Source organism: Yinghuangia aomiensis, from assembly GCF_039542225.1.
In the GTDB taxonomy this organism is placed as follows: Bacteria; Actinomycetota; Actinomycetes; order Streptomycetales; family Streptomycetaceae; genus Yinghuangia; species Yinghuangia aomiensis.
In genome coordinates, this window is sequence record NZ_BAABHS010000026.1 from 1 (window position 1) to 57074 (window position 57074).

Sequence of the window (57074 nt, forward strand, 5' to 3'; positions counted from 1 at the left end):
TAGTTGGGGCGAACCTCCGCGACCATGCGCACCGCACGCTCACGAAGCTCAGCAGGGTAGGGGGACGGACGCGCCATGACTCGATCCTCTCAGGGAATCGAGCCTCCATCAGACCCGGAGCGGTTCACCGTCGGGAGCCGGTCTCCGTCTGACAGGCACACCGCAAGCGGCCCCGTTTCCCTTCGTGTCGTGGGGAGCGGGGCTGCTTCGTGCGTTGCGAGAAAGGATGAGCGCGGTGAAGGACGTCGTCGGCGTGTACGAGGTGCGCTTCGGGTGGACGCCGTGGTTGGCGGTGTGCGCCGGGGTGCCTGCGGCGCTGATCGCAGGCGCCTTCTCCCCGACGGTGCCGCTGGGTTTGGCTGTCGGCGTGTGGGTGGTCTGCGGCGCCGTGCTCGCTGTCGTGGCTGTCGGGGCAGGCCGCCGCGCAGTCGCGTTTCGGGCGGACGCTGCCGGGGTGTTCCTCGGCACGGGGCCGTTCGCCCACCGCGGTTCGGGCACGCTGGTGCCGTGGTCCGACGTGGCGGGCCTGGTCCTGTGGGAGTGGGAGCACCGCGGCCGGCATCGGATGCTGGGCGTCGTGACTCCGCAGGGACCGCGGGACCTGCTCATGCATCGCTCTGCCCGGGTGCGTCAGATCAACCGGGACCTGGCAGGACCGTTGGCGAACGCGAGCATCGGCCTCACCGGCCTCCGCATCGACATGCACCGTTTGGCTGCCGCGCTCGCTCACGTTGCCCCGCACGCATCGCTGAACGACACCACCACGCAGCCTCCGACGGTCATCCGGCCCGGCGGCCCCGGCCTCGTGTAGGGCCTGCATCGGCGCTGTGTGTCGTGGGGGGTCGATGCTGCTTCGTCTGAGTGAGTCGTTCGTATGATCACGCCCGTGAAAACCGTGTCCTCGATCCTCGGTCGGTTCGATCTCGCCTACGACTGCGGGTCGTTCCCCGACCTGATGAATGGCTACTACTACCCCGTTGATGTCCGGATGCACCTGTTCGCCGACACGGATAGGTGGGCGTGGGTTGTCGAGCTGCTGGGATACAACCCGCGCGGCGGCAATCTGATCGACAAGGTGCACTTCTTCGGCAATTGCCTTACCCACGGTGACGACGGCTTGGACAATGACGACTCCTGGATCGTGTGGACAACATGGAAGAGGTTGAGGACGAAGGCGACGCGGAGCACTTCCAGGCTGGCGTACCGATCGTGGTCCGCGGCCGTGCGATCCATGTGAATGCGGCTCAAGGGGCGCCGTTGGAATCAGTGTTCCGCTCCCTGGTGCCAGAGCACCGCGCACTGCTTCTGGCCGACACCGACGAGGTCCGTGCCAGGATCCCCGCGGACATCCCGCTGATTCTCAGGCTTGAGGAGTGGCACCAGCCCCCGGACACTTGTGCCGTGAGCAAGCCCTTGCTGGAACGCGACAGCCTCCTCGAGGAGTTCCTTGCTCCGTTGATGGCCGCGGCCGTCTACGACCCGGACCCCAGTCTCTGCCGCTGGTTTGGCGAACCTGCGGTCTACGCGTCCGGGCGCCGCCGAGTCATGACCGCGCTGCTCCACTATCTGCGGACGGCACGGACGCGGAGCAAGCGGGCGCAAAGCGGGCCTGGTACCGCGGCCCGTGACCACCTCCGGTCCGGACGCGAACCGCCCGCAGGCCCGAGCCGGGTCCGCCGGCCACCCCCGCAGGCCGCTCCGCTACGCCGCCGCCGGTGCCCTGGTCCTGCTGCTCGGTGCGGTGGCGTTCGCGCAGCGGCGCAAGAAGCGGGGGTGAGCGCGGTCACGAATCATCGTGTGGCCGAGAAGTGCTGTCCAAGTGGCGCTTCTCCCTGATAACTTGCCCTGCCGCCGTGTGTGCAGGCGGTTTTCGGCCCCGCGGCGGGCGGCAGGGGGGGCATCGGCCGTGTCGAGACGGCCTGATGGGGTTCGGGTAGGACCGTTCTGCACATGTTCAAGCACGCCCGTTTCGGCTTGGGATCTCGCGCCGCACGCCTGAGGATACGTTTCGCTGCGGTGACGGTCCTGGCCACCGCTTTGATCGTTCCGGTCGAGGCGTCGGCCGCGGACCCGAGTGCCCCGACGACACCCACGGCTACTGTCTCCGCCGCGGACCCGAAGACCGCGCCGACCGGCACCGCATCGACCCCCACCGGCTCCCCGGCAACCCCGCCGCAAACGCCGGGCGTTCAAGCCGCCGCGGACGCCGCCGACTGCGCGGTCCTCCCGCTCGCCCCCTACGGCCCCGCCGGCGACGCCCACGCCACCGGCTCGCTGACCTACCGTCAGACCGCCTGCTACCGCGTCACCGCCCCGGCCGGCGTCCTCGTCGTCGCCAACGACGACACCGCCGTGCAGAAGACCGTGACCACGGCCGACGACCAGGTCGTCTGCGCCAAGTCCGCGTACGTCTCGTGCGCGCTCCCGGCCGCGGGCACCTACACGCTCGTCCTCGAAGGCAACGCGACCTACGCCGCCGCCTACGACATCGCGGCCCGGTCGTACGCGACCACTGACGGGTGCCTCCCCGCCGTCGCGACCGGGTTCGATCAGCCGCCGACCACAGGCCGGTTCGCCACCGAAGACCAGGTGGACTGCCGCCGCCTCGACGCTCCACCGGGCGCGCGGATCCTGGTGGACACGGCGGACAACGACACCACCACCGGCGGCTACCGGATCGTCGGCCCGACCGGCGCGGACGCATGTGCCTCCGACGGGTACCCGTACGGGTGCGTGCTGCAAGGCGCCGGCCCCTACCGGATGATCTCCTCCAGCACCTACCACTACGTCGGCCCGTACGCCCTCCGCATCCGCCGGCTCTCCGACCCCGTCGGCTGCCCGGAGATCGGCCCGCAGGCCTTCGGCACCGGCGCGTCGCAGAGCGCCGTGCCGTGTCGCGTGCTGCAGGTGCCCGCTCCCGGCCCGTACCGGGTCGGGGCACCGGTGCTGCGCGTGGACGGTTCGACACTGTGCCCTGCCGCGGGTATCTGCGTCTTCGACGCTGTGGGCCGCTACACGGCGTTCGTCGAAGGCCACCCGAAGTCGACCACGGTCGCGTTCGTGGACATGAAGTCCACCGCGGGCTGTGTCCCGGCGTCCGACCAGGGCGCCGTGGACCCGGTCAACCGGGGCAGCCTCGCGCCGGGCGCGCAGGCCTGTCTGCAACTGCCGTCGCCGACGGGCGCCACGCTGCTCGTGGCGAAGCCGGTGCTCAAGCTCGTCGACGCGGCACTTGCCGACTCGTTCGAGGTCCTGAACGCCGACGGGGCCGCCGCATGTGACGGCCCGTTGACCAACTGCCGCCTGACCGGGCCCGCGCCGTACCGTCTCCTGGTCTCGGGCACCGTCGCCCCCTACGCCGTGTCGGTGTTCCGGCTCGACCAGCCCGTCGGCTGCCCGGAATTGGGCCAGGACGGCTTCGGCACCGACATCGGGGCGAGCGCGCGGTTCGACGCGAGCCACCCCCTTCGCTGCTTCACCGTTCCGGCGAACGCCCATGCCGCGGAAGAGCTGTTCCAGTTCGCGGAGGTACAAGGCAGCACGCTCGACCGCGGCGTCCTTTCGGTCGTCGGCGGCTGCACGACGGGCGAGACCCGTTCCGGCGCCGTGTCCTGCAAACTGGCGGCCGGCACCGCGACGGTGATCGTGCGCGGCCCGGCTTCGGACGCGGAGTTCCACGTGGTGCGCCGCGACGTGACCGCTGCGGCCGCCGGGTGCGTGCCGACGGGGACCATGGTGGGCGGCAAACCGACCGCGCTGACGTTCGGTTCCGCAACCGCCGCGGCGTGCGTCCGGGTCACCGGCGCCTCGACCGACGAGTTCCGCGCCGCCGTTCCGTCCGGATCGGGAGTAACGGCCGCGGTGTTCGGGGCGCCGGGTGCCCCAGGCTCGATGACCGGTTCGGGCTGCGCCTTCCCGTGCGCCTTCGGCGGTGCTTCCGACTACCGCGTGGTCACCGTGCCGACGGTGGGCACCGCGCTGCCGGCCGGCCCGGTGCGCCTGAGCGTCTGGCGGACGGCGACCGCGGCAGGTCCGCCGCCCGAGTGCCAGAAGATCGTGTCGCAGCACGGGTTCACCCTGACCGGGACGGTCGGCCCCGACCACCCGGCCGACTGCGTCGTGGTGCCCGTCAAGGCGCAGGACTCCTTCGACCTGACGTCGGTCGACACCGGAACCGGGCAGTCGCGGCCATGGCCGACCCTCCTGCTCCGGGGCGACGCGAAGAACGCCTGCACGGGCTCCGGCGACCAGATCTTCCGCTGCCGCATCGACGGCACGCCCGCCCAGGGCTATGCACTGCTGATCGTGGAAGGCACGAACGATGCAGCGGTGCCGTACCGGGTCGAGGCCGTGTGCCGCGTCACCCAATGCGGCAGCGACGTCCTCAAACTGACCGCCGTGTCCCCCAACACCGCGCCCCGCAACTCCACCGCCACCCTCACCCTCACCGGAACGGTGCTCCAGCGCACCGACACCGTCCGCCTCACCCGCACGGGCCAGGCCGACCTTCCGGTCACCGTCACCGGGGCCGCCTTGGACGGGACTTCGTCGACCGGCACGGTGAACTTGACCGGGGCGGCGTTCGGTTCCTGGAACGTGGTGGTGAAGTCGGCCGACGGCACCGAGCGTGTGCTGGCCGATGCCTTCACCGTGGTGGCCACGTCCCACGACCGGCTGACGCCCCAGGACGGCTCCAAGTGGGATGGCACCAAGGGCCGTACGCCCATCAAGCCCGCCTGACGGACACGCACGCGGACACACACGCGGACACACCGTCCGCTCCATAGTCGGACCACGACGGCCGCCCGGGCCGACCGGGCGGCCGTCTGTGCTGTGCCCGCGGCCCGCGGCCCGCGGCCCGCGGCCCGCGGCCCGCCGCGCGCACGTGCGGCACCTCCCGGCAGCGCACGGCGTGTACCAGCGCCTCCGGGCCCGCGGGTGCCCCCGGCGATCTCGCTCGGGAATCGGCCCGTGCGGGCTTCGCGGACTGGCCGTTCCGTGACCTCCGGAGCCGCGTTCCCTACCGTGACCGAGCGGAATCGTTTCGTCGGACCGGTCGTGCGTTCGGCGTCCGCGACGCAGTCCGGCCGTTCCGGAGGGGCGGCCCTGGTGAAATGGAGCGCGTACGGCGTATGGAGATCCTGCAAGCCGGCGAAGAGCATCTGACGGACATCGCGGCGCTGGCGAAGTCGCGCAGCCTGGACGAGCTCGACGAGGCGGTCGCACGTCGCGAGGGCTTCCTGGTCTCCGCCTATGACGAAACGGTCTACCGTGCCCGGCTGTCCGCGCACGAGTACTTCCAGGTGGCGGTGGAAGACGGCAACGTCGTCGGTTTCGTCCTGGCATACGCCAACCGCCACTTCGGCGCGGACGAATGGCTCAACCGGCACGTCGCCGACGAACTCGGCGGCATCCTGGTCGTCAAGCAGGTGTGCGTGTCGCGCGAGGCCGCCGGCAACGGCGTCGGATCGCTGCTCTACCGCCATGTCCTCGACCGGTGGACGACGACTCCGGTGGTCGCCGCGGTGGTCGCCGAGCCGCGCAACGAGGCCTCCAACGCGTTCCACGGCAAGCACGGCTTCGGCGTCATGTTCACCCTCAGGCCGCCCGACGGGCGCCTCCGCAACGTGTGGGTCCGGCCCGGGCAGACCGGCCCCTGAGCCCCCGTCGGCCGACTCGGCGCACACCGGGACTTCGGCACAGACGAAGGCCACCGCCGGTATCCCCGGCGGCGGCCTTCGTTCGTCGACGGGCACTCGTCAACTGGTACTCGTCGGCTCGAATCCGTCCGCTCGTACTCGTCGGCCGAAGCGGTCAGGCAGTCCTCCGCCGCGTCCGCAGCACCGCGCCCGCGATGCCCGCGCCCGCCAGCGCGACGACCCCGCCGATCAGGACGATCCACGAGTAGCCGACCAGGGTTTCGGTGAACACGTCGTACACCGCCCCCGTCGCGTCGGTGCCCAGTTCCTTCGTGGCGGCCTCGTCGACCACCGGCGACCGCGCGAGGTTGGCCGCCACCAGCAGGACGCCGGACGCGACCACCACCCCCATCGCGGTGAGCGCCAGCGCCCGCAGCCGCCGCACGGCGACCAGGAGGCCCACCGCGCACAGCGCCGCGGCCAGGCCCGGGATCATCCAGCCCGCGTCGTCGATGCCCTTGAGGGTGTCCTGCGCCTGGCCCGAGTGCGGGATGTCGGCCAGCCGCACCGGGATGTCCGAGGGCAGCCGGCTCCGGTCGACGCGCACGCCCTGCCGGGTCAGCTCGGCGATGAGCGGCTCCAGCGGCGTCTCCACGTGCACCGTCAGCTCGGTGCCGTTCTTCCGGTCGGGGTCCGTCGTGGTGACGGCCGTGTCCTTGCCCAGCAGCGAGTCCACCACGATGCTGTGCGCCTGCCGGACGCCCTCGCGCCACACCCGGTGGAACTCGTCGGTGTCCATCACCTTGTCCACCGACGCCAGTACCTGGTTCTTGGCGGTCGGGATGCCGGCCCGGTCGACGATCTCGTTGGTGATCCTGGACGCTATTTCGTCGCGGATGGCCCGCTTCTCGATCAGCTGCGTCGCGTTGTCGGTGAACCCGTCGTCCGAGATGACGTCGTTCTTCAGCCACGCCGCGGTGATCGCCGGGATGGTCAGCAGCACCGTCAGCAGCAGGCACAGGAAGGCGACGACGCCGCGCACCACCGCGTACTGCGGCCGCCCGGTCGGAGGACGGCCGGGCGCGGCGGGCCCGGGCACCGCGCCGGGCAGCGTCGACCCCGGCGGCAGCGACCCGGGCGGGACCGAGCCCGGGGGCGGGGAACCCGGCGGCACGGACGCCGGCGGTACGGCCCCCGCGGGCGCGGCATGCGGCGTGGCGGGCCCGTTGCCCGGCCGTCCGACGTCGAAGGGACCCGGCGCCGGCTGGTAGGCGCCGGGCGCGGGCGGGTACGCGGCCGGAGGCGCCTGCGGCCCCGGCGGCGCCGGGGGATAGCCCCCCGGGTGCGGGTATCCGGGAGGGCCGGGGGGAATGCCGCCTTCGCCCTGCTGGTACCCGGGACCGGGATGCATGTTGGGGCCTCCGTAAATCAGGGGTCACACGGTCCGGGAAGCCACGCGTCCGCGCCCGGCACGCCGTCCGACCGGCCGGCCCGGCCTTCCGGCCGCGGGCACCCCGGCACCGAGAATGCCAGCTCGGCGGCCCTGTGTGGGACCGGCGCGGCGAGGTTGTGGCGAGTCGGTGACACTCGTGCGGGGGACCCGCCCCGCGCGACCGGCCCCGGGAGCCGGGCATAGTCTCAAGTGGTGGACACCAAGGACACGGCGCCCCGCGACCCGGACCGCGCCGACGAGCACGCCCCCGCCACCTCCGCCGACGGCGGCGCCGCCGCCCGCAACGGCAACGGATCGCAGCCGCGCCGACCGCGCGTCGGCCACATCCAGTTCCTCAACTGCCTTCCGCTCTACTGGGCGATGGCGCGCACCGGCGCCCTCCTCGACATGGAGCTGACGAAGGACACGCCCGACAACCTCAACGACGCGCTGGTCCGCGGCGACCTCGACGTCGGCCCGATCAGCCTCGTCGAGTTCCTGCGGCACGCCGACGACCTCGTGGTGCTGCCGGACATCGCGGTCGGCAGCGACGGCCCGGTCATGTCGGTGGTCATGGTCAGCCAGGTCCCCGCGGAGCAGCTCGACGGCGCGAAAGTGGCGCTCGGTTCGACGTCGCGGACGTCCGTCCGGCTCGCCCGGCTGCTCCTCGAAGAGCGCTTCGGCGTGCGGCCCGAGTTCTACACGTGCCCGCCGGATCTGGCGCTGATGATGCAGGAAGCCGACGCGGGCGTGCTGATCGGCGACGCCGCGCTGCGCGCCTCGCTGCACGACGCGCCGCGGCTCGGCCTGCACGTGATCGACCTGGGACAGGCTTGGAAGGAGTGGACCGGGCTGCCGTTCGTCTTCGCGGTGTGGGCGGCGCGGCGCGACTTCCTGGCGGCGCATCCGGAGCGGGTGCGCGAGGTGCACCGGGCGTTCCTGGAGTCGCGCGACCTGTCGATGGCCGAGGTGACGAAGGTCGCCGAGCAGGCGGCGCGCTGGGAGGCGTTCGACGCGTCCACGCTGGAGCGCTACTTCGCCGAGGCCCTGGACTTCTCGCTGGGCGAGCGGCAGCTGACCGGGATCGCCGAGTTCGCCCGGCGGACCGCGCACGACACCGGGTATGCCGCGGACGTGCGGGTCGAACTGCTGGCCTAGGCCGGCCTGGCCCGCACTGCCGTCCCGCATCGTGGAAACCACTTGTCCGCATGATGAACACCGGAGCAGAGTGGCATCCATGGGCAAAGTTCATGCAGACGGCATCACGGGACGACTGAAGACGTTCATCCTCGAGCAGCCCGTGTACTTCACGGCGACGGCGCCGCTGGACGCCGACGGCCACGTCAACGTGTCCCCCAAGGGACACGCCGGATCGTTCGCGGTCCTGGACGCGTGGACCGTCGCCTACCTGGACTGGACCGGCAGCGGCGCCGAAACGCACGCGCACCTGCGCGAGAACGGCCGCATCACCCTCATGTGGAGCGCCTTCAGCGGCCCGCCGAACATCGTCCGGCTGCACGGCCGCGGCGAGGTCGTCTACCCCGGCGACCCGCGGTGGGACGAGCTGGCCGCGCACTTCGGCGCGGACGCCGCCGCGCCCGGCGTCCGGGCGATCGTCCGCGTCGACGTGCACCGCGTGTCCGACACCTGCGGCTTCGCGGTGCCGTTCATGGACTACGTGGGAGAGCGCCCGCTGCTGCGCAGCTACTGGGACGGCAAGGACGCCGCCGACGTCGAGGCGTACCACGAGAAGAAGAACCGCACGAGCATCGACGGCCTCCCCGCGATCCCGCCCGGCTCGGCATCCGCGCCCGCCGCCGAGACGGCTGCCGAGACCGTTGGGCGGACTTCCGACGTGCCCGCGGCGAACCCGGAGCCCGCCGCAAGTTAGGCTCAGTCGTGGTTCCAAAGTCGCCGTGGAGGGTCCCGTGACCGCTGTCGCCGAGTCCGTACGCTCGTCCGAGCTGCAAGCACTCCTGGACCGGGCCGCCGCGGGCGGGCGCCTCAGCGCCGAAGAAGCCCTCGAACTGTACGTCCACGCGCCCCTGCACGCGCTCGGCGCGGCCGCCGACACGGTGCGCCGCCGCCGGTACGCGGGCACCGAGCACATCGCGACGTACATCATCGAGCGGAACATCAACTACACGAACGTGTGCGTCACCGCGTGCAAGTTCTGCGCCTTCTACGCGCCGCCGAAGAGCGAGAAGGGCTGGTCGCGCGAACTCGACGACATCCTGCGCCGGTGCGCGGAGACCGTCGAGCTGGGCGGCACGCAGATCATGTTCCAGGGCGGGCACCACCCGGACTACGGCGTCGAGTACTACGAGCGCGCGTTCTCCGCGATCAAGGCGGAGTTCCCGCAGCTGGTCATCCACTCGCTCGGCGCGTCCGAGGTCGAGCACATGTCCAAGGTGTCGGGCGTCACGATCGAAGAGGCGATCACCCGCATCAAGCAGGCCGGCCTCGACTCGTTCGCCGGCGCGGGCGCCGAACTCCTGCCGGCCCGCGCCCGGCAGGCGATCGCGCCGCTCAAGGAGTCCGGCGAGCGCTGGCTGGAGATCATGGAGACGGCGCACGGCCTCGGCCTGGAGTCGACCTCCACGATGCTCATGGGCACCGGCGAGACCAACGCCGAGCGCATCGAGCACCTGCGGATGATCCGCGACGTGCAGGACCGCACGGGCGGGTTCCGGGCGTTCATCCCGTACACCTACCAGCCGGAGAACAACCACCTGAAGGGGCGCACGCAGGCGACCATCCTGGAGTACCTGCGGATGATCGCCATCGGCCGGCTGTTCTTCGACAACGTCGCGCACCTGCAGGGCTCGTGGCTGACGGTCGGCAAGGAAGCCGGGCAGCTGTCGCTGCACTACGGCGCCGACGACCTCGGCTCGGTCATGCTGGAGGAGAACGTCGTCTCGTCGGCGGGCGCCAAGCACCGCTCCAACCGCATGGAGCTGATCCACCTGATCCGCGCCGCGGGGCGCGTGCCGGCGCAGCGCGACACCACGTACCACCACCTCGCGGTGCACGAGGACCCGGCGAACGACCCGGTCGACGACCGCGTCGTGTCGCACCTGTCGTCGACCGCGCTGGACGGCGGAACGGCCCACCCGGGGCTGAAGATCGTCGAGGCCCGCTGATCGTCCGTTAGGCCCTCGCGGGCCGACTCGTCCGACCCGCGACAATGGGCTCATGCCGCTCACTTTGCACACCGCCCCCGTCGTGCTCGCCATGACGGGGGCGGCGATGCGCGATGGCGCGGTGGCTGTCGACGGGGACCGGATCGCGGCGGTCGGCGAGTCGGCCGAGATCGCCGAGCGGTTTCCGGGCGCGCGGGTGCGGCGGTGGCGCGGGATCCTCACGCCGGGACTGGTCAACGCGCACGCGCGGCTGCAGTACACGGACTTCGGGAACCTGGCCGAATCCGGCCTGCCGCTCGCCGCGTGGTCGGCCGCGGTGGAACGCGAACGCGCCGGCTACACCGAGGCCCGCTGGCAGGAAAGCGCCCGGCGCGGCGTCCACCTGATGCTCAAGTCGGGCACGACGGCGGTCGCGGACGTGGTCACCGAACCGGCGGTCCTGGTGCCGGTGGCCCGGTCGGGAATCGGCGGGATCTCGTACGTCGAGCCGTCGGGCGAGGCGGACACGTGGCGAGGGCGGCTCACCGGCGTGCTGGACGCGGGCTCGGCGCGGGCGTCGGGCGTGGCGTCCGGAGGGCCGCTGCTGAGTGATTGCGCCGCAATCGCCCGCGACCGCGGCCTCCGCCTCCAGGCGCTCGCCCCCGAACACGCGGAGCTGGGATTGCTGGGGCCCGACACCCACGCCGTCTTCGCCACCCGACTCGATGCCGCCGCACGGGCGTTGCTACGCCACCGCACCGTCCCGGTGGCGCTGTGCGTACGCGCCGGCCGGATGCTCGACGCGGGCGACGCCCCCGTCGCCGCGCTCCTCACCGAACACTCCGCGCTCGCCCTCGGCACCGGCTCCCTGGCCGAAACCCCGTCCCTCGACCTGTGGGAAGAAGCCGCCGCAGCCCGCGCGTTGGCCCGTGCCCAGGGCTACAGCGCCCCCGACCTCGACCAACGCCTCGTCACCGCGGCCACGGTAGGCGGCGCCACCGCCCTGGGCCTCCCCGACGCGGGGACCCTCCGCCCCGACACCCGCGCCGACTTCGCCGTCTTCGACGTCCCGACCGACGGCGACCCCTACGCGGCGCTGATCACCCACGGCGCGGGGAGCTGTATCGGCACGGTGTTGGCGGGGCGCATGGTGCACCGCCGTTAGCGCTCCTTCGAACGAGTGATCCCATGCGATTCCGCCACGCGACGGGTGGATTCTCGCCAAGCTCGGGTCCGCCAACGTTCCCTGCCTACTCTGAAAGGAGTGACATGACCCTGGCATTGGAGAGGGCGGCCGCCGTGACCGACGAGCACCGCACCGACGACATGGAAGCGTTCTTCGACAGCTTCGACCCGCCGGAGGGATACCGGGCGGAGCTGATCGGAGGGGCGATCGTCATGTCACCGACGTCTGTCGGCTTGCACCATGTCCTGCTGCACCGGCTTACCAAGGAATTCCTGGAAGCACACCTTCCTCAAGGCGCCCTCTCCACCGCGTTCCCGCTGACCGTGTGGATTCCTGAAGGAGTCGACGGCGACGCCGAAGGCTATATCCCGGATCTGGTCGTGGCTGACGAGGGGGCGATGCTGGAGCCCGGTCGCTGGAAGTTCGATCCCGATGCGGTCCACTTGGCCGTCGAGGTCGTGTCGAAAGGCTCGCAGAGCCAGCGCGACGACCGGATCCACAAGCCGATCGGCTACGCCGCCGCAGGCGTGCCGCTGTACTTGCTGATCGACCCGCTCCGCCGTGAGGTCACGCTCTTCGCAAAACCGGAAGACAAGGCCTACCTGCGGAAGACGTCCGTCGCGTTCGGCGACAAAATCCCCTTCCCCGAACCCTTCGACGGCGTTCTCGACACCTCGATCTTCATCACCTGATCAATCCCCCAACGGCTCCGGCCACCGCACCCCCGTGGCCGCCTCCGAGGCGGTCCACAGGGTGCGGTTGGCCGATTCGTGCTTCACCCACGGGGCCCGCGGAGTCGCGGCCGGCGGTCCCCACATCGCGAAGCGCGGCCCGTAGAACGTGCCGTTGTCCACGCCCGGAGCCGTGGCCGCGTAGAGCTGCGGCACAGCGCCCGCCTCGGCCGAGGTGGCGATGAGGCGGTTGGCCGCGTCCATGATCCGTTCGCGGCGGGTGTCGCCGGTCATCTTGGCGCCGGCGGTCTGCAGGTTGGTGGCCGCGTAGCCGGGGTGGGCGGCGAGGCTCAGCAAGGCGACGCCGGCGGCGTCCGCCCGGCGGGCGAGTTCGGCGGTGAACATCAGGTTCGCGGACTTGGCCGCGCCATAGGCGCTCCACTTGCGGTACTTGCCGTGCTCGCCGCGCAGATCCGCCGGGTTCGGCCGGCCGACCGCGTGCATGCCGCTCGACACGGTGACCACCCGGGCACCCGGACGGGCGAGCAGCGCCGGGGCCAGCAGGGCCGAAAGAGCGAAATGCCCCAGGTGATTCGTGCCCATCTGCATTTCGAAGCCGTCCGCGGTCCGCCGCTCCGGCAGTGCCATCACGCCCGCGTTGTTGACGAGGATGTCGAGGCCGTCGTGCGCGTCCGAAAACGCCGTCGCGAAGGCCCGCACCGACGCCAGGTCCGCGAGGTCGAGTGGCAGTACCTCCAGCCGGTCCTTCGCCTCCGGCACCTCGGCCGCGATCGTCTCCACCGCCTCCGCGGCCCGGGACGCCGACCGGCACGCCAGGACGACGACCGCGCCCTTGCGGGCGAGTTCGCGGGCGGTGACGAACCCGAGGCCGCTGTTCGCCCCCGTCACGACGGCCGTCATACCGTCCAGCACCGGCATCTCCGCCGCGCTTCGCCAGGTCTTCCCCGTCTTCACCGCACGCCTCCTCGCGGCCTCCGCCCGACACGGCCGGGCCTGCCGACGACCCTACGCGCCTACCCCTACCCGTGAGTAGTGGACCCGTCACCACCCGGCACGCCGGACCCGGCTGTCGGGGGCCGCCCCCCGCACAGGCGAAGATGGTGTCGTGACGCGAGCCTCCCTGGACAAGCAGCCCCGCGACGTCGCCTCGATGTTCGACGGCGTGGCGGAGAAGTACGACGTGACCAACACCGTCCTCTCCCTCGGACAGGACCGGTTCTGGCGCAAAGCGGTCGCCCGGGCCGTCGACGCCCGCCCCGGCGAGCGGATCCTCGACCTGGCGGCCGGCACCGGCACCAGCTCGCTGCCGTTCCGCGACGCCGGCGCCACCGTCGTGCCGTGCGACTTCTCGCTCGGCATGCTCCGGGCCGGCAAGCGCCGCCACCCCGAGCTGCCGTTCACCGCGGGCGACGGCATGCGGCTGCCGTTCGCGGACGGCGTGTTCGACGCCGTCACCATCTCCTTCGGGCTGCGCAACATCAACGAGCCGAAGACCGGCCTCGCCGAACTCCTCCGGGTGACCCGCCCCGGCGGCCGGCTCGTGGTGTGCGAATTCAGCCACCCGACGTGGCGGCCGTTCCGCACGGTGTACGACGAGTACCTCATGCGCGCCCTGCCCCCGATCGCCACCCGGGTGAGCAGCAACCCCGACGCCTACGTCTACCTCGCCGAGAGCATCCGCGACTGGCCGGACCAGCCGGCCCTCGCCGCGCTGGTGCAGGACGCCGGCTGGGAGCGGGTCGCCTGGCGCGACCTCACCGGCGGCATCGTCGCCCTGCACCGCGGCTTCAAGCCGCTCGCCGGCTGATCCGACGCGGAGACCCGGCGATGCGGCAAGGAAGCCGTACCGAGCCCCACCTGACGGCGCGTGCCGCGGCGGTCCTCGCCGCGCTGCTGCTCGTCGCGTGCGCGGCCTGCTCGTCGGGCGGCGGCAGCGCGCCGAAGCCCGACGCGACGAAGTCCACCGGATCGAACCCGGCGTCCCCGCCCGCGGCCGGGTTCGACGTCGCGGCGGAGAACGCCAAACCGGGCACCGACGCCTGGAAGACCGGACTGAAGACCGGACCCGCCGGGGCGATGGACGCCTACGCCGACCAGGTCGCCGTGCGCCCCGGCGCGCCGTTCCGGCTGTTCGCCTCCACGACCGCACCAGGCTTCACGGTCACCGCGTACCGCATGGGCTGGTACGGCGGCGCCCGCGGACGCGAAGTCTGGAAGTCCGGCCGCGTCGCCGGCACCCGCCAAGCCGCCCCGAAGGTCGACCCCGGCGTCAACACCGTGCACGCCGACTGGCAGCCCTCGCTGACCGTCACCCCGACGGACTGGCCGGAGGGCACCTACCTGCTGCTGGTCACCTCCGACGCCGGGTTCGGCACCTACGTGCCGATCACCGTGCACAGCGCGCAGGCCAAGGGCCGCACCGTGCTCGTCAACGCCGTCGCCACCTGGCAGGCCTACAACCTGTGGGGCGGCTACAGCCTCTACAACGGCCCCAAGAACTACGGCGACCGCGCCCGCATCGTCAGCTTCGACCGCCCCTACGACGGCACCGGCGCGACGCTCTACCTCAACCAGGAACTCCCCGCCGTGTCCCTGGCCGAGAAGCTCGGCCTGCCGCTCTCCTACGCCACCGACCTCGACCTGGACGCCGACCCCAAGCTGTTCGACGGCGCCACCGCGGTCTTCACGCTCGGCCACGACGAGTACTGGTCGACGGCGATGCGCGACCACGCCACCGCCTTCCGCGACGCGGGCACCAACCTCGCGTTCCTCGGCGCCAACGCGGTCAACCGGCACATCCGCTTCGCAAGCTCCGCGCTCGGCGAGCGGCGCCTGGTGGTCTGCTACAAGTCGGCCGCGGAGGATCCGATGCGCGCCGACGACCCGTCCGAGACCACCCAGGACTGGCGGCTGCCGCCGATGTCGCGGCCGGAGAACCAGCTCACCGGCACCTACTACCAGTGCTTCCCCGGCAACGCGCCGTTCGTCGTGTGGGACGCGGACGCCTGGGTTTTCGCGGGCACCGGGGCGCGCCGCGGCAGCGCCTACAAGGGCCTGGTCGGGGTCGAGTACGACCGGGTCGTGCGCGATCCGGCGCCGCCCGCGCCGCTGCAGGTGCTCAGCCATTCGCCCGTCACCTGCGAAGGCAAGGCGGACTACGCCAACGCGTCGTACTACACCGTCCCGTCGGGGGCCGGGGTGTTCTCCACCGGCACGATGCGGTGGGTGTGCGCGCTCGGCTCCGGCTGCGGCACGTACCTCGACGACGCAGGCCGCCGGTTCGCCACCCAGGTCACCGAGAACGTCTTCCGCGCGTTCAGTGCCGGCCCGGCGGGCAAGGCGCATCCGGTGCGGGCGAACGCGGGCGAGATCCCGGCGGTGGCCTCGCGCTGAGGCGGCGCGCGGCCACGCGCGGAAACACCCGAGCCGTCGGCGTGGCCCGCTGGGTAGGTTGGCCCCATGTCTGTTCTCAAGTCGGTCAACGTCGGTAGGGCGACCCCCACCGAGCATTCCGATGTCCCGCGCACCGGTATCGACAAGCGCACCGTCGCCGGGCCGGTCCGCCTGGCCGAACCGGCCGAGGGCAGCGGCGTCGCGGGCGACGACGTCTGCGACCTGCGCCACCACGGCGGCCCCGACCAGGCGGTCTACGCGTTCGCGTGGGAGGACCTGGAGTCCTGGGACGACCGCATCGGGGCGGACATCCGGCCCGGCCTGTTCGGCGAGAACCTCACCACGGTCGGCGTCGACGTGACCGGTGCGGTGATCGGCGAGCGCTGGCGGGTCGGCACGGCGCTGCTCGAAGTCTCCGTCCCGCGCATCCCGTGCCGGACGTTCGCCGCCTTCCTCGACGAACGCGGCTGGATCAAGCGGTTCACCGAAGAGGCGCGGCCCGGCGCCTACCTGCGCGTCGTCGAGCCCGGCGAGGTCGCCGCGGGCGACACCGTCGAGATCGTGCACCGCCCGGCACACGGCGTCGACATCGGCACGGTGTTCCGCGCCCTCACCACCGCGCCCGAACTGCTGCCCAAGCTCGTCGACGTCGAGGAACTCCCGGACGATACACGGCAGAAGGCCCGCAAGCGCACCGGCGCCGGGAGCGCCGCGAACTGACCGCCGGGCCCCGCGGGCGGCGCACCGCCCCGGCCGCGCGTCGGAGACGGGCCCGGGGCCCGCCTAGACTTGCCCCAGCCGGATTCCAGGTCCGGCGCCTGCCCACCGGCGCACCTCAGGAGAGCCGAGTTGACCGAGACCGTGTCCACCGCGCGTGCCGGCGAGGGCCCCGCCGATTCCGCCCACGAAGCGGACGTCATCGTCGTGGGTGCCGGCCCGGCCGGGTCGACGACCGCGTACCACTTGGCCAAGGCCGGGCGCAGCGTGCTGCTGCTGGAGAAGACCGCGTTCCCGCGCGAGAAGGTGTGCGGCGACGGCCTGACGCCGCGCGCCGTCAAGCAGCTGGTGTCGATGGGCATCGACATCTCGCCGGAGGCGGGCTGGCTGCCGAACCGCGGCCTGCGGATCCTCGGCGGCGGCATGAAGCTGGAAATGGACTGGCCGGACCTGGCGTCGTTCCCCAACTACGGCCTGGTCCGCAAGCGCACCGACTTCGACGAGATCCTCGCCCGGCAGGCCGCGTCCGCGGGTGTGAAGGTGCACGAGCGCACCAACGTCGTCGGCCCGGTGCTGGACGACCGCACCGGCCGCGTCGTCGGCGTCCGCGCCAAGGTCGGCGCGGGCAAGGAGGAGAAGGTCTTCCGCGCCCCGGTCGTGGTCGCCGCGGACGGCAACTCGACGCGCCTGTCGCTGGCTATGGGGCTGCACCGGCGCGAGGACCGGCCGATGGGCGTGGCCGTGCGCACGTACTTCAAATCGCCCCGCCACGAGGACGATTACCTGGAGTCGTGGCTGGAGCTGTGGGACCGGCGGGACGGCAAGAACGCCCTGCTGCCGGGCTACGGCTGGATCTTCGGCATGGGCGACGGCACGTCGAACGTGGGCCTGGGCCTGCTGAACACGTCCGACTCGTTCAAGGACATCGACTACCGCGAGCTGCTCAAGGCGTGGGTCGCGGGCATGCCCGAAGAGTGGGGCTACACCGACGAGAACCAGGAAGGCCCGATCCGCGGCGCCGCGCTGCCGATGGGCTTCAACCGTCAGCCGCACTACACCAAGGGCCTGCTGCTGGTGGGCGACGCGGGCGGCATGGTCAACCCGTTCAACGGCGAAGGCATCGCCTACGCGATGGAGTCCGGCGAGATCGCCGCGCAGGTGATCGCGCAGGCGCTGGCCCGCAACACCCCCGCGGGGATGGAGCGCGCGCTGCACGACTACCCGCGCATCCTCAAGCAGACCTACGGCGGCTACTACACGCTCGGCCGGCTGTTCGTGAAGCTGATCGGCGAACCGAAGGTCATGGGCTTCGCGACCAAGCACGGGCTGCCGCACCCGCTGATGATGAAGTTCGTCCTCAAGATGCTCGCCAACCTGACCGACCCGCGCGGCGGCGACGCGATGGACCGGATCATCAACGGCATGGCGCGGATCGCCCCCGCCGCATAAGCAGCGCACCGATATCCGGCGAGCGGGCCCCGGCTTCGGCCGGGGTCCGCTCGCGTCGGTGCGGCACCCTGCCGACGGAGCGGTTCACCCATTCGATCCCCCGGGTGAACCTTCCCCGATCGCCCCGAAAAAAGGGTTGGCGCGCGCCATCGTGTGCGCATGAACGCGCATTCGCCCCAGGGGGATCTCCCGCCCGGCTACGACGAGTTGCTCGGCGACGTCATGGCCGACCTGCAAGAGGAGGACCGGCTGTCGCTGGTGCGTGCGGTGAACGCCGCACTGACCCGGTTCCTCGTCGAACGTCGCCGCGGCGCCATGCTCGCCTTGGACGCGGGAGAGCCCAGCCGGGAGTTGTTCCGCCACACCCGCCTCAGGCGCCACGTCGCCCTGCACGTGGTGACCGGACGGCGGCAAATGGAGGGCCACCGGCGCTGGTTCGAGGCCTCGCTCGGGTTGGCCGACGAGATGTTCCGGGAGACCGACGACGACGGCCGCACGATCGGCATCCTCGTCTGCCTCGACCCGGACGACGTCGTCGTGGACTACTCGGACGGCTTCATCGGCGACCACCTCGACGACCTGCCCGCTCCCTGGCAGCTCGCCGAGGCGACCCTGCGCGCCATCTCCGCCTGGGAAGCCGAGACAGGCTGCACGGTGCCTACAGTTCTCACATGACCGAGATCACCCTCGTCCAAGGCGACATCACCGACGAGCACGTCGACGCCGTCGTCAACGCGGCCAACTCCTCGCTGCTCGGCGGCGGGGGAGTGGACGGCGCCATCCACCGAAAGGGTGGGAAGGCGATCCTCGACGCGTGCCGCGATCTGCGGGCCGCCACGTACGGACGAGGGCTCCCGACCGGCCGGGCGGTGGCCACCACCGCGGGCAACCTGCCCGCGCGGTGGGTCATCCACACCGTCGGGCCGGTCTGGTCGAAGGACGAGGACCGGTCCGCGCTGTTGGCCTCGTGCTACCGCGAATCCCTGCGCGTAGCCGACGAGTTGGGGGCGCGCACGGTCGCTTTCCCGGCGGTGTCCGCGGGGATCTACGGCTGGCCGGTGGACGATGCCGCCCGCATCGCGCTCGGCACCGTCCGCGCCGCGGGCGCGGCCGTCGAGGAGGCCCGCTTCGTGCTGTTCGGCGGCGAGGCCTTCGCGGTGTTCGAAACGGTCCTCGCCGGGCTGCGGTAGCCCGCGCCGGACACGTCCCGAGCCCGGCCGCTTGCCTCGCCCCGATCGGGCGAGCAGAATCGTGGCACGGCTCTGCTTACTCGATTCAGCAGATGCGCCGGACCGCGCGGACCGCCTCGGCAGGGCACCGGCCGACAGATGAAGGAGAAGCCCATGAAGCTCCACGTCCACGAAGAGGGCACCGGCGACCGCACCGCGATCGTCATTCACGGCGGCATGTCCGACCACGGGACCTGGCACGCCGTCACCGCGCGCCTGGTCGCGCAGGGCTACCGGGTGGTCGCCCCGGACCTGCGCGGCCACGGCCGCAGCCCGCGCGGCACGTACACGCCGGAACTGCTGGCCGAGGACCTCGTCGAGAACCTCCCCGAAGGCGCCGACGTCGCGATCGGGCACTCGCTGGGCGGCCTCGCGCTGTCCCTGGCGGTCGAGCGGCTGCGGCCGGCCCGCGCGGTCTACTCCGACCCCGGATTCCTGCTCGGCAAGATGGAGTTCGCCACCAAGGACTTCATGGTGCGGATGGTTGCCGAGGCCACGCCGGAGAGCATCCGCGCGATGAACCCGCGGTGGTCGGACGAGGACATCGCGGCCGAGGAGGCGGGCTTCGGGCGGTTCGACATCACGTTCTTCGACGCCCTGCGGAACTTCCCGGCGGACTACCTGCCGGTGCCGCCGGTCCGCCCGGCGCTCGTGCAGATCGGCGACCCGAGCCTGACGATCACTCCTCAGGCGGCCGCCGAACTGGAGAAGCGCGGCTTCGACGTGCGCGTGGTCCCGAATGCCGGGCACTGCATCCACCGCGACGACATCGACGGCTTCATGCGGTCGCTGGACGGCTGGATCTGACGCGGAGCGATCGAAGCCCGAACCCGGCGGTTCTCCGCCACCGCACGCGAACGGCCCGTGGGGCAGCCCGAACAGGGGTGCCCCACGGGCCGTTCGGCGTTTCCGCGGGACTGCCCCGCCGCGGCGTTCCCGCAGGTGAGAGCACTCGGCGCGCCTATCATGCAGAAACGATCTTGATCAAATTTGATCGTCGGACTTCCCTGGTGATATGGCGTTTTCCGAATCCGGCATCCATCGGGTTGCCCTGCTGTCGCTCCGTGTCCAAATACGGACGCTGGGTCGAAATCGACGGTCGGGCAATCGTTTCTGATCGATCATCAGGTGGTGAAGATCACACCATGATCGAACTCTGCCCGTGTCGCAGATCACATCCGAAGAGGCGTAGGATCGGCGCCGTTCCGGGTGCTTGTGAACCTGGTCACATGCTCACAAGCGAGCGGATCCGACCAGGCCAAACGGACGGAGAACGGCCGATGGAAGGGAGCAGTGCGGCATGAACCTCTACGCGCCGATCCTCGTGCTCGGGGGCATCGCCGCCGCGTTCGGCGTGGTCTCCCTCGTCGCGGGAGCGCTGACCGGTCCCAAGCGCTACAACCGCGCGAAGCTCGAGGCCTACGAGTGCGGTATCGAGCCGACCCCGCAGCCGACGGGCGGCGGGCGCTTCCCGGTGAAGTACTACCTGACGGCGATGCTCTTCATCATCTTCGACATCGAGATCGTCTTCCTCTACCCGTGGGCCGTCTACTTCGACTCGCTCGGCATCTTCGGCCTGGTCGAGATGGCCCTGTTCGTCCTCACCGTGTTCGTCGCGTACGCCTACCTGTGGCGCCGCGGCGGCCTGGAGTGGGACTGACCCGCGTGCCGTACCCGAGGTCCGGCTTTCCGCATACCGCACAGACACCGAACTGACGCAGGTGATCCAGGTGATCCCAGTGATCCAGGAGAGGCCATCCGATGGGTATTGAGGAGAAGCTGCCCAGCGGCTTCCTGCTCAGCACGGTCGAGGATCTCGCCGGCTACTTCCGCAAGAGTTCGTTCTGGCCCGCCACCTTCGGGCTCGCATGCTGCGCGATCGAGATGATGGCCACCGGCGCCGGGCGCTACGACCTGGCCCGGTTCGGCATGGAGGTCTTCCGCGCCTCGCCGCGGCAGGCCGACCTGATGATCGTCGCGGGCCGCGTGAGCCAGAAGATGGCGCCCGTCCTCCGGCAGATCTACGACCAGATGGCGGCACCGAAGTGGGTGCTGTCGATGGGCGTTTGCGCTTCCTCCGGCGGCATGTTCAACAACTACGCGATCGTCCAGGGCGTCGACCACATCGTGCCCGTGGACATCTACCTCCCCGGCTGTCCGCCGCGTCCCGAGATGCTCATGGACGCCATCCTCAAGCTGCACGAGCAGGTCCAGCACATGCCCCTCGGCGTGAACCGCGTGCAGGCGGCCCGCGCCGCGGAGCAAGCCGCGCTGACCGCGGTGCCCACCATCGAGATGAAGGGGCTCCTGCGGTGACCACCGGCAACAACGGCACCACCGGGAACGACGCCCCGGGCGGCGGCGCGGTTCCCGTGCCGCGCGAAGACCGCCCGGAGATCCTCGACGTGCGCCACGGCATGTTCGGCGCCAAGGGGTCCGGCGACACGTCCGGCTACGGCAATCTCGTCCGCACCGTCGCCCTGCCCGGGGCGGCGACGCGGCCGTACGGCGGGCCGCACAGCACCGCGGACCAGCGGGACGAAGGCGAATTCGACGTCGTCGCGGACGAGTTGGCGGGCGCGCTGGAGGAAGCCGGGCTGGCCTTCGACGACCTGGTCGACCGCGTCGTCGTCGACCGCGGCGAACTCACCTTCCACGTCCGCCGCGACGGCCTCCGCCAGGTCGCGCAGACGCTCCGCGACGACGCCGCGCTGCGCTTCGAACTGTGCAGCGGCGTCAGCGGCGTGCACTACCCGACCGACGAAGGCCGCGAACTGCACGCGGTGTACCACCTGCGTTCGATCACCCACAACCGCCAGGTCCGCCTGGAGACGGCCGCCCCCGACGCGGACCCGCACATCCCGTCGCTGGTGAAGGTGTATCCGACGCTCGACTGGCACGAGCGCGAGACCTACGACTTCTTCGGGATCGTCTTCGACGGCCACCCGGCGCTCACCCGCATCCTCATGCCGGACGACTGGCCCGGCCACCCGCAGCGGAAGGACTACCCGCTCGGCGGCGTCCCCGTCGAGTACAAGGGCGCCCAGATCCCGCCGCCCGACCAGCGGAGGTCGTACAGCTGATGTCGCACACCGACGAGTTCACCGGCACCCAGGAAGCACCGCGGGCGCAGGCCGCGGACGACACGCAGCAAGCGCCGGCCCGCGACACCACCGAGGGCCGCGTCTACACGGTCACCGGCTCGGACTGGGACGAGGTCGTCCAGGCCGCCGCGGACGCCGACGAGCGCATCGTCGTCAACATGGGCCCGCAGCACCCGTCCACGCACGGCGTGCTCCGGCTCATCCTGGAGATCGACGGCGAGACGGTCACCGAAGCCCGCTGCGGCATCGGCTACCTGCACACCGGCATCGAGAAGAACCTCGAGTACCGCAGCTGGACCCAGGGCGTCACCTTCGTGACGCGCATGGACTACCTGACGCCGCTGTTCAACGAGGCCGCCTACTGCCTCGGCGTGGAGAAGCTGCTCGGCATCACCGACCAGATCCCCGACCGGGCGAACGTCATCCGCGTCATGCTCATGGAGCTGAACCGCATCTCCTCGCACATGGTCTGCCTGGCCACCGGCGGCATGGAGATCGGCGCGCTCACCGTCATGACGTTCGGGTTCCGCGACCGCGAACTCATCCTCGACGTCTTCGAGATGGTCACCGGCCTGCGCATGAACCACGCCTACGTGCGGCCCGGCGGCCTCGCGCAGGACCTGCCGCCCGGCGCGGTCGACAAGATCCGCGAACTGGTCGAGGTGCTGCCCGGCCGGATCCGCGAGTACGAAATGCTCCTCAACGACAACCACATCTTCAAAGGCCGCACCGAGGGCATCGGCTACCTCGACCTGAGCGGCTGCCTGGCGCTCGGCGTCACCGGCCCCTGCCTGCGCAGCACCGGCCTGCCGCACGACCTGCGCAAGACGCAGCCGTACTTCGGCTACCAGAACTACGAGTTCGACGTGGCCACCGCGGACACCTGCGACGCGTACGGGCGCTACCTCGTGCGCATCGAGGAGATGAAGCAGTCCCTGCGGATCGTCGAGCAGTGCCTGGACCGGCTCAAGCCGGGCCCGGTCATGGTCGAGGACAAGAAGGTCGCCTGGCCCGCGCAGCTCGCGCTCGGCCCGGACGGCCTCGGCAACTCGCTCGACCACATCCGCACCATCATGGGCACCTCGATGGAGTCCCTGATCCACCACTTCAAGCTGGTGACCGAGGGCTTCCGGGTCCCCGCCGGCCAGGTGTACGCCGCGATCGAGTCGCCCAAGGGCGAACTCGGCGTGCACATGGTCAGCGACGGCGGCACCCGGCCGTTCCGCGTCCACTACCGCGACCCGTCGTTCACGAACCTCCAGTCCATGGCAGCCATGTGCGAAGGCTCCCAGGTCGCGGACGTGATCGTGGCCGTCGCGAGCATCGACCCCGTCATGGGAGGTGTCGACCGATGACCGACCTGGGCATGCCCCGCCTGCCAGCGCCGGGATACCCCGCCGACGTCCGCGAGCGGCTCGAAGCCGACGCGCGGGAGATCATCGGCCGCTACCCGCAGTCGCGTTCGGCGCTCCTGCCGCTGCTGCACCTGGTGCAGGCGGAGGAAGGGTTCGTCAGCCCGTCCGGCATCGAGTTCTGCGCGGAGATGCTGGACCTGACCACCGCCGACGTCACCGGGGTCGCGACGTTCTACACGATGTACCGGCGCGAGAACGGCGGCGACTTCCACGTCGGCGTGTGCACCAACACGCTGTGCGCGGTCATGGGCGGCGACGAGATCTTCGCGACGCTCAAGGACCACCTCGGTGTCGGCAACAAGGGCACCACACCCGACGGAACGATCACTCTCGAGCACATCGAGTGCAACGCGGCGTGCGACTACGCGCCCGTGGTGATGGTCAACTGGGAGTTCTTCGACAACGTCACCCCGGCCTCCGCCAAGGACCTCGTCGACGAGATCCGGGCGGGCACCGCGGTGACGCCGTCGCGCGGCGCGAAGCTGTGCGGCTTCCGGGAGACCGCGCGGATCCTGGCCGGCTTCCCCGACCCGCGCCCCGGCGCGGTCGACGAAGGCGGCGCGGGCGGTGTGCCCAGCCTCGTGGGGCTGCGCATCGCGAAGGGCCACAACCCCGACGGCGACGCGAAGACGGGGGCGTGACGGCCATGACCGACGCTTCGAACTCCCCGAGTTCCTCGATCCTCACCCCGGTGCTGTCCGAGCCGTGGGACGACGACAAGCCCTGGCGGCTGGACACCTACCTCAAGCACGACGGCTACCAGGGCCTCAAGAAGGCACTGGCCAAGCACCCCGACGAGGTCATCCAGACCGTCAAGGACTCCGGCCTGCGCGGCCGCGGCGGCGCGGGCTTCCCGACCGGCATGAAGTGGGGCTTCATCCCGCAGGGCGACGGCAATCCGCACTACCTCGTGGTCAACGCCGACGAGTCCGAGCCGGGGACCTGCAAGGACATCCCGCTCATGTACGCCAACCCGCACGTCCTCATCGAAGGCGTGATCATCGCGGCGTACGCGATCCGCTCCAGCCACGCCTTCATCTACCTGCGCGGCGAAGTCGTCTCGGTGCTGCGCCGGCTGCAGGCCGCCGTGCAGGAAGCCAAGGACGCCGGCTACGTCGGCCAGGACGTCCTCGGGTCGGGCTTCGACCTGGAGATCACCGTGCACGCGGGCGCCGGGGCGTACATCTGCGGCGAGGAGACCGCGCTGCTCGACTCGCTGGAAGGGCGCCGGGGCCAGCCGCGGTTGCGGCCGCCGTTCCCCGCGGTGGCCGGCCTGTACGCGTCGCCGACGTGCGTCAACAACGTCGAGTCGATCGCGTCCGTGCCGTCGATTCTGAACCGCGGCGTCGAGTGGTTCCGCGGCATGGGCTCGGAGAAGTCGCCCGGGTTCACGCTGTACTCGCTGTCCGGGCACGTCAAGCGGCCCGGCCAGTACGAGGCGCCGCTCGGCGTCACGCTGCGCGAACTCCTCGACCTGGCGGGCGGCGTCCGGGAAGGGCACCGGATCAAGTTCTGGACGCCGGGCGGCTCGTCGACGCCGATGTTCACCGACGAGCACCTCGACGTCCCGCTCGACTACGAAGGCGTCGGCGCCGCCGGATCGATGCTCGGCACCAAAGCCCTGCAGATCTTCGACGAGACGGTGTGCGTCGTCCGCGCGGTCCTGCGGTGGACCGAGTTCTACGCGCACGAGTCGTGCGGCAAGTGCACGCCCTGCCGCGAAGGCACCTACTGGCTCGTGCAGATCCTCGAACGCCTGGAGAAGGGCGACGGCACCGAACAGGACCTGGAGACCCTGCTCGACGTCGCCGACAACATCAACGGCAAGTCGTTCTGCGCCCTCGGCGACGGCGCGGCCAGCCCGATCTTCTCCTCGCTCAAGTACTTCCGCGACGAATACGTGGCGCACCTGACGCACCGCAGCTGTCCCTTCGACCCCGCGGCCTCCACCGTGTGGGCCTCGAACCTGACGGGAGCGCAAGCCTGATGACCGTCACGACCAACTCTCCGGCGGGCGGTGCTCCCGCGCCGAAGCCGCAGGAGGACCTCGTCACCATCACGGTGGACGGGATCGAGGTCAGCGTCCCGAAGGGCACGCTGGTCATCCGCGCGGCCGAACTCCTCGGCATCCAGATCCCCCGGTTCTGCGACCACCCGCTGCTCGACCCGGTCGGCGCCTGCCGCCAGTGCCTGGTCGACGTGGAAGGCCAGCGCAAGCCGCTCGCGTCCTGCACCACCACCGTCACCGACGGCATGGTGGTGCGCACCCAGCTGTCCTCGCCGGTCGCCAAGAAGTCGCAGGACGGGGTGATGGAGCTGCTGCTCATCAACCACCCCCTCGACTGCCCGGTGTGCGACAAGGGCGGCGAGTGCCCGCTGCAGAACCAGGCGATGACGTCCGGCCGGACGACATCGCGGTTCGGCGAGGTCAAGCGCACCTACCCGAAGCCGCTGCCGATCTCGTCCGAGGTGCTGCTGGACCGCGAGCGGTGCGTGCTGTGCGCGCGCTGCACCCGCTTCTCCGACCAGATCGCGGGCGACCCGTTCATCGCGCTCATCGAACGCGGCGCGCTCCAGCAGGTCGGGATCTACGAGAAGCAGCCGTTCGAGTCCTACTTCTCCGGCAACACCATCCAGATCTGCCCGGTCGGCGCGCTCACCTCGGCGGCCTACCGGTTCCGCTCCCGCCCGTTCGACCTCGTGTCGTCGCCCACCGCGTGCGAGCACTGCGCCTCCGGGTGCTCGCTCCGCGCCGACCACCGGCGCGGCCGCGTGATGCGGCGCCTCGCGGGCGACGAGCCCGAGGTCAACGAAGAGTGGAACTGCGACAAGGGCCGCTTCGCCTTCCGGTACGCGACCCTCGGCGACCGCATCACCACCCCGCTGGTGCGCGACCCGGAGACCGGCGAACTGGAAGCCGCGTCGTGGCCGGAGGCCCTCGCCGCCGCCGCGGAAGGGCTGACCGCGGCCCGCGGGCGCGCGGGTGTGCTGGCCGGCGGCCGGGTCACCGTCGAAGACGCCTACGCATACGCGAAGTTCACCCGCGTCGCGCTCGGCACCAACGACATCGACTTCCGGGCCCGGGAGCACAGCACCGAGGAGGCCGACTTCCTGGCCGCGGCGGTCGCCGGCACCGGCATGGGCGTCACCTACGCGGACCTGGAGAAGGCCCCCGCGGTGCTGCTCGCCGGGTTCGAGCCCGAGGACGAGTCGCCGATCGTGTTCCTGCGGCTCCGCAAGGCGGCCCGCAAGCACGGCCTGAAGATCTTCTCGATCGCGCCGTTCGCGTCGTCCGGCCTCGTCCGCATGCAGGGCGCGCTCCTGCGTGCGGCCCCCGGCCTGGAACCCGCGTGGCTCGACGCTTTGGCGACCGGCAGCGGCCTGGACGACCTCGGCCGGTCGGCCGCGGAACTCCTCGCCGAGAACGGCGCGGTGATCCTGGTCGGCGAACGCCTGGCCGGCATCCCGGGCGCGCTGTCCTCGGCCCTCGCGCTGGCCGAAGCCACCGGCGCCCGCCTCGCGTGGGTGCCGCGCCGCGCCGGGGAACGCGGCGCACTCGAAGCCGGCGCGCTCTACAACCTCCTCCCCGGCGGCCGCCCGGTCAGCGACCCGGCGGCCCGCGCCGAGGTGGCCGCGGCCTGGTCGGTCGCCGAACTCCCCGGCGGCTACGGACTGGACACGGCGGCCATGCTGCGCGGCGTACGCGACGGCAAACTCGGCGCGCTGGTCGTCGGCGGCGTCGAACCGGGCGACCTGCCCGACCCGGCGGCGGCGCTGGCCGCGCTGGACGCCGCACCGTTCGTGGTCAGCCTGGAACTGCGGCACAGCGAGGTCACCGAACGCGCCGACGTGGTGTTCCCGGTGTCCGCGGCCGCCGAGAAGGCCGGCACGTTCGTCGACTGGGAAGGCCGCGAACGGCCGTTCGCCTCGGTCCTCAAGCAGGACCAGGTGCTCCAGGACACCGGCACGGTGATGCCCGACCTGCGGGTCCTCAACTCGATCGCCGACGAAATGGACGTCCACCTCGGACTCCCCGACGTCGCCGCGGCCCGCCGCGAACTGCGCCGCCTCGGCGGCTGGGCGGGCGAACGCTCCGCCGCCCCGGCCGCACCGCTCCGCCGCCCGGCCGCCGAGCCGGGCACCGACGAAGCGGTGCTCGCGTCCTGGCGGCTGCTGCTCGACGAAGGCCGCGCGCAGGACGGCGAGTCCGCGCTGGCGGGCACGCGCCGCCGCCCGGTCGTCCGGCTGAGCGCCGCGGCCGCGGCCCGGATCGGCGCGGCCGACGGCGGCGAAGTGACCGTCTCGACCGGCCGCGGCGGCGAGGTCACGCTGCCGCTCGCGGTCACCGAGATGGGCGACGACGTGGTGTGGATCCCGGCGAACTCGCCCGGATCGGCCCTGCACCGCGACCTCGGTGCGGTGCCCGGCGAGACCGTCCGGCTGCGCGCCGCGGTCCTGCCGCAGCAGCGGGCGTCGAACGGCACCGACGGTGCGGCCAACGGCACGGCGCTCGGCCCGCGCGGGCACGGCGCCGACGGGTCGCCGAACGGCACCGGCGTCAACGGCATCGGAGCCAACGGAGCCAACGGAGCCAACGGGACCGGCGGCAACGGCGCCGGGGCCGACGGCACGACCGGCGAGGAGGAGAGCTGATGCAACTCGCGGCTGATCCGGTCGGGTTCGCCTCCGATCCGTGGTGGCTGATCCTGTTCAAGGCGGTCCTGGTGTTCGCGTTCTGCGTCGTCATGACGCTGTTCGCGATCTGGTGGGAGCGCAAGGTCGTGGCGTGGATGCAGATGCGCATCGGCCCCAAGCACGTCGGGCCGCAGGGCCTGCTCCAGTCGCTCGCCGACGGCGTGAAGCTGGCGTTCAAGGAAGACATCATCGTCAAGGCCGCCGACAAGCCGGTCTACATCCTCGCGCCGGTCGTCGCGATGGTCCCCGCGTTCATGGCGTTCGCGGTGATCCCGATGGGCGGCGAGGTGTCGATGTTCGGACACCAGACGCACCTGCAGCTGACCGACCTGCCGGTGGGCGTGCTGTACATCCTGGCGACCGCGTCGGTGGGCATCTACGGCATCGTGCTGGCGGGCTGGTCGTCCGGATCGACGTACCCGCTGCTGGGCTCGCTGCGGTCGACGGCGCAGATGATCTCGTACGAGGTCGCGATGGGCCTGTCGTTCGCCGGCGTGTTCCTCTACTCCGGCTCGATGTCCACCTCGGAGATCGTCCAGTCGCAGCACCAGACCTGGTACGCGGTACTCCTGCCGGTGTCGTTCGTGATCTACGTGATCGCGATGATCGGCGAGACGAACCGCGCGCCGTTCGACCTCCCCGAGGCGGAAGGCGAACTCGTCGGCGGCTTCCACACCGAGTACTCGTCGCTGAAGTTCGCGCTGTTCTTCCTCGCCGAGTACGTCAACATGGTCGTCGTCTCGTCGCTGGCCACCACGCTGTTCCTCGGCGGGTACCATGCGCCGCCGCCGATCACCGCGGTGTGGGAAGGCGCCAACAGCGGCTGGTGGACGCTGCTCTGGTACTTCCTCAAAGTCCAGCTCTTCCTGTTCCTCTTCATCTGGCTGCGCGGCACGCTGCCCCGCCTGCGCTACGACCAGTTCATGCGCCTGGGGTGGAAGGTGCTCATCCCGACGTCGCTGGTGTGGCTCATGCTCGTGGCCACCGTGCGGGCGCTCAAGAACGAGGGCTACGACTACCGCAACATCGTGCTCGGGATCGCCGGCGCGATCATCGTCCTCCTCGTGCTGTCGGTCCTGTGGGACATGGTCCGCGGCGCCGACGACGACGAGGAGAAGCCCGAGCCGCTGCCCGGGACGCCCGGCGCCGCGGTGCCGTTCGACCCGATGGCCGGCGGATTCCCGGTGCCCCCGCTGCCCGGGCAGGAACTCCCGCCCGTACCGCGCCGCAACATCCGGCGCGCCACCGTCAGCGTCGGCGGCGGCTCGTCCGAGAGCCCGGACGACGGGCAATCCCCTGCCAGCGCACCGTCCCCCGCGAACCCGACGGACAAGGAGGTATGACCGTGGGCAACTTCCTGGGACCCGTCGCGGGCTTCGGCGTCACCTTCGCGACCATGTTCAAGAAGGCGAACACCGAGTTCTACCCCTTCGAGAAAAAGCCCACCGCCCCGCGGTTCCACGGCCGGCACCAGCTCAACCGGCACCCGGACGGGCTGGAGAAGTGCGTCGGCTGCGAACTGTGCGCGTGGGCCTGCCCGGCGGACGCGATCTACGTCGAAGGCGCGGACAACACCGAGGAAGAGCGGTTCTCCCCCGGTGAGCGCTACGGCCGCGTCTACCAGATCAACTACCTGCGCTGCATCTTCTGCGGCCTGTGCATCGAGGCGTGCCCGACCCGGGCGCTCACGATGACGAACCAGTACGAACTCGCGGACACGACCCGGGCGAGCCTGATCTTCACCAAGGAGCAGCTCCTCGCCCCGCTGCACGAAGGCATGGTCGCCCCGCCGCACGCCATGTACCCGGAGATGGAAGAACGGGACTACTACCTCGGCAAGGTCACCGAGGCGGCCCCGGGCACGGTCACCCAGGGGCAGGCGGGCGAGCCGGGCGAGGCCGCCGAGGACGCGTCCGCGGACGTCCACGACGACCACGAAGCGGGTGTCCGATGACCATGGCTGCGGACGGGCTGTCCGGAGGCGTCGTCCTCGCGGAACAGCTCACCAGAACGTCGACCGGCGAGGCGGTGCAGTTCTGGATCCTCGCCACCGTCGCGCTGCTCGGCGCGCTCGGCACGGTCGCCATGAAGAAAGCCGTGCACAGCGCGCTGTGCCTGGCCGCCACCATGCTGTGCCTGGCGGTCTTCTACATGGCGCAGGGCGCGGTCTTCCTCGGCGTCGTGCAGATCGTCGTCTACACCGGCGCGATCATGATGCTGTTCCTGTTCGTGCTCATGCTGGTCGGCGTCTCCTCGGCGGACTCGCTCAAGGAGACGCTGCGCGGCCAGCGCGTCGCGGCGATCCTCGCGGGCCTGGGCTTCGGCATCCTGCTGGTGGCGGGCATCGCCAACGCGTCGCTCGGCAACTTCGCCGGGTACGGCGGCGGGACGTCGCCGGCCGGTGCGCAGGAGACCGACCCGCAGGTGGTCGCCGCGATGCGCGAGGGCAGGAACGTGGAAGGCCTCGCGCACCTGATCTTCACCCGCTACGTGTGGGCGTTCGAGATCACCAGCGCCCTGCTGATCACCGCGGCGCTCGGCGCGATGGTGCTGGCGCACCGCGAGCGCCTCAAGCCGCGCAAGACGCAGCGGGAGCTGTCCGAAGCGCGCGTGCGGGAGAACATCAACCTCGCGCCGCTGCCCGCGCCGGGCGTCTACGCCCGGCACAACGCGGTCGACATCCCCGCGCTGCTGCCCGACGGCACGGTCTCCGAGCTGTCGGTCAACGCCACGCTGCGGGCCCGCGGCCAGGTGCGCGACGTCAGCCGCGAACCGGTGCACCGGGTCGCCGAGCTGGAGGAGAGCGCCGAGGTGTGGATGGAGCAGCGCGGCGACGTGCCCACGGCCCGCCACGAGGGCGAGGAAGGCCCGGACGGCGGCACCGAACCGCAGGAGCCCGAGGCCGGCGACGGTACCGGCTCCGGCTCGGCTCCGGCCGCCGGGGACCCTGACGCGGCCGGGACCGCCCACGGCGACTCGGTCGCGGCCGGCGCAGGATCGAAGGAGTCGCGCTCATGAACCCGGCCAACTACCTGTACTTGGCGGCGCTGCTGTTCACCGTCGGCGCGGCCGGGGTGCTGATGCGCCGGAACGCGATCGTCGTGTTCATGTGCATCGAGCTGATGCTCAACGCGACGAACCTGGCGTTCGTGACGTTCGCGCGGATGCACGGCAACTACGACGGCCAGGTCATCGCGTTCTTCACGATGGTCGTCGCGGCCGCCGAAGTCGTGGTCGGCCTGTCGATCATCATCGCCATCTTCCGCAGCCGCCGGTCGGCCTCGGTCGACGACGCCAACCTGATGAAGTGGTAGGGGACTGGTGACGCAAACCTTGGCAACCGGCGTGCTGCTCGCCACCTCGGGTGAGGGGGCGGAAGGCGGCGGTGGTGTGCACTCGGTCGCGGCGAGCGGCGTGTTCGACGCGACCTGGCTGGTGATCGCGCTGCCGCTGCTCGGCGCGGCGGTCCTGCTGCTCGGCGGCAGGCGTACCAACAAGTTCGGGCATTGGCTCGGAACGGCGCTCGCGCTCGGATCGTTCGCGGTCGGGCTCGTGCTGTTCGCGGGCATGCTCGACAAGAGCGGCGCCGACCGGTCGGTGAACCAGCACCTGTGGGACTGGATCCAGGTCGGCGGCTTCCAGGCGGAAGTCGGGCTGCACCTGGACCAGTTGTCGATGGTCTTCGTGCTGCTGATCACGGGTGTCGGGTCGCTGATCCACATCTACTCGATCGGCTACATGGCGGAAGACCCCAACCGGCGCCGGTTCTTCGCCTACCTGAACCTGTTCGTCGCCTCGATGCTGCTGCTGGTCCTGGCGAACAACTACCTGCTGCTGTACGTCGGCTGGGAAGGCGTCGGCCTGGCGTCCTACCTGCTGATCGGGTTCTGGCAGCACAAGCCGTCGGCGGCGACCGCGGCGAAGAAGGCGTTCATCATGAACCGCGTCGGCGACCTCGGTCTGGCCGTCGCGATCTTCTTGATGTTCACCACCTTCGGCACCTTCTCCTTCGACCAGGTGCTGAGCGGGAACGCGCAGGCGTCGGACGGCACGTTCACCGGCATCGGCCTGATGCTGCTGCTCGCGGCGTGCGGCAAGTCCGCGCAGTTCCCGCTGCAGGCCTGGCTCGGGGACGCGATGGAGGGCCCGACGCCGGTCTCCGCGCTGATCCACGCGGCGACGATGGTCACCGCGGGCGTGTACCTGATCACCCGGTCCGCCGAGATCTTCAACGCGTCGCCGGACGCGCAGCTCGCGGTCACCATCGTCGGTGCGATCACCGTGCTGTTCGGGGCGATCGTCGGCTGTGCGAAGGACGACATCAAGAAGGCGCTCGCCGCCTCGACGATGTCGCAGATCGGCTACATGATCCTGGCCGCCGGCCTCGGCCCGATCGGCTACGCGTTCGCGATCATGCACCTGGTCACGCACGGCTTCTTCAAGGCCGGGCTGTTCCTCGGCGCCGGATCGGTCATGCACGGCATGAACGACGAGGTCGACATGCGGAGGTACGGCGGCCTGCGCAAGTACATGCCGGTCACGTTCGTCACCTTCGGCCTCGGCTTCCTGGCGATCATCGGCTTCCCGCTGCTGTCCGGCTACTTCACCAAGGACAAGATCATCGAGGCGGCGTTCGCGAAGGGCGGCACGAGCGGGTACATCCTCGGCTCGGTCACCTTGGTCGCGGCGGCGCTGACCGCGTTCTACATGACGCGCGTGATGCTCATGACCTTCTTCGGCCGCGAGCGGTGGAAGGAAGCACCGGTCGGCGCGCCGAGCGACTGGCACGAGCCGCACCCGCACGAGTCGCCGGCGTCGATGACCGTGCCGATGATCGTCCTGGCGTTCGGATCGGTGTTCGCGGGCGGGCTGTTCGTGCTCAACGACTCGTTCGTGAAGTGGCTGACCCCGGTGACCGGGTTCAGCCACGGCGACCTGCCGTTCAGCGAATGGGCGGTCACCGGCATGGCGGTCGCGATGGTGGCGCTCGGCGTGCTGGTCGCCTACCTGCAGTTCGCGCGACGCGAGGTGCCGGCGGTCGCGCCGCACGGCTCGTTCGTCACGGTGGCGGCCCGCAAGGACCTGTACCAGGACCAGATCAACGAGGGCCTGGTCATGCGGCCCGGCCAGTACCTGACGCGCTGGCTGGTGTGGCTGGACCTGCGCGGCATCGACGGATTCGTGGGCGGGCTGGCCGCGTTCATCGGCGGCACGTCGGCACGGGTGCGGAAGGTGCAGACCGGGTTCGCCCGTTCGTACGCGCTGTCGATGTTCGGCGGCACGGCCATCGTGGTCGCGGCGACGCTGATGGCGAGGATGGCGTGATGGCCCGCCGGTACTCCGGGGCCGCGCGCTGCGCCAGGCCCCTTCGGCTCCCTGATACGGCACGGCACGCGGCGGAGGGATTGCGATGAACGGCCACTTCCCCTGGCTGACGGTGATGGCGGCGGTGCCCTTCGCGGGCGCCTTGGCCGTCGCCGTGCTCCCGGCCGCCAAGCGCACTCTCGCGAAGAACCTCGCACTGCTGGTCACGCTGGTCGAACTCGTGCTGGCGATCATCGTCACGGTGAAGTTCTCGCCGGACGGCGACCGCTTCCAGATGACCGAAAGCTATGCGTGGATCAAGTCGTTCGGCGTCCACTGGTCGCTGGGGGTGGACGGGATCGGCGTCGTGCTGATCCTGCTGACCGCGGTGCTCATGCCGATCCTGATCCTCGCGTCGTGGCACGACGCGGACGGGCCGCAGGTGCGGATGGACGGCACCGCGGGCGAGTCGGCGGCGCCGCGGTCGACGCACGCGTTCTTCGCGCTGATGCTGGCGGTCGAGGCGATGGTGGTGGTGTCGTTCGCGGCCACCGACGTCTTCGTCTTCTACATCTTCTTCGAAGCCATGCTGATCCCGATGTACTTCCTCATCGGCGGCTTCGGCGGGGCGCAGCGGTCGTACGCGGCGGTCAAGTTCCTGCTCTACAACCTGCTCGGCGGCCTGGTCATGCTGGCCGCCGTGGTCGGGCTGTACGTCACCACCGCCGACCACGACCTGGCCGGTCCCGGCCAGGGCACGTTCGACCTGGCGCGCATCGCGCAGGCGGTGTCGACCGGCGAACTCCACATCAGCCCGGGCGCCGAGAAGGCGATGTTCCTCGGGTTCATGTTCGCGTTCGCGATCAAGGCGCCGCTGTGGCCGTTCCACACCTGGCTGCCGGACACCATGACGGAGGCCACGCCGGGCGTCGCGGTGCTGGTGACCGCGATGGTGGACAAGGTCGGCACGTTCGCGATGCTGCGGTTCTGCCTGGAGCTGTTCCCGAACGCCTCGAAGACGTTCGCACCGCTGGTGATCACGCTGGCGGTGATCGGGATCATCTACGGGGCGCTGCTCGCGGTCGGGCAGACCGACATCAAGCGGCTCATCGCCTACACGTCGATCTCCCACTTCGGCTTCATCATCATGGGCATCTTCGCCCTGACCAGCCAGGGTCACTCGGGCGCCACGCTCTACATGGTCAACCACGGCTTCTCGACGGCGGCGCTGCTGCTGATCGCGGGCTTCATGATCACCCGGCGGGGCAGCAAGACGATCGCCGACTTCGGCGGCGTGCAGAAGGTCGCGCCGGTGCTCGCGGGCACGTTCCTGGTGGCCGGCCTGGCGACCCTGTCGCTTCCCGGGCTGGCGCCGTTCGTCAGCGAGTTCCTGGTGCTGGTCGGCACGTTCTCGCGCTACCAGGCGGCGGGCATCGTGGCGACGGTCGGCATCATCCTGGCCGCGCTGTACGTCCTGGTGCTCTACCAGCGCACCATGACCGGCCCGGTCAAGGCGGGCGTCGAGAAGATGCGCGACCTGAACGTGCGCGAGCTGGTCGTGGTCGCGCCGCTGCTCGCGCTGCTGCTGGTCCTCGGCGTCTACCCGAAGCCGATTCTGGACGTGGTCAACCCGGCGGTGGACGACACGCTGAGCCAGGTCGAGAAGACCGATCCGAAACCGGCGCACCCGATCCAGGCGCCCGTCGAGCAGGCAGCCGCCGTCACCCCCCTCGGAGGCAACAAGTGAGCGCGGTAGTGAGTGCGGTACCGCAACTCGCCGCGGCCGTGCAGGCGCCGCACATCGAGTACGGCGAACTCTCGCCGATGCTCATCGTGTTCGGCGCCGCGGTGGCCGGGGTGCTGGTCGAGGCGTTCGTGCCGCGCAAGGCGCGCTACGCGACGCAGCTGGTGGTCGCGCTCGGCGGCATGGCGGCGGCGTTCGCCGCCGTGCTGGCGCTGCACGGCAGCCGGGAGGTCGCCGCGGTGGGCGCGGTGGCCGTGGACGGGCCGGCGCTGTTCCTGCAGGGCACGCTGCTGCTGCTGGGCATCGTGTCGGTCTTGATGATCGCCGAACGGCGCCTGGAGCCCGGCGGGGACGCCTTCGCGGCGCAGGCCGCGGCCGCGCCCGGCAGCGCGCAGGAGCGCGAGGCGACGGCGGCGGGGCTGCACCAGACCGAGGTGTTCCCGCTGACGATGTTCGCGCTCGGCGGCATGTTGCTGTTCCCGGCCGCGAACGACCTGCTGACCATGTTCGTGGCGCTCGAGGTCCTGTCGCTGCCGCTGTACCTGCTGTGCGGGCTCGCCCGGCGCCGGCGGCTGCTGTCCCAGGAAGCCGCGCTGAAGTACTTCCTGCTCGGCGCGTTCTCCTCGGCGTTCTTCCTGTTCGGCGTGGCGCTGCTGTACGGCTACTCGGGCAGCGTCCGGCTGGACCGGATCGCGGTGGCGACCGGCGGGGCGATGGACAACGACGCGCTGCTGCTGATCGGTCTCGCGATGGTCGCGGTCGGCCTGCTGTTCAAGGTCGGCGCGGTGCCGTTCCACTCGTGGACGCCGGACGTGTACCAGGGCGCGCCGACGCCGATCACCGGTTTCATGGCGGCGGCCACCAAGGTGTCCGCGTTCGGTGCGCTGCTGCGGTTCTTCTACGTGGCGATGCCGGGCATGAAGTGGGACTGGCGGCCGGTGATGATGGGCGTCGCGATCGTCACGATGATCGCGGGCGCGGTCATCGCGATCACCCAGACGGACGTCAAGCGCATGCTGGCGTACTCGTCGATCGCGCACGCGGGCTTCATCCTGACCGGCATGGTCGCGGCCAGCGAGGCCGGCGCGTCGTCGACGCTGTTCTACCTGGTCGCCTACGGCTTCGTCACTCTGGGTGCCTTCGCGGTGGTCACGCTGGTGCGCGACGCGGGCGGCGAAGCGACCCACCTGTCCCGTTGGGCGGGCCTCGGAAGGCGCTCTCCGCTGGTCGCCGGGGTCTTCGCGATCTTCCTCCTGGCGTTCGCCGGAATCCCGCTGACCAGCGGTTTCTCCGGGAAGTTCGCGGTGTTCCAGGCGGCGGCGGACGGCGGTGCCGGACCGCTTGTGATCGTGGGTGTGCTGTGTTCTGCCATCGCCGCGTTCTTCTATGTCCGAGTCATCGTGCTCATGTTCTTTTCGGAGCCGAAAGCGGACGGTCCGACGGTGGTCGTGCCCAGCGTCATGACCACCGCTGCCATCGCCTTGGGGGTAGCGGTTACCGTGGTGCTTGGCATCCTGCCGCAGCCCGTTTTGGACCTTGCGGACAAGGCCGCCTTGTTCGTCCATTAGTCACCAGGCGCAGACACACTGCGCGACCATGAGGAGTGCACCGGCATGACGATCGTGGGGCCCTTCGGGCTGAGCGTCCATGACGGTGTATTGGACGCGGAGATCCGCGCCGGGATGGCGGCCGTGGAGCAGGAGCTGCTCGCCGCCACGAAGAGCGAGTTCCCGTACCTCACGCAGACCTCGCGGCATTTGGTGGAGGCGGGCGGAAAGCGTTTCCGCCCGCTCCTCACCCTCCTTGCCGCCCAGTTCGGCGACCCGCAGGCGCCCGGTGTGGTGCCGGCCGCGGTGGTGTGCGAGCTGACCCACCTGGCGACGCTCTACCACGACGACGTCATGGACGAGGCGGCGCTGCGGCGCGGCGCGCCGAGCGCGAACGCCCGCTGGGACAACTCGGTGGCGATCCTCACCGGCGACTTCCTGTTCGCCCGCGCGTCGGAGATCGTCGCCGACCTCGGCGACGAGGCGGTGCGGATCCAGGCCCGCGCGTTCGCCCGCCTGGTGACCGGCCAGATCCGCGAGACGGTCGGCCCCAACCCGGGCGACGACCCGGTCGAGCACTACCTGGCGGTCATCGCCGACAAGACCGGCTCGCTGATCGCCACCGCGGGCCAGTTCGGCGCCATGTTCGCGGGCGCCGACGACCACGTCGTGGACATCCTGGCCCGCTACGGCGAACGCATCGGCGTGGCCTTCCAGCTCGCCGACGACATCCTCGACATCGCCAGCGACTCCACCGAGTCCGGCAAGACCCCCGGCACCGACCTCCGCGAGGGCGTCCCGACGCTGCCGGTCCTCCACCTGCGCGCCACCGCCGGACCCGCCGACGTCCGCCTCGTGGAGCTGCTCTCCGGCCCCCTCACGGACGACGCCGACCACGCCGAGGCCCTGGCCCTCCTACGCGCCCACCCGGCCCTGGAGCGCGCCCGCCAGGACACCCGCCGCTACGCCGAGGAGGCGTGCGAGGTCCTGGCCCCGCTTCCGGAGGGCGCGGCGAAGACCGCGCTCACCTCGCTGTGCGAGCTGGTGGTCGAACGCAGCTGCTGAGCTGCTGCTCGGCTCCGCCCGCACGTGGCGTGCACCCGCCCGGCCGGCTCCGCGGGCGCCGCTCCTGCGTCCGTCTCCGCCCGCACCTGCGAAACGGTCCGTCGACCTGCGTGGTTCGCCGGCCTGTGCGACCAAGAGCCGTCCACCAGGGGGACAGGCGGCTGATCGGGGGGATCGTGAGTCGCGCGCAGATCGCGCACCCGAAGCTCCTGACCAGCCTGTGCATCGGGCTCGGGCTGTTGCTCGTGGTCGAGATGTTCGTCTGGCTGCTCTGCCTGATGGTGGCCTACAGCCCGGCGTACGGCGTTCCGTCGGAAGGCCAGGACATCTGGGGGCGGTTTGCCGCGCTGATGGGCGTGCTCGACTTCTGCGCGGTGTTCGGGCTGGTCGTCCGCTCGGTGGCCGTGCGCTCGCGCGCCTTCACGGCGATGGCGGTCGCCCATGCCGTGCTGTTGGCCTACGTCCTCGTCCTAGGCGTGCTCGGAAGGCAAGTCGTCGTGGCGGCGATCCGGCTCGGCCTCATCGTGGGGTACTGCGCGGCGATTCGCCGCGCCGCCCCCGTCCTGGAGCGCTGACCGGCCCGGGTGCCTCCTCGGTCAGCGCTCCCAGCGCCGACTCCAGGAACAGCCGGATGGCGCCCAGCTGGTTCTCGTCGAAGTCCCGCAGCGGCGCCGTCGTTCGCGCGATCAGCGGGCCGAACCACTGCCGGCCCAGCGTCTTGGCCCGGTCCTCGACCGTGAGCAGGACGCGTCGGCGGTCCTGCGGGTCGCGGGTGCGGGCGATCAGGCCGAGGCTTTCGAGGCGGTCGAGAACGGCCGTCGTCCCGGCGGAGTTGAGGCCGAGGCCGGTGGCGACGAGCCCGGCTGTCGCGGGAGTTCCGGCGCGTTCCGCGTCCAGCAGGCAGACGAGGGCCCGCACGTCGGTCGGGTGCATCCCGTGCGCCGCGGCGAATTCGTTCTGACGCAGGCCGTATTCCACGGTCACCGCGCGAAGCAGGTGGAAGAGCGCCGAATCGTCGGCGCGGCCGGACGGCGGCAAGGCCGCGTCCCGCGGGGTGCCCGCTCCTCCGTCGGGCGACGCTTCCCGTCCCCCCGCAGCGTTCTCGCGACTCTCCCGCGCATCCGTCGCCATCCCGTCCGCCCTCCGCGCTTGTCCCCGCGACCCGCACTCCGCATATTATCTCGTTCATCGAGATAATAGCCCGGCGAGACATTGCCGATGCGGTCTCGTCGACGTCACCGTGCCTCGGCCCAGTCGAGAGGGAAGTCCGCCATGCCCCCAAGCAACTCGGCCACCGACACCGCCTTCCATCGCGCTTATGCCGCCGTCCTCGCCGCCCGCTGGCCCGCCGAGGCCGAGTCCGCGGTCGTGGACACGCCCTACGGGACCACGCACGTGATCAGCCACGGCCCGCCCGACGCCCCGCCGCTCGTCCTGCTCCCCGGCGGCGGCGCCACCGCGGCGGTCTGGTTCGCCACCGCGGCCGCGCTCGGGGCCGCGCACCGCGTGCACGCCGTCGACACCGTCGGTGAGCCCGGACGCAGCATCGCCGCCTCCGACCGGCCCATCGCCCGCATCGCCGACCAACTGGCCTGGCTCGACCAGGTACTCGACGCGCTGACCGGGACTACACAGCCCGTCGCACTGGCCGGGCACTCGTACGGCGCCTGGAGCGCCCTGCACTATGCCCTCCACGCCCCCGAACGCCTCCGCGCCCTCGCGCTCGTCGACCCGACGAACTGCTTCACCGGGTTCGCCCCCCGCTTCCTCCTGCGCGCGGTGCCGGTGCTCCTCCGCCCGAGCCCGGCCCGCAACCGGGCCTGGCTCCACTGGGAGACCCGCGGCGCGGAACTCGATCCCGCGTGGGTGGGCCTGTATGCCGAAGGCGCGACCTTCCCGTCGGCAAAGCCGCTCACCGGCCCGCGGCCCCGCGCCGAGGCACTGCGGGCGATCCGCGTCCCCACACTGGTCGCTCTCGCCGCCGAGAGCCGCGCCCACGACTCCCGCAAGGTCGCGCGGGCCGCGGAAGGCCTGATTCCGGGCCTGCGGACGACCCTTGTCCCCGACACCACGCACTACACCCTCGGCGTCGACCCGCCCGCGCGACTGCTTGCCGACCTGGCCGACTTCTTGGCCCCCCGCCCGACGACGCCCGGCTGACCCCGGCAGACTCCGGCCCATGGCCATCACCCAGCAACTCGCCCGGATCACCCCGGCCTACCTGGAAGAGTGCCGCGCCACGGCCGCGCGAACGCCGGACGGATCGCCGGGCTGGTCCCCGCCCTCCGCGGACACACTCGACACCGGCTGGGCCATCCGGGGCCTCGTCAAAGCCTGGCCGCTCCTCGGCGGCGACCCGCAGCACGGGGACGCGCTCCGCCGCAGCATCGACGGCGACCCGGACGGCACCGGCCCCGACGTCGAGTTCCTCGACCACTACGACGTCTACGACGGCTTCGGTCGGCCTCCCGCACTGCTGACCCCCGCCGCCGTCGCCGAGACGGCCGCGGCTCTGGACGCCCTCGACGCGTTCGCGCTCGCCGGCGTCCTCGACCGGCTCGCCGGGCAGGACCCGCGCGAAGCCGCCGTCCTGTGCGGCTTCGGGGAGTTCTCCGGAGACCTGGTCCGCTTTCTCCAAGCCCACTTCGACGCCTTGCGCGACTTCTACCGGGCCGCCGCGCACCGCCGCCTCGCGGTCGTCGTCTGGATCGACTGATCGGCCGACCGGCATCCGGCCGCCTCGGGCGGCAACGGACCCGCAAGGAAAATCCGCGCGGATCAGGCGGGGCCGCGGCCCCGCCTGGTAGGACTGGGACATGCAGGAGACCTGGGCGCAGTCGGCAATCGACAGCTTCATCGCCGCGTTCAACGCGGCGAGCGACGACCACGTCCCCGAGCTGCTGACCCGGGCGCTGACCGCCGACGTGGTGTTCTGGGGCCCGTTCGGCCGCAGCGACGGCATCGACGCCGTCGAGCGGTTCGTCTGCGACATGCGGCGCCACCCCGACGGCCCCGGCACGATGACCCGTTCCTCGGACGTCGACATGCCCGGCGAATGGGCGCGCTACCGCTGGCTCTACCGCATGCCCGACGGCACCCGGCGGCTCACCGGAACCGACGTGGTGCACCTGCGCCGGCAGCGCATCGATCAGATGATCGTGTTCGGCGCCGACCCCGGTTCGTCGGAGAGCTGAACCAGCTCCTCGCCGGTGCGGTACGGCAGGTCCACCTTGACGCCCAACGCCTGGAACCCGTAGTCGAGTTGGTCGCACCACTCGGGCGGCACCCGCTCCCACGGCGCCTGCGCCGTCCGTCGGCTGTGCCGGTCGCCCGAGACGGTGCCGTCGACGACGAGTGCCCGCTCGTCGTCGTACGGATTCGGGAAGACCCGGAACATCCACGCGTCGCCCGCCACATGCAGCGCGAACACCGGCTGCCGCCGCCGTACTTGCAGCGTTGCCCGCACCGCTGTCCGCCCGCGCGCCAACACCCGCCACGGCGGCTCCGGCCGGTACAGGTGGTGCAGATCGGAGAACACCTCGCGGCACAAATGGTCGTAGTCGGCGACCGTGCGCGCCAGACCGGCGAAGTCGTCCGCGACGTCCGAGAGTTTGTCGGCCGAATCGATCGCGTGTTCCCCGCGGGCGAGGTCCTCGCGTACCTGTTCGGCCAGGAACGTGCCCAGTACGCCCACCCGGCGTCCGGCGCCGATGTGCGCACAGGCGCTGAGGCAACCTTGGTACAAAGCGCGGTAGTCCTCGTGCAAGTCCATGCCGGCTATTCAACCGGCTGCCGTCGCGCGCGGACACGAGCCGGTGCCGTCGTGCGGGTTGCGCGGCGGCCGCGCAGCGCGTCCGCGGAGAAGACCGCCAACGCGCAGCACACCAGCGCGAAGCCGACCCACGAGGCGGCCGACATCGGCTCCCCGCGGACGCCCACGCCGATGGACAGCTGGATCACCGGGTTCAGGTAGCCCAGCAGACCGAACATCGAGAGGGGAATTCGCCCCAGCGCGGCCACCCGCAGCAGGCTCGGCACCGCGGTGATCAGCCCCGCGGCCGGCAGCAGCACCAGCAGAGCGACCGGGCTCACGCCGCCGAACGCACGGGTGCCCCCGCACAGGATGACCGCCACGCCCACCGGGCAGAGCACCGCCAACTCGATCGCCGTTCCGGCCACCGCCGGTACCGGACGCCGTTTGCGGACCAGGCCGTAGGCGGCGACGGTTCCGGCGATGGCGAAGGCCAGCCACGGCACGTGGCCGTATCCGACGGTCACCACCGCCAACGCCGGGACGGCCAGCGCGCATGCGCACCACTGCGGCCCGCTCAGCCGTTCCCGCAAGAGCCCGACGCCGAGGAGCGCACCGGCGATCGGGCCGATCAGCAAGGCCAACGATGCTTCGACGACACGGCCCGAGACCACCGCGTACACGTAGACGGCCCAGGAGGAGCCGAGCAGGACGCCCCCGACCGCCAGCGATCGCATATCCGCGGGAGACCGCAGCAGCCGGACGGTGTCCGCGCGGCTGCCCCGAAGCGCAGCGGCGAACAGCCCGGCGACGACGAACGACCACACCACCCGGTGCGCGACGATCGCATCGGTGTCCATGGCGTCCAGCAGCGGCCAGAACAACGGCTGGGTGCCCCAGATGAGTTGCCCGGTGACGGCATAGGTCGTCCCGGCCTTCCGATTCTCGTATCGGCCCTCGTGCGCCATGCCCGCTCGCGCCCCCTCCCGCGCCGAGACGGCCGCTCCGGTCACCGTGGCGAGGCTAGGCCGCCGCCGGACCCGGAACACGCGTTCCCACAAGAGCCGCGTGAACTGGCCACCTCCTGCGGCCACGCTTCCGGCGCACGCGAGCCATACAGCCGCCCTATGGGGGCACACCCCACCCCCGCCCCTCCCGCAAACCGGCTGGGCACGGCGTACACCCTCCGGGCACGATCCCCTCATGGACGGTACGTGGGACGACACGCGCACGGCAGCCCCCGCCGCACCCGGGCGGCAGGGCGGCTTCCGGCGCCAATTGGGCTATCTCTACTCCGGACTCCCGGTCGGCATCGCCGCCTTCGTGGTCGTGGTGAGCGGACTCGCCTTCGGCGCCAGTCTGCTCGTGCTGGTCGTCGGCGTCCCGGTGCTCGCCGGCACGCACGGGATGGCACGGGTCTTCGCGGGCCACGAGCGCCGACGCGTGGAGAACGCCACCGGTCGCACACTCCCGCCGCACCACTACGGCGTCACCGGACCACTCGCCCCCACACGCTGGTGGGCGGCCCTGCGGGACCCGCAGGCATGGCGCGACACGGCACACGCGCTGCTGGCCTTCCCGGTACGGGTGATCACCTTCTCGCTCACCCTCACCTGGACCGTCGGCGGCCTCGGCGAACTGACCTACGGCCTGTGGTCCGGGCCGATCCCGCGCGACGACGGCCAGACGGGCCTGCTGGACCTCATGTTCGGCGTCTCCTCCCGCGCCGCCGACATCGGCTTCCACACCGCCGTCGGTGTCGTCCTGCTGGCGACCACCGTGCCGATGGTCCGCGGCCTCACCGCCGTCCAGGCCGGGCTGGCCCGCTGGCTGCTGACCAACGAAGCCGCCGCCCTGCGCGCCCGGACCCGGCAGCTCGCCGACGGCCGGCGCAGCGCCGTCGCCGCCGAAGCCCAGACGCTGCGCCGCCTCGAACGCGACCTGCACGACGGGCCCCAGCAGCGGCTGGTGCGGCTCAACATGGACCTCGAAGCGGTCGCCCGACGCCTCGACTCCGAGGATCCGGCGCGGGCCCGGGTGCTCGTCGACGACATGATCACGCAGAGCCACGAGGCGCTCGCCGAACTCCGCGCGCTGTCCCGGGGGATCGCGCCGCCGGTGCTCGCCGACCGCGGTCTGCGCGCCGCGCTCGCGCAGGCCGCCGGGCGGTCGCCGGTACCGGTGACGCTGGCCAGCGAGATCGCCGATGGGCAGCGGTTCGCCTCCGCCGTGGAGAACACCGCCTACTTCGTGGCCAGTGAAGCGCTCGCCAACGCCGCCAAGCACTCCGGGGCGCCCCGGTGCGAAGTCTCCGTCCGGGCGGACCGCGACACCCTGCACCTGCGGATCGCCGACGACGGCCGCGGCGGCGCGCACATCGGCAAAGGCCACGGACTCGCGGGCCTCGCCGACCGGGTCGCCGCCGTCGAAGGTACGTTGGAGATCACCAGCCCGCCCGGCGGCCCGACCGTCGTCGCCGCGGCCATCCCGCTCACCGGGGTCGGCGAGGACCGCGGACCGGGCGCCTGACGAGGGGGAACCGGAACCCGTGCTGCGCATCGTGCTCGCCGAGGACTCGCTGCTGCTGCGCGAGGGACTGGTCCGCCTGTTCGACGAGGCCGGCGCCCAGGTCGTCGCCGCGGTCGGGGACGCCCCCGAACTGCTGGCTGCGGTCCGGGAATACCGTCCGGACGTCGCGGTGGTCGACGTGCGCATGCCGCCGACGTTCACCGACGACGGCCTGCGCGCGGCCGTGGAGATCCGCCGCACCGTCCCGGGCACGGCCGTCCTGATGCTCTCCCAGTACGTCGAAGAGTCCTACGCCGCCGACCTGCTGACGACCGGCGGCGGCGTCGGCTACCTGCTCAAGGACCGGGTCGCCAAGCTCGGCGAACTGACCGACGCACTCGAACGCGTCGCGGCGGGCGGCACCGCCCTCGACCCGGAGGTCGTGGCGGCGCTGTTCAGCACCCGCACCCGCCGCGACCCGCTGGAGAAGCTCAGCCCGCGCGAACGCGAGGTGCTCGCACTGATGGCGGAAGGCCGCCGCAACCAGGCCATCGGCCGCGCGCTGACGCTGAGCCCGGGCACGGTGGAGAAGCACATCGCGGCGATCTTCGACAAGCTCGGCCTGCCGCCGTCGGCGGACGACCACCGGCGCGTGCTCGCCGTCCTGGCGTGGCTGCGCGGCACGCCGCCGACGGCGAGCTGACCGGAGCCGACCGGAGCCGACCGGAACCGACCGGAGCCGACCGGAACCGACTCGAACCGCTTACTGCTTCGCGACCGTCATCGTGTCCACGACCACCCCGGCCTTCGGCGTGCCGTCCGTCGCGCCGCCCTCGACGCCTGCGTCGGCGATCCGCCGGACGACGTCCATGCCGTCCGTGACCGTGCCGAACGGCGTGTAGTTCGGCGGGAGCTGGGTGTCGTTCCAGACGATGAAGAACTGGCTGCCGTTGGTGCCCGGCCCGGCGTTCGCCATCGCGAGCGTGCCCTTCGGGTACGTCGCCCCGGCCAGGTTCTCGTCCGAGAACTGGTAGCCCGGCCCGCCGCTCCCGGTGCCCGTCGGGTCGCCGCACTGCAGGACGTAGATGCCCTCCGTGGTGAGCCGGTGGCACGGGCTGTGGTCGAAGTAGCCCTTCGACGACAGGAACGCGAAGGAGTTCACGGTCGTCGGCGCCTTCGCGGCGTCGAGCTTGAAGGCGACCGTGCCGCAGTTCGTCTTCAGGGTCATCGTGTACGACCCGCTCGGGTCGATCGTCATCGGCGGCGACGGGAACGACATCGCCGACGACGTCGGCGTCTCCTGCGCGCACCCGGCGGCGTTCGCCTGACCGGTCGGGGCGTCGGGAACCGCGGGTGCGGTCGCCGTGTCCGACGCCGTGGGCGTCGAAGTCGCGGTGGGCGTGGCCCGCGACGGGCTCGTCGTCGGCGTCGCGGTCGGCGTCGCCGAGTTCGACGACGCCGCGTCCGACGAATCTCCGTCGTCGTTCACCGCCCACAGGATTCCGCCCGCGACGAGCGCTCCCACGACCACCGCGGCGCCGACCGCCAGGGCGACCTTGCGGTTCCTTCCCCCGGGACCCTGCGGAGCAGGCGGACCCGGGGGATAGGCGGGGGGCAGCGGCGGGCCCGGCGGGTAGCCGGGGGGCGCCTGCCCGGGAGGCGGAGGCGGAATCTGGTGCCCTGTCGGACTTCCCGCGGGTGGCGGATACGCCCCGGGGGCACCCGCGCCCGGCCACTGCGGACCCGCGCCCGGCCCGCCTTGCCCGCCCGGTCCACCCGGCCCCGGTCCGGCTCCCGGCCACCCCGGCTGCCCCGATTGCCCCGGCTGCGGCCCCGGCCACCCGCCCTGCTGGTCGTCCACGCGCCCGCTCCTCGCTCGGTGTCGTCGTGCGCTGGGAGCCTATGGCGTACGGGCGGAAGACACGGCTCCGCAGCGCCAAGTCCGGACCAACGGCGGGCCAATGTCCGACCGGGTGGCGGCCGCGCCGACCCGGACCCGGGACGCGGATGGGGCGGCAGACACCCTCTGCCGCCCCACCCGCATGGTCGCCGTCCCGCGGGCTCAGCCCACGTGCGCCAGCGGCTGCGCCGCCTTCTCGTCCGCACTCGCCGCCCGGCCCGTCCGCGGCGTCCGCAGCACCACCAGCGCCAGCACCACCGACGCCGCCAGCAGCACCGTGCCGACCGTGAAGGCCAGGTGGAACCCGCCGGTCAGGGCCGCCGCCTCGGACTTGCCGTCGCCGCGCAGCGTGTCGGCCCGCGACGTCGACAGGGTGTTCAGGAGCGCCACGCCCAGCGCCGCGCCGATCTGCTGGGTGGTGCTGAACAGCCCGGACACCACGCCCGCGTCCTCCGGACCGGCGTCGGACATCGCCAGCGTCGCGAGCGCGGGCAGCACCAGACCGCCGCCGCCGAGCAGGACGAACACCGGCAGCAGGTCCACCGCGTAGGCGCCGTCCACCGGCACCCGCGTCAGGTACGCCATCGCCGCGGTCAGCATCAGCAGCCCGCCCACCAGGACGTTGCGCGCCCCGAAGCGCCCGATCAGCCGCGCGGACAGGCCCAGCGACACCGCGCCGATCGCGAACGCCGTCGGGAACATGCCCCATCCGGACTTCGCCGGGCCGTAGCCGAGGACGTGCTGCATGTAGAGCACGACCAGCACCTGGAAGCCGAACATCGCGGCGATGGTGAAGACCTGCAGCACGTTGGCGCCGGTCACGTTGCGCGAGCGGAACGTGCGCAGCGGCAGCAGCGGTTCGGCGGCCAGGTGCTGGCGCACCGCGAACAGCGCCAGCAGCGCCAGCGAACCGGCCACGAGCAGCCACGTCTTGGCCGAACCCCAGCCGTACGCCTCGGCCTTCACCACCGCGAACACCAGCAGCATCAGCCCGGCGGTGACCAGCGCCGCGCCTGCCACGTCCGCCTTGCCGCGCGGCCCCGTGGGCGTGTCGGGGGACAGGATGCGCGCGGACAGCAGCAGTGTCAGCACGCCGATCGGCAGGTTGACCAGGAAGATCCAGTGCCAGCTGGCCGCTTCGGTGAGGACTCCGCCGAGGACCAGGCCGAGGGATGCGCCGGCCGCGCCGACGAAGCTGAACGCGCCGATGGCCTTGCCCTGTTCGGCCGGCTCCGGATACAGCGTGACGATCATGCCGAGGCTCACCGCGGACACCATCGCCCCGCCCGCGCCCTGCACGAACCGGGCCGCGAGCAGCATTTCCGGGCTCGTCGCGACGCCGCAGAGGACCGACGCGACGGTGAAGACCGCGAGTCCGGCGAGGAGGACCCGCTTGCGGCCGAACAGGTCGCCGAGGCGTCCGGACAGCAGCAGGAGACCGCCGAACGCGATCATGTAGATGTTCATGACCCAGGCCAGGTCGGCCGACGAGAAGCCCAGGTCGTCGGCGATCGACGGGAGCGCGACGGTCACGATCGTGCCGTCCAGGATCACCATCAGGACACCGGCGCACAGCAGCGCCAGCGCCAGTGTGCGCGGATATGCGCGCCGGTCGGACCGGGGGGATTGCGCCAGCTCTGCCATCGTCCGAAGCCTCCGAGTGTGCACGGCGAGTGCGAAGGGCAGTCGCCTGCCCGCAGGAGTGACGCTAGCAGATAGTTTTGTTAGAGACGATATTTTGTTGTTCGATTTCTTGAGGATCAGCCCTGGCTGCCCGTGTGCCCGCCGCGGCGCACCGGCCGTCCGGACTCGACCGGGGTGGACAACCGCCCGTTGACCAGGCGGTACAGGTTGCGCACGAACGCCTCGCGTTCGTCCTCGGGGATCGCGTTCAGCACGTCGGCATGCACCGCGTCGACCAGCTCGCGGCCCTGCGCGGCCCTGGCCAGGCCGGCGTCGGTCACCGTGATGATCCGGGCGCGCCGGTCGGTCGGCGACGGGCGGCGCTCCGCCAGGCCCTTCTTCTCCAGGGCGTCGACGGTCAGCACCATCGTGGTCTTGTCCAGATCGGTGTGCTCGGCGAGCTGGATCTGGGTGAACTCACCCTGCTGGGCGTGCACCAGGACACAGTGCCCGCGCGGCGTCACGTCGATCTCCGCCAGCCGGGCGGTGAGTTCCGTCGCCAGGACGTGCCCGGCGTGCGAGAACAGGTAGGAGAGGTCCGGCGCGCGCAGCCGCGCCGGGTCGTCGGAGTCGGCGGGGCCGCATCCGGGCGGGGTCTGGGCGGTCTCGGTGGTGTCGGCGCTCATGCCCCGAGCGTAGCGCGGTGTGTCCGAAATGGGATTATCCCGTATCGGATCATCCCGTCGGTGACCGACAAGGGGCGGACCGGCCGACCGAACGCCGCGGTCCGAGAAGGAGACCGTGCGTAGTCGTCAGGTAGTTCGGAAGGCGCACGGCTGCTCCCGAAGACGTAGAACGCGGTGTGACTACCGGTCGATGCCCGGGCCCTACGCCGAGTGATCCCCTGGAATGGCCGCGGTCGTGGGGCCGCGGCACCCTCCAGGGAAAGGCATGCTCCATGCCCGTCGTACTACGCACCGCAGGAAAAGTCGCGCTGCCGCTCGGCGTTACCGCGCTGGCCGCCGGCGCGATCACCTACGGTCCCGCCGCCTTCGCGGACGACTCGGACCCCAAGCTCCCCGTCCTGACGGCCGATCAGGTCGTCGCCAAGATCGCCGGTGCCACGAACGAGACGTTGTCCGGCACCGTCGACCTCACCACCGACCTCGGCCTGCCCGCACTGCCCGGACGCGGCTCCGCCGACCCGTCCGGCCTGGTGTCCGGGACGCACACGCTCCGCGTCGCGGTCGACGGCCCCGACCGGCAGCGCATCGGCATCCGCGCCGACCTCGCCGAATACAACATCGTGCACAACGGCCGCGATGTGTGGACGTACGACAGCCGCCGCAACGCGGCCACCCACACCCTGCTGCCGGAACAGCAGGCCGGGCAGGCCGGGCAGACCGGGCAGGCCAAGGAGCCCGGCACCGCGCTGCCCGGTGCGGCGATCACCCCGCAGGACGCCGCGGCCAAGCTGCTCGACCTCGCCAAGCAGAGCGGCACCACGGTCACCGCGGCCGGCACCGACAAGGTCGCCGGACGGTCGGCCTACAAGCTCCGCCTCGCGCCCGCACAGCCCGGCAGCCTGCTCGCCGGGGCGACCGTGTGGGCGGACGCGGAGACCGGCGTCCCGCTGCGCGTCGTCGTGGACACCGCGAAGGGCGGCAAGCCCGCCCTCGACGTCGGCTTCACCGACGTGTCGTTCGCGAAGCCCGCGGCCGGCACCTTCGACTTCAAGCCGCCGTCCGGCGCCAAGGTCGACGAGAAGAACACCGCCGCGGACGACGCCGCCAAGAACGCCAAGGAACCGTTCGACCTCACCAAGCTCACCGCCGGATTCCGCGGCACCGAGCCGAAGACGCACGGCGAAGGCTGGAACACCGTGGTCGAACTCCGGCTGCCCGCCGGGGTCTCCGCCAAACCGTCCGCACCGCAGCCGCAGGCCGGCGGCAAGGACCAGACCAAGGACACGAAGGAGGCCAAGAAGGACCGGCCCGGGATCGCGGATCTGCTGAGCAAGGCCGGCAGCCGGGTCTCCGGGCCCTGGGGCGAAGGCACCCTGTTCAGCACACGAGTGGCCACCGTCCTGGTGACCGACGACGGCCGGGTGTTCGCCGGCGCCGTCGACGGCGCGACGCTGCAGCAGGCCGCGGGGACGGCAGCCCGATGACCACGTCCACGGCGGCCGTCGCGCCCACTCCCGGCACCACCGCCGCGCAACCGGACGGCGCATCGGTCGTCGTCACACGCGGGCTGTCCAAGCGGTACGGCCGCGACCGGCTCGCCGTGGACGGACTCGACCTGGTCGTCCCGGCCGGTGCGGTGTTCGGCTTCCTCGGCCCGAACGGCTCCGGCAAGACCACCACCATCCGCATGCTCATGGGCCTGATCAAGCCCACCTCCGGCACCGCCACCGTCCTCGGCGGCGCCATGCCCGGAGCGGCCGGCGCGGTCCTGCCCCGCGTCGGCGCGCTCATCGAAGGACCCGCGCACTACGGCTTCCTCACCGGCCGGGAGAACCTCGCCCGGCTCGACGCCGCCGACCGCACCGCCGACCCGGCCACCCGGAAGCGGCGCATCGACGAAGCCCTCGCCCGGGTCGGCCTGTCCGCCGTCGGCGACCGCAAAGCCCGCGCCTACTCGCTCGGCATGAAGCAGCGCCTCGGCATCGCCTCCGCCCTGCTCCGGCCCCGCGACCTGCTCGTCCTCGACGAACCGACCAACGGCCTGGACCCGCAGGGCATGCGTGAGATCCGCGCGCTCATCCGCAGCCTCGCCGCGGACGGGACCACGGTGTTCCTGTCCTCCCACCTGCTCGACGAGATCGAACAGGTCTGCACCCACGCCGCGATCATGAGCCGCGGCCGGCTCGTCACCCAAGGCACCGTCGACGAACTGCGCTCCGCCGTACGCGGCCGCCTGCGCGTCGGCACCCCGGACGCCGGCCGCGCCGCGGTCGTCCTCGCCGAACTCGGCCTCGCCCACGTCGCCACCACCGGCGACGGCGTCGAAGCCGACCTCGGCGACCTGGCCGCCGAAGACGTGTGCGCGGCACTCGTCCGCCGCGACGTCCGGGTCCGCTCGTTCACCACACACGGCGATTCGCTCGAAGACGCGTTCGTCGCACTCACCGGGGAGGGTTTCGATGTCGAGAGCTGATGTCCTGCCGGCTGCCGCGGTCCGCCGCGCCCACGCCCCGGCCCTGCCGCGCGCCCGCGGGCTGGTGTTCAGCGAGATGCGCATCGTGTTCCGCCGCCCGCGCACCTACGCGATGCTCGGGCTCCTCGCCGCGATCCCCGTGCTGCTCGGTATCGCCCTGCGCTGGTTCACCAGCGGCGGCGGCGGAAACGGCGACGGCGACGGCGGCCTGGAGTTCGTCTCCCAGGTCACCAACAACGGGCTGTTCCTGGTCTTCGCGTCGCTCGCCGCCACGCTGCCGTTCTTCCTGCCGATGACCGTCGGGGTCGTGGCCGGCGACGCGATCGCCGGGGAGGCGAACAGCGGGACCTTGCGCTACCTGCTGGTCGCCCCGGCGGGCCGCATCCGACTGCTGCTCGTCAAATACACGGGCCTGGTGGCGTTCTGCTTCGCCGCGACGTTCACCGTCGCGCTGTCCGCGCTGGCCACCGGGGCCGCACTGTTCCCGATGGGGGATGTGCCACTGCTCAACGGGGATCGGATCTCGATGGGCGAAGCGCTCGTGCGCGCCATGCTGATCGCGGTCTGTGTCGCGGTGTCGCTGCTCGGGCTCGCCGCCATCGGGCTGTTCGTGTCGACGCTCACCGCCGTGCCGGTCGCGGCGATGGCGACCACCGTGGGCCTGGTGATCGTCTCCGCGATCCTCGCGTCCATCCCGCAGTTCCACGCCCTGCACCCCTGGCTGTTCGGCGACAAGTGGATGTCCTTCGGCGACCTGCTGCGCGAACCCGTGCCCACCGGCGGGGTGATCCGCAACATCGAACTCCAGGCCGCCTACACGCTGGTCTTCGGCGCGGCCGCCTGGGCGCGCATGAGCGACCGCGACGTCACCTGTTGAGCGAACTTGTCCCGGGCCGGGCCTGCGATCGGCCGCGACGACGTAGTCTGGGAGCCGGTTGGACAGTCAGCCGAATCCGGGCTTCGCCGACGCGGCCTTCGCCGTACGCCTGTGCGCTGCCCGGCCTCCCGCGCTGCCCGCGGACCCGAGGTGGGGGCCACGATGTCCGACCCGTTCAATCCCGAGGCGAGTTCCTTCGCGCTGCCGTTCCGCACGCGCCCGTTCGACCTGCTGCGCGACGCGGTCATCCCGTACCCGGTGCGGCCGCTCCGCCCGCAGACCCTCGCCGCCGCCGACCTGCTCGCGGCGGTCGGCGAGTTGGCGCTGCGCGGCGTCCGCGGGGTCCGCGACGTGACCCTGGCCTTCTGGCGCGAGCACGAACTCCTCGCCGAAGTCTCCACGGACGACGACCTCAGCGAAGTGGTGGGCGCCCACGACGTCACCCGCCCCGGCCCGGTCGCCGACGTGCTGCGCAGCGGCGGCATGGTGCACCTGCCCGACCTCGACCGGGAGCCCCGCTGGCCGGACGCGGCACGCGAGTTGCGGGTCCGCGGCGTGCGCTCGTGCGCCGCCGCCGCGCTGCGCCGCCCGCGGTTCAGCCTGGCCGTGGTGGTCTACTCGCCCGGCCCGCTGTCCGGCGTGCAGGACCTGGACGTGCTGCTGGGGGAGTGGGTCGCGGCCGTCGTCCGGGCCCGGGTCCGCGGCGTGGTGTGACCGGCGGGTCCGCGGGAGGTCAGCGGCGGACCTGGCGCTCCACGTCGGTGACCAGCGTGCGGGCCACGTCCGCGAGCTTCACGTTCTTCTTCTGCGACACCGAACGCAGCGCGCTGAACGCCGCTTCCGAGTCGAGGCGGCGCTGCGCCATGAGAATGCCCATGGCCTGCCCGATCGTGCCGTGCGTGCCCAGCGCCGCGGACAGGTCGGCGAACCGCATCTCGGCGGCCAGGCGTTCCTCCTGTTCCTGGGCCACCGCGACCCGGGCGGCCAACCGGATCTCGAACTCCCGCACCACGAGCGAGGCCAGCGCCTCCAGGATGTCGGTGCGGTCGTACGGCACCGGCCGCGGCGCGGTGTCGAACACCGCCATCGTGCCGATGCTGTGCCCGTCCGCGGTCCGCAGCGGCACCCCGAAGTAGTGCCGCACCCCGAACGGTCCTGCCACCAGCGGGTTCGGGCAGGCCAGCGGATCGATCTCGGCGTTCGCCAGGCCGAGCGGCTCGCCGGTGACCACGACGGTGTGGCACAGGCCGGGGCCGATCGGCACGCCCGGGAGATCGAGGCCGTGCCGGCCGTGGAACCAGATGTCGTCCTCGTCGACGACCGTCACGACGGCGTAGGGCGTGCCGAACAGGCGGGCGGCCAGCGCCGCGATCTCGTGGTAGCAGTCCGGCGGGATGTCCAGGACCTGCCAGCGGCGGATCGCCTCGGCCCGCGCTTTGGCGTGCGGATCCGCGTACGGCAGCGCCGGGTTCGCCAGGTCGCCGCCGTGCGTGCCGGTCCCGGTGGATCCCGTGGTGGATTCTGCGGTGGAGTTCGCCGTGGAGTCCGCGGTGGAGTTCGCCCCGTTGTCGCTCACATGTCCCACGTAAGCACGGCGGGCCGGGCGGCAGGGCGGAAATGCGGAAATGTGAAAAAGGCGGAAAAGGCGAAAAGACCGAGGCCCCGGCGAAGGATGCCGGGGCCTCGACCTGCATAGTGGCGGACCGTCAGGAAATGGTCCAGGTGTCGTTGCCGGAAATCAGCGCGGCAAGGTCGCCCGCGCCGCGCGCCGCGGTGTCCGCGGCGAGCTGGTCGGCCATGAGCGTGTCGTACACCGGGCGCTCGACGTTGCGGAACACGCCGATCGGGGTGTGGTAGTTGCTCGTGAGGTCGCCCAGCCGGGACAGCGCGAACGCCAGCTCCGGGTTCTCCGCGTGCGCGTCGTGCACGAGGAGCGCGTCTTCGCCGACCTCCGCGACCTCGGCCACGTCCAGCTGCCCGGACGCGTTGCGGACCACGCCGTAGCGCAGGTCCGTGCCGAACTTGACCGGCTGCCCGTGCTCCAGGCGGATGGTCACGTCGTCGCGCGTGTCCGGGTCCTTGAGCTGGTCGAACGCGCCGTCGTTGAAGATGTTGCAGTTCTGGTAGATCTCCACCAGCGCGGTACCCGGGTGCGCCGCCGCCTCGCGCAGCACCGAGGTGAGGTGCTTGCGGTCGGAGTCGATGGTCCGCGCGACGAACGTCGCCTCGGCGCCGATCGCGATGCTGACCGGGTTGAACGGGTGGTCCAGCGAGCCGAGCGGCGTCGACTTGGTGATCTTGCCGGTCTCGGACGTCGGCGAGTACTGGCCCTTGGTCAGCCCGTAGATCCGGTTGTTGAACAGCAGGATCTTGAGGTTGACGTTGCGGCGCAGCGCGTGGATCAGGTGGTTGCCGCCGATGGAGAGCGCGTCGCCGTCACCGGTGACCACCCACACGCTCAGGTCCTGCCGCGACGAGGCCAGGCCGGTCGCGATGGCCGGGGCGCGCCCGTGGATCGAGTGCATGCCGTACGTGTTCATGTAGTACGGGAAGCGGCTGGAGCAGCCGATGCCCGACACGAACACGATGTTCTCCTTGCGGAGCCCCAGTTCCGGCAGGAAGCCCTGCACCGCCGCCAGGATGGCGTAGTCGCCGCAGCCCGGGCACCAGCGCACTTCCTGGTCCGACTTGAAGTCCTTCATGGACTGCTTCTCGTCGGTCTTGGGCACGAGCGCGAGCGCCGGGAGGCCACGGCCGCGGCCGTCGGCCCCGGACGAGAGGGATGCCTCAGACACTTTCGATGACCTCCTGGATCACGTGGGCCAGTTCCTCGGCCTTGAACGGCAGACCGCGGACCTGGTTGTACGCGATGGCGTCGACGAGGTACTTGGCGCGCAGCAGCAGAGCGAGCTGCCCCAGGTTCATCTCGGGGACGATCACCTTGTCGTACTTCTTGAGCACCTCGGCGGTGTTCGCCGGGAAGGGGTTGAGGTGGCGCAGGTGGGCCTGCGCGACCTTGCCGCCCTGGGCCCGCACGCGGCGGACGCCCGCGGCGATCGGGCCGTAGGTCGAGCCCCAGCCGACCACCAGGACCTTCGCGTCGCCGGTCGGGTCGTCGACCTCCAGCTCGGCGATGTCCTTGGCGATGCCGTCGACCTTGGCCTGGCGGACCCGGACCATGAAGTCGTGGTTCGCCGGCTCGTAGTTGATCGTGCCGATGCCGTCGGCCTTCTCGATGCCGCCGATGCGGTGTTCGAGACCGGGCGTGCCGGGCACCGCCCACGGGCGGGCCAGTGTCTCCGGGTCGCGCTTGTACGGCCAGAAGACCTTGGTGCCGTCTTCGTTCTCGTGGTTCGGCTCGGTCGCGAACTCGACGCGCAGGTCGGGCAGGTCGTCGACGTTCGGGATCCGCCACGGCTCGGAGCCGTTGGCGAGGTAGCCGTCGGACAGCAGGAAGACCGGCGTGCGGTACTTCAGCGCGATCCGGGCGGCTTCGATCGCGGCGTCGAAGCAGTCGCCGGCGGTGCGCGGCGCGACGATCGGCACGGGGGCCTCGCCGTTGCGGCCGAACATCGCCTGGAGCAGGTCGGACTGCTCGGTCTTGGTGGGCAGGCCGGTGGACGGCCCGCCGCGCTGCACGTCGACGATCAGCAGCGGCAGTTCGAGGGAAACCGCCAGGCCGATCGCCTCGGACTTGAGCGCGACGCCCGGACCCGAGGTGGTGGTGATGCCGAGCGCTCCGCCGAAAGCGGCGCCGAGGGCCGCGCCGATGCCGGCGATTTCGTCTTCCGCCTGGAACGTGCGGACGTCGAAATTCTTGTGCTTGGCAAGCTCGTGCAGGATGTCCGAGGCCGGGGTGATCGGGTACGACCCGAGGTACACCGGGAGCTCGGCGCGCTGCCCGGCGGCGACCAGGCCGTAGGCGAGCGCGAGGTTGCCGGTGATGTTCCGGTAGGTGCCGGCCGGCAGCTTGGCGGGCGCGACCTCGTAGGAGACCGCGAACCCTTCGGTGGTCTCGCCGAAGTTCCAGCCCGCCTTGAAGGCCGCGACGTTGGCCTCGGCGATGACCGGCAGCTTGGCGAACTTCTTCTGCAGGAACGCGATCGTCGACTCGGTCGGGCGGTGGTACAGCCACGACAGCAGGCCGAGCGCGAACATGTTCTTCGCGCGCTCCGCGTCCTTCTTGGAGATGTCGAACGCGGCGAGCGACTCGACGGTGAGCGTCGTGAGCGGCACCGCGTGGATGTTGTAGGCGTCCAGCGAGCCGTCTTCGAGCGGGTTGGTCGCGTAGCCGACCTTGGCCATGGCCCGCTTGCTGAACTCGTCGGTGTTGACGATGATCTCGGCGCCGCGCGGCAGGTCGCGGATGTTGGCCTTGAGGGCCGCCGGGTTCATCGCGACCAGGACCGTCGGGGCGTCGCCCGGGGTCAGGATGTCGTGGTCGGCGAAGTGCAACTGGAAGCTGGACACACCCGGCAGAGTTCCGGCTGGCGCGCGGATCTCGGCGGGGAAGTTGGGCAGAGTCGACAGGTCGTTGCCGAAGCTGGCCGTTTCGGACGTGAAACGGTCTCCGGTCAACTGCATTCCGTCACCGGAATCGCCCGCGAACCGGATGACAACCCGGTCGATCTGCTTGACCTGTTTGGTCACTGGTGAGGACCTCCTCGGCGCTGCGGCAGGTCGTCCGCGCACCGCGCGGATGTCGCAGTTTCATCGTACGGCTGTACAAGAAGGGCCCTGGCCGGGCCCCGGTGGTGCACGGGAGCGATTCGATGCCGGATTTCAGCCCGAAAAGGTGGATTGTGTCCGTCTTTCCGGATGTGGCCGAGCCCGTGACGGGTCAGCCTCCGATCGCGGGGATGATCGCACGGGTCGGTGAATCCGCTCATCAGAGTGTCAGGATCCGAGATAAGCGAGTACTGCCAGAACCCTTCTGTGATCGGTCTCACTGGGGGCGAGGCCGAGCTTCCCGAAGATGTTGCTGACGTGCTTTTCGACCGCGCCGTCGGACACCACCATCGCCTGCGCGATGGCGCCGTTGCTGCGTCCCTCGGCCATGTAGCCGAGCACCTCGCGCTCCCGGGGGGTGAGGGTGACCAGCACGTTCTGCTTGCGGCTGCGGCCGAGCAGCTGGGAGACGACCTCCGGGTCGAGCGCGGTGCCGCCCTTGGCGACCCGCACCACGGCGTCGACGAAATCGCCGACGTCCGCGACCCGGTCCTTGAGGAGGTACCCCACGCCGCTGGTGCTGCCCGCGAGCAGCTCGGTGGCGTACTGCTCCTCGACCGCCTGCGACAGGATCAGCACCCCGACGCTCGGCAGTTCCGCGCGCATCCGCACGGCCGCCTTGATCCCCTCGTCGGTGAACGTCGGCGGCATGCGCACGTCCACGACGCACACGTCCGGACGCATCTCCGCGGCGGCGACGAGCAGCTGCTCGGCGTCGTCCACGGCCGCCACCACCTCGTGCCCGCGGTCGACCAGCAGGCGGGTCAGACCGTCCCGGAGCAGTACCGAATCCTC

Annotated in this window: 53 protein-coding genes and 1 pseudogene (1 of these 54 running past the window's edge); 42 read left to right on the top strand and 12 right to left on the bottom strand. The window is 71.4% G+C overall.

Translation table 11 applies throughout. From position 1 onward, the window contains the following. The first annotated feature begins 235 nt into the window (after positions 1 to 235). From ABEA93_RS29735 to ABEA93_RS29755, 5 genes and pseudogenes are all read left to right on the top strand, one after another. Positions 236 to 811: a hypothetical protein gene (locus tag ABEA93_RS29735; RefSeq protein WP_345678927.1), complete on the top strand. Its 576-nt coding sequence runs from the start codon at positions 236 to 238 to the stop codon at positions 809 to 811. Between the two features lie 144 nt (positions 812 to 955). Then, positions 956 to 1329 (top strand): annotated as a pseudogene (locus tag ABEA93_RS29740) (DUF7003 family protein); the annotation flags it as partial. A gap of 295 nt (positions 1330 to 1624) precedes the next feature. Then, the gene (locus ABEA93_RS29745; RefSeq protein ID WP_345678929.1) at positions 1625 to 1777 is read left to right on the top strand and encodes a hypothetical protein; all 153 of its coding nucleotides are present in this window, start codon (positions 1625 to 1627) and stop codon (positions 1775 to 1777) included. 239 nt (positions 1778 to 2016) lie between these two features. After that, a complete protein-coding gene (locus ABEA93_RS29750; RefSeq protein WP_345678930.1) occupies positions 2017 to 4740 on the top strand; it encodes a hypothetical protein in 2724 nt (907 codons plus the stop codon). Between the two features lie 392 nt (positions 4741 to 5132). Beyond that, positions 5133 to 5660 carry a GNAT family N-acetyltransferase gene (locus ABEA93_RS29755; RefSeq protein WP_345678931.1) on the top strand — a complete coding sequence of 176 codons (528 nt, stop codon included), beginning with the start codon at positions 5133 to 5135 and terminating at the stop codon, positions 5658 to 5660. Between the two features lie 154 nt (positions 5661 to 5814). Here the strand turns inward: ABEA93_RS29755 and ABEA93_RS29760 are convergent, their stop codons facing one another. Then, entirely contained in the window at positions 5815 to 7050 is a 1236-nt protein-coding gene (locus ABEA93_RS29760; protein WP_345678932.1) for a hypothetical protein, read from the bottom strand. A gap of 366 nt (positions 7051 to 7416) precedes the next feature. On the opposite strand from ABEA93_RS29760, the gene ABEA93_RS29765 reads away from it, so the two are divergent. The 5 genes from ABEA93_RS29765 (at position 7417) to ABEA93_RS29785 (ending at position 12071) form a co-directional block, all read left to right on the top strand. Beyond that, positions 7417 to 8229 (top strand): menaquinone biosynthetic enzyme MqnA/MqnD family protein, encoded by an 813-nt coding sequence (locus ABEA93_RS29765; RefSeq protein WP_345679027.1) that lies wholly within the window; start codon positions 7417 to 7419, stop codon positions 8227 to 8229. A 79-nt stretch (positions 8230 to 8308) separates the two neighbouring features. Then, positions 8309 to 8962 carry a pyridoxamine 5'-phosphate oxidase family protein gene (locus tag ABEA93_RS29770; protein ID WP_345678933.1) on the top strand — a complete coding sequence of 218 codons (654 nt, stop codon included), beginning with the start codon at positions 8309 to 8311 and terminating at the stop codon, positions 8960 to 8962. Positions 8963 to 8999: 37 nt separating this feature from the next. Then, positions 9000 to 10214 (top strand): cyclic dehypoxanthinyl futalosine synthase, encoded by a 1215-nt coding sequence (gene mqnC, locus ABEA93_RS29775; protein WP_345678934.1) that lies wholly within the window; start codon positions 9000 to 9002, stop codon positions 10212 to 10214. 52 nt (positions 10215 to 10266) lie between these two features. Then, complete coding sequence (locus ABEA93_RS29780; protein WP_425585154.1) at positions 10267 to 11358, top strand: amidohydrolase family protein; 1092 nt, start codon at positions 10267 to 10269, stop codon at positions 11356 to 11358. Between the two features lie 134 nt (positions 11359 to 11492). Further along, positions 11493 to 12071 (top strand): Uma2 family endonuclease, encoded by a 579-nt coding sequence (locus ABEA93_RS29785; RefSeq protein ID WP_345678935.1) that lies wholly within the window; start codon positions 11493 to 11495, stop codon positions 12069 to 12071. Here the strand turns inward: ABEA93_RS29785 and ABEA93_RS29790 are convergent, their stop codons facing one another. Then, positions 12072 to 13025 (bottom strand): oxidoreductase, encoded by a 954-nt coding sequence (locus ABEA93_RS29790; RefSeq protein ID WP_345678936.1) that lies wholly within the window; start codon positions 13023 to 13025, stop codon positions 12072 to 12074. It lies immediately after the preceding gene. Positions 13026 to 13176: 151 nt separating this feature from the next. On the opposite strand from ABEA93_RS29790, the gene ABEA93_RS29795 reads away from it, so the two are divergent. The 23 genes from ABEA93_RS29795 (at position 13177) to ABEA93_RS29905 (ending at position 38308) form a co-directional block, all read left to right on the top strand. Continuing rightward, the gene (locus ABEA93_RS29795; RefSeq protein WP_345678937.1) at positions 13177 to 13878 is read left to right on the top strand and encodes a demethylmenaquinone methyltransferase; all 702 of its coding nucleotides are present in this window, start codon (positions 13177 to 13179) and stop codon (positions 13876 to 13878) included. Between the two features lie 20 nt (positions 13879 to 13898). Next, positions 13899 to 15464: a N,N-dimethylformamidase beta subunit family domain-containing protein gene (locus ABEA93_RS29800; RefSeq protein WP_345678938.1), complete on the top strand. Its 1566-nt coding sequence runs from the start codon at positions 13899 to 13901 to the stop codon at positions 15462 to 15464. A 66-nt stretch (positions 15465 to 15530) separates the two neighbouring features. After that, entirely contained in the window at positions 15531 to 16184 is a 654-nt protein-coding gene (locus ABEA93_RS29805; protein WP_345678939.1) for an MOSC domain-containing protein, read from the top strand. Positions 16185 to 16313: 129 nt separating this feature from the next. After that, the gene (locus tag ABEA93_RS29810) at positions 16314 to 17630 is read left to right on the top strand and encodes a geranylgeranyl reductase family protein (protein WP_345678940.1); all 1317 of its coding nucleotides are present in this window, start codon (positions 16314 to 16316) and stop codon (positions 17628 to 17630) included. Positions 17631 to 17789: 159 nt separating this feature from the next. Further along, a complete protein-coding gene (locus ABEA93_RS29815) occupies positions 17790 to 18305 on the top strand; it encodes a hypothetical protein (protein WP_345678941.1) in 516 nt (171 codons plus the stop codon). Then, positions 18302 to 18820, top strand: a complete 519-nt coding sequence (locus ABEA93_RS29820; RefSeq protein WP_345678942.1) for an O-acetyl-ADP-ribose deacetylase — start codon at positions 18302 to 18304, stop codon at positions 18818 to 18820. Before ABEA93_RS29815 ends, ABEA93_RS29820 begins: the two co-directional genes overlap by 4 nt. Positions 18821 to 18973: 153 nt before the next feature. Next, complete coding sequence (locus ABEA93_RS29825; protein ID WP_345678943.1) at positions 18974 to 19666, top strand: alpha/beta fold hydrolase; 693 nt, start codon at positions 18974 to 18976, stop codon at positions 19664 to 19666. A 493-nt stretch (positions 19667 to 20159) separates the two neighbouring features. After that, entirely contained in the window at positions 20160 to 20519 is a 360-nt protein-coding gene (locus tag ABEA93_RS29830; protein WP_345678944.1) for an NADH-quinone oxidoreductase subunit A, read from the top strand. A gap of 101 nt (positions 20520 to 20620) precedes the next feature. After that, complete coding sequence (locus ABEA93_RS29835; RefSeq protein ID WP_345678945.1) at positions 20621 to 21175, top strand: NuoB/complex I 20 kDa subunit family protein; 555 nt, start codon at positions 20621 to 20623, stop codon at positions 21173 to 21175. Then, positions 21172 to 21942 (top strand): NADH-quinone oxidoreductase subunit C, encoded by a 771-nt coding sequence (locus ABEA93_RS29840; RefSeq protein WP_345678946.1) that lies wholly within the window; start codon positions 21172 to 21174, stop codon positions 21940 to 21942. The genes ABEA93_RS29835 and ABEA93_RS29840 overlap by 4 nt, the downstream gene beginning before the upstream one ends. Then, positions 21942 to 23318, top strand: a complete 1377-nt coding sequence (gene nuoD / locus ABEA93_RS29845; RefSeq protein ID WP_345678947.1) for an NADH dehydrogenase (quinone) subunit D — start codon at positions 21942 to 21944, stop codon at positions 23316 to 23318. Before ABEA93_RS29840 ends, nuoD begins: the two co-directional genes overlap by 1 nt. Positions 23319 to 23329: 11 nt before the next feature. After that, positions 23330 to 24019, top strand: a complete 690-nt coding sequence (gene nuoE / locus ABEA93_RS29850; protein WP_425585166.1) for an NADH-quinone oxidoreductase subunit NuoE — start codon at positions 23330 to 23332, stop codon at positions 24017 to 24019. A gap of 5 nt (positions 24020 to 24024) precedes the next feature. Next, the gene (nuoF, locus tag ABEA93_RS29855; protein ID WP_345678949.1) at positions 24025 to 25365 is read left to right on the top strand and encodes an NADH-quinone oxidoreductase subunit NuoF; all 1341 of its coding nucleotides are present in this window, start codon (positions 24025 to 24027) and stop codon (positions 25363 to 25365) included. Next, entirely contained in the window at positions 25365 to 28031 is a 2667-nt protein-coding gene (locus tag ABEA93_RS29860; RefSeq protein ID WP_345678950.1) for an NADH-quinone oxidoreductase subunit G, read from the top strand. The genes nuoF and ABEA93_RS29860 overlap by 1 nt, the downstream gene beginning before the upstream one ends. After that, positions 28031 to 29416 carry an NADH-quinone oxidoreductase subunit NuoH gene (gene nuoH, locus ABEA93_RS29865; RefSeq protein WP_345678951.1) on the top strand — a complete coding sequence of 462 codons (1386 nt, stop codon included), beginning with the start codon at positions 28031 to 28033 and terminating at the stop codon, positions 29414 to 29416. Before ABEA93_RS29860 ends, nuoH begins: the two co-directional genes overlap by 1 nt. After that, on the top strand, positions 29413 to 30027 hold the full coding sequence (gene nuoI, locus ABEA93_RS29870; RefSeq protein WP_345678952.1) for an NADH-quinone oxidoreductase subunit NuoI: 615 nt from the start codon (positions 29413 to 29415) through the stop codon (positions 30025 to 30027). Before nuoH ends, nuoI begins: the two co-directional genes overlap by 4 nt. Then, positions 30024 to 31091 carry an NADH-quinone oxidoreductase subunit J gene (locus tag ABEA93_RS29875; RefSeq protein WP_345678953.1) on the top strand — a complete coding sequence of 356 codons (1068 nt, stop codon included), beginning with the start codon at positions 30024 to 30026 and terminating at the stop codon, positions 31089 to 31091. Before nuoI ends, ABEA93_RS29875 begins: the two co-directional genes overlap by 4 nt. Continuing rightward, positions 31088 to 31387 (top strand): NADH-quinone oxidoreductase subunit NuoK, encoded by a 300-nt coding sequence (gene nuoK, locus ABEA93_RS29880; protein WP_345678954.1) that lies wholly within the window; start codon positions 31088 to 31090, stop codon positions 31385 to 31387. The genes ABEA93_RS29875 and nuoK overlap by 4 nt, the downstream gene beginning before the upstream one ends. A 100-nt stretch (positions 31388 to 31487) precedes the next feature. Beyond that, positions 31488 to 33398, top strand: a complete 1911-nt coding sequence (nuoL, locus tag ABEA93_RS29885; protein WP_345679029.1) for an NADH-quinone oxidoreductase subunit L — start codon at positions 31488 to 31490, stop codon at positions 33396 to 33398. Between the two features lie 85 nt (positions 33399 to 33483). Beyond that, on the top strand, positions 33484 to 35124 hold the full coding sequence (locus ABEA93_RS29890) for an NADH-quinone oxidoreductase subunit M (RefSeq protein WP_345678955.1): 1641 nt from the start codon (positions 33484 to 33486) through the stop codon (positions 35122 to 35124). A 77-nt stretch (positions 35125 to 35201) separates the two neighbouring features. Beyond that, positions 35202 to 36689, top strand: a complete 1488-nt coding sequence (gene nuoN / locus ABEA93_RS29895; protein ID WP_425585167.1) for an NADH-quinone oxidoreductase subunit NuoN — start codon at positions 35202 to 35204, stop codon at positions 36687 to 36689. Positions 36690 to 36734: 45 nt separating this feature from the next. Continuing rightward, the gene (locus tag ABEA93_RS29900) at positions 36735 to 37733 is read left to right on the top strand and encodes a polyprenyl synthetase family protein (protein ID WP_345678957.1); all 999 of its coding nucleotides are present in this window, start codon (positions 36735 to 36737) and stop codon (positions 37731 to 37733) included. Positions 37734 to 37909: 176 nt separating this feature from the next. Continuing rightward, complete coding sequence (locus ABEA93_RS29905) at positions 37910 to 38308, top strand: hypothetical protein (RefSeq protein ID WP_345678958.1); 399 nt, start codon at positions 37910 to 37912, stop codon at positions 38306 to 38308. Here ABEA93_RS29905 and ABEA93_RS29910 read toward each other — a convergent pair. Next, entirely contained in the window at positions 38253 to 38864 is a 612-nt protein-coding gene (locus ABEA93_RS29910) for a MarR family winged helix-turn-helix transcriptional regulator (protein ID WP_345678959.1), read from the bottom strand. The two genes, ABEA93_RS29905 and ABEA93_RS29910, sit on opposite strands and share 56 nt — an antisense overlap. A 141-nt stretch (positions 38865 to 39005) precedes the next feature. Here ABEA93_RS29910 and ABEA93_RS29915 point away from each other — a divergent pair, with 141 nt between their 5' ends. The 3 genes from ABEA93_RS29915 to ABEA93_RS29925 all read left to right on the top strand — a co-directional run bounded on the left by ABEA93_RS29915 (position 39006) and on the right by ABEA93_RS29925 (position 40927). Next, complete coding sequence (locus ABEA93_RS29915; RefSeq protein WP_345678960.1) at positions 39006 to 39893, top strand: alpha/beta fold hydrolase; 888 nt, start codon at positions 39006 to 39008, stop codon at positions 39891 to 39893. Between the two features lie 19 nt (positions 39894 to 39912). Beyond that, positions 39913 to 40449, top strand: a complete 537-nt coding sequence (locus ABEA93_RS29920) for a DUF1877 family protein (protein WP_345678961.1) — start codon at positions 39913 to 39915, stop codon at positions 40447 to 40449. Between the two features lie 100 nt (positions 40450 to 40549). After that, on the top strand, positions 40550 to 40927 hold the full coding sequence (locus ABEA93_RS29925) for a nuclear transport factor 2 family protein (RefSeq protein WP_345678962.1): 378 nt from the start codon (positions 40550 to 40552) through the stop codon (positions 40925 to 40927). On the opposite strand, the gene ABEA93_RS29930 is transcribed toward ABEA93_RS29925, so the two are convergent. Further along, positions 40882 to 41505 carry a hypothetical protein gene (locus ABEA93_RS29930; protein ID WP_345678963.1) on the bottom strand — a complete coding sequence of 208 codons (624 nt, stop codon included), beginning with the start codon at positions 41503 to 41505 and terminating at the stop codon, positions 40882 to 40884. The two genes, ABEA93_RS29925 and ABEA93_RS29930, sit on opposite strands and share 46 nt — an antisense overlap. Before the next feature lie 5 nt (positions 41506 to 41510). Next, positions 41511 to 42497, bottom strand: a complete 987-nt coding sequence (rarD, locus tag ABEA93_RS29935) for an EamA family transporter RarD (protein ID WP_345678964.1) — start codon at positions 42495 to 42497, stop codon at positions 41511 to 41513. Between the two features lie 190 nt (positions 42498 to 42687). Between rarD and ABEA93_RS29940 the strand changes: the two genes are divergently transcribed. Further along, a complete protein-coding gene (locus tag ABEA93_RS29940) occupies positions 42688 to 44013 on the top strand; it encodes a sensor histidine kinase (protein WP_345678965.1) in 1326 nt (441 codons plus the stop codon). Positions 44014 to 44035: 22 nt separating this feature from the next. Then, positions 44036 to 44695, top strand: coding sequence for a response regulator (locus ABEA93_RS29945; RefSeq protein WP_345679030.1), 660 nt, complete (start codon positions 44036 to 44038; stop codon positions 44693 to 44695). Positions 44696 to 44755: 60 nt separating this feature from the next. On the opposite strand, the gene ABEA93_RS29950 is transcribed toward ABEA93_RS29945, so the two are convergent. From ABEA93_RS29950 to ABEA93_RS29960, 3 genes are all read right to left on the bottom strand, one after another. Beyond that, complete coding sequence (locus tag ABEA93_RS29950; protein WP_345678966.1) at positions 44756 to 45481, bottom strand: peptidylprolyl isomerase; 726 nt, start codon at positions 45479 to 45481, stop codon at positions 44756 to 44758. A gap of 573 nt (positions 45482 to 46054) precedes the next feature. Next, the gene (locus ABEA93_RS29955) at positions 46055 to 47536 is read right to left on the bottom strand and encodes an MFS transporter (protein ID WP_345678967.1); all 1482 of its coding nucleotides are present in this window, start codon (positions 47534 to 47536) and stop codon (positions 46055 to 46057) included. A gap of 116 nt (positions 47537 to 47652) precedes the next feature. Next, a complete protein-coding gene (locus ABEA93_RS29960) occupies positions 47653 to 48201 on the bottom strand; it encodes a MarR family winged helix-turn-helix transcriptional regulator (RefSeq protein WP_345678968.1) in 549 nt (182 codons plus the stop codon). A 272-nt stretch (positions 48202 to 48473) separates the two neighbouring features. On the opposite strand from ABEA93_RS29960, the gene ABEA93_RS29965 reads away from it, so the two are divergent. The 4 genes from ABEA93_RS29965 to ABEA93_RS29980 all read left to right on the top strand — a co-directional run bounded on the left by ABEA93_RS29965 (position 48474) and on the right by ABEA93_RS29980 (position 52265). Then, positions 48474 to 49685, top strand: a complete 1212-nt coding sequence (locus tag ABEA93_RS29965) for a LolA family protein (protein WP_345678969.1) — start codon at positions 48474 to 48476, stop codon at positions 49683 to 49685. Continuing rightward, complete coding sequence (locus ABEA93_RS29970) at positions 49682 to 50674, top strand: ABC transporter ATP-binding protein (protein WP_345678970.1); 993 nt, start codon at positions 49682 to 49684, stop codon at positions 50672 to 50674. The genes ABEA93_RS29965 and ABEA93_RS29970 overlap by 4 nt, the downstream gene beginning before the upstream one ends. Further along, positions 50661 to 51551, top strand: coding sequence for an ABC transporter permease (locus ABEA93_RS29975; RefSeq protein WP_345678971.1), 891 nt, complete (start codon positions 50661 to 50663; stop codon positions 51549 to 51551). Before ABEA93_RS29970 ends, ABEA93_RS29975 begins: the two co-directional genes overlap by 14 nt. 162 nt (positions 51552 to 51713) lie before the next feature. Next, the gene (locus tag ABEA93_RS29980; RefSeq protein WP_345678972.1) at positions 51714 to 52265 is read left to right on the top strand and encodes a GAF domain-containing protein; all 552 of its coding nucleotides are present in this window, start codon (positions 51714 to 51716) and stop codon (positions 52263 to 52265) included. Between the two features lie 19 nt (positions 52266 to 52284). Here the strand turns inward: ABEA93_RS29980 and ABEA93_RS29985 are convergent, their stop codons facing one another. The 4 genes from ABEA93_RS29985 to ABEA93_RS30000 form a co-directional block, all read right to left on the bottom strand. Next, complete coding sequence (locus tag ABEA93_RS29985) at positions 52285 to 53127, bottom strand: ANTAR domain-containing protein (RefSeq protein ID WP_345678973.1); 843 nt, start codon at positions 53125 to 53127, stop codon at positions 52285 to 52287. Positions 53128 to 53257: 130 nt separating this feature from the next. Next, on the bottom strand, positions 53258 to 54253 hold the full coding sequence (locus ABEA93_RS29990) for a 2-oxoacid:ferredoxin oxidoreductase subunit beta (protein WP_345679031.1): 996 nt from the start codon (positions 54251 to 54253) through the stop codon (positions 53258 to 53260). Between the two features lie 85 nt (positions 54254 to 54338). After that, a complete protein-coding gene (locus tag ABEA93_RS29995; protein ID WP_345678974.1) occupies positions 54339 to 56201 on the bottom strand; it encodes a 2-oxoacid:acceptor oxidoreductase subunit alpha in 1863 nt (620 codons plus the stop codon). Between the two features lie 246 nt (positions 56202 to 56447). Next, positions 56448 to 57074, bottom strand: the 3' portion of a protein-coding gene (locus ABEA93_RS30000) for a response regulator transcription factor (protein WP_345678975.1). It continues 36 nt past the right edge of the window; 627 of the gene's 663 nt are visible here — the last part of the coding sequence; its start codon lies off the right edge, out of view; it ends in the stop codon at positions 56448 to 56450.

Excerpts from the sequence above, each read along its gene's own strand:
- ABEA93_RS29755 (WP_345678931.1), top strand. The coding sequence starts at position 5,133 with ATGGAGATCCTGCAAGCCGGCGAAGAGCATCTGACGGACATCGCGGCG.
- ABEA93_RS29760 (WP_345678932.1), bottom strand. The coding sequence starts at position 7,050 with ATGCATCCCGGTCCCGGGTACCAGCAGGGCGAAGGCGGCATTCCCCCC.
- ABEA93_RS29770 (WP_345678933.1), top strand. The coding sequence starts at position 8,309 with ATGGGCAAAGTTCATGCAGACGGCATCACGGGACGACTGAAGACGTTC.
- ABEA93_RS29780 (WP_425585154.1), top strand. The coding sequence starts at position 10,267 with ATGCCGCTCACTTTGCACACCGCCCCCGTCGTGCTCGCCATGACGGGG.
- ABEA93_RS29800 (WP_345678938.1), top strand. The coding sequence starts at position 13,899 with ATGCGGCAAGGAAGCCGTACCGAGCCCCACCTGACGGCGCGTGCCGCG.
- ABEA93_RS29805 (WP_345678939.1), top strand. The coding sequence starts at position 15,531 with ATGTCTGTTCTCAAGTCGGTCAACGTCGGTAGGGCGACCCCCACCGAG.
- ABEA93_RS29815 (WP_345678941.1), top strand. The coding sequence starts at position 17,790 with ATGAACGCGCATTCGCCCCAGGGGGATCTCCCGCCCGGCTACGACGAG.
- ABEA93_RS29820 (WP_345678942.1), top strand. The coding sequence starts at position 18,302 with ATGACCGAGATCACCCTCGTCCAAGGCGACATCACCGACGAGCACGTC.
- ABEA93_RS29825 (WP_345678943.1), top strand. The coding sequence starts at position 18,974 with ATGAAGCTCCACGTCCACGAAGAGGGCACCGGCGACCGCACCGCGATC.
- ABEA93_RS29830 (WP_345678944.1), top strand. The coding sequence starts at position 20,160 with ATGAACCTCTACGCGCCGATCCTCGTGCTCGGGGGCATCGCCGCCGCG.
- ABEA93_RS29835 (WP_345678945.1), top strand. The coding sequence starts at position 20,621 with ATGGGTATTGAGGAGAAGCTGCCCAGCGGCTTCCTGCTCAGCACGGTC.
- nuoD (WP_345678947.1), top strand. The coding sequence starts at position 21,942 with ATGTCGCACACCGACGAGTTCACCGGCACCCAGGAAGCACCGCGGGCG.
- nuoE (WP_425585166.1), top strand. The coding sequence starts at position 23,330 with ATGCCCCGCCTGCCAGCGCCGGGATACCCCGCCGACGTCCGCGAGCGG.
- nuoF (WP_345678949.1), top strand. The coding sequence starts at position 24,025 with ATGACCGACGCTTCGAACTCCCCGAGTTCCTCGATCCTCACCCCGGTG.
- ABEA93_RS29860 (WP_345678950.1), top strand. The coding sequence starts at position 25,365 with ATGACCGTCACGACCAACTCTCCGGCGGGCGGTGCTCCCGCGCCGAAG.
- nuoH (WP_345678951.1), top strand. The coding sequence starts at position 28,031 with ATGCAACTCGCGGCTGATCCGGTCGGGTTCGCCTCCGATCCGTGGTGG.
- nuoI (WP_345678952.1), top strand. The coding sequence starts at position 29,413 with ATGACCGTGGGCAACTTCCTGGGACCCGTCGCGGGCTTCGGCGTCACC.
- ABEA93_RS29875 (WP_345678953.1), top strand. The coding sequence starts at position 30,024 with ATGACCATGGCTGCGGACGGGCTGTCCGGAGGCGTCGTCCTCGCGGAA.
- nuoK (WP_345678954.1), top strand. The coding sequence starts at position 31,088 with ATGAACCCGGCCAACTACCTGTACTTGGCGGCGCTGCTGTTCACCGTC.
- ABEA93_RS29890 (WP_345678955.1), top strand. The coding sequence starts at position 33,484 with ATGAACGGCCACTTCCCCTGGCTGACGGTGATGGCGGCGGTGCCCTTC.
- nuoN (WP_425585167.1), top strand. The coding sequence starts at position 35,202 with ATGCTCATCGTGTTCGGCGCCGCGGTGGCCGGGGTGCTGGTCGAGGCG.
- ABEA93_RS29900 (WP_345678957.1), top strand. The coding sequence starts at position 36,735 with ATGACGATCGTGGGGCCCTTCGGGCTGAGCGTCCATGACGGTGTATTG.
- ABEA93_RS29910 (WP_345678959.1), bottom strand. The coding sequence starts at position 38,864 with ATGGCGACGGATGCGCGGGAGAGTCGCGAGAACGCTGCGGGGGGACGG.
- ABEA93_RS29915 (WP_345678960.1), top strand. The coding sequence starts at position 39,006 with ATGCCCCCAAGCAACTCGGCCACCGACACCGCCTTCCATCGCGCTTAT.
- ABEA93_RS29920 (WP_345678961.1), top strand. The coding sequence starts at position 39,913 with ATGGCCATCACCCAGCAACTCGCCCGGATCACCCCGGCCTACCTGGAA.
- ABEA93_RS29925 (WP_345678962.1), top strand. The coding sequence starts at position 40,550 with ATGCAGGAGACCTGGGCGCAGTCGGCAATCGACAGCTTCATCGCCGCG.
- ABEA93_RS29930 (WP_345678963.1), bottom strand. The coding sequence starts at position 41,505 with ATGGACTTGCACGAGGACTACCGCGCTTTGTACCAAGGTTGCCTCAGC.
- ABEA93_RS29940 (WP_345678965.1), top strand. The coding sequence starts at position 42,688 with ATGGACGGTACGTGGGACGACACGCGCACGGCAGCCCCCGCCGCACCC.
- ABEA93_RS29955 (WP_345678967.1), bottom strand. The coding sequence starts at position 47,536 with ATGGCAGAGCTGGCGCAATCCCCCCGGTCCGACCGGCGCGCATATCCG.
- ABEA93_RS29960 (WP_345678968.1), bottom strand. The coding sequence starts at position 48,201 with ATGAGCGCCGACACCACCGAGACCGCCCAGACCCCGCCCGGATGCGGC.
- ABEA93_RS29965 (WP_345678969.1), top strand. The coding sequence starts at position 48,474 with ATGCCCGTCGTACTACGCACCGCAGGAAAAGTCGCGCTGCCGCTCGGC.
- ABEA93_RS29970 (WP_345678970.1), top strand. The coding sequence starts at position 49,682 with ATGACCACGTCCACGGCGGCCGTCGCGCCCACTCCCGGCACCACCGCC.
- ABEA93_RS29975 (WP_345678971.1), top strand. The coding sequence starts at position 50,661 with ATGTCGAGAGCTGATGTCCTGCCGGCTGCCGCGGTCCGCCGCGCCCAC.
- ABEA93_RS29980 (WP_345678972.1), top strand. The coding sequence starts at position 51,714 with ATGTCCGACCCGTTCAATCCCGAGGCGAGTTCCTTCGCGCTGCCGTTC.
- ABEA93_RS29990 (WP_345679031.1), bottom strand. The coding sequence starts at position 54,253 with ATGAAGGACTTCAAGTCGGACCAGGAAGTGCGCTGGTGCCCGGGCTGC.